Annotated in this window: 48 protein-coding genes and 4 pseudogenes (2 of these 52 running past the window's edge); 38 read left to right on the top strand and 14 right to left on the bottom strand. The window is 67.3% G+C overall.

The window, feature by feature from the left end:
• Window positions 1–1680 (top strand): annotated as a pseudogene (locus tag QE393_RS11865) (CusA/CzcA family heavy metal efflux RND transporter); its annotated part reaches 174 nt to the left of the window's first position; the annotation flags it as partial.
• Window positions 1681–1771: 91 nt separating this feature from the next.
• Window positions 1772–1981 (top strand): hypothetical protein, encoded by a 210-nt coding sequence (locus tag QE393_RS11860; RefSeq protein WP_310043664.1) that lies wholly within the window; start codon window positions 1772–1774, stop codon window positions 1979–1981.
• Window positions 1982–2536: 555 nt separating this feature from the next.
• Here QE393_RS11860 and QE393_RS11855 read toward each other — a convergent pair.
• A complete protein-coding gene (locus QE393_RS11855) occupies window positions 2537–4162 on the bottom strand; it encodes a methyl-accepting chemotaxis protein (protein ID WP_310043662.1) in 1626 nt (541 codons plus the stop codon).
• Window positions 4163–4491: 329 nt separating this feature from the next.
• Here QE393_RS11855 and QE393_RS11850 point away from each other — a divergent pair, with 329 nt between their 5' ends.
• The 3 genes from QE393_RS11850 to QE393_RS11840 all read left to right on the top strand — a co-directional run bounded on the left by QE393_RS11850 (window position 4492) and on the right by QE393_RS11840 (window position 6182).
• A complete protein-coding gene (locus QE393_RS11850; protein ID WP_273805884.1) occupies window positions 4492–4884 on the top strand; it encodes a RidA family protein in 393 nt (130 codons plus the stop codon).
• A gap of 328 nt (window positions 4885–5212) precedes the next feature.
• Window positions 5213–5695 (top strand): hypothetical protein, encoded by a 483-nt coding sequence (locus QE393_RS11845; protein WP_310043659.1) that lies wholly within the window; start codon window positions 5213–5215, stop codon window positions 5693–5695.
• A gap of 88 nt (window positions 5696–5783) precedes the next feature.
• Window positions 5784–6182, top strand: coding sequence for a hypothetical protein (locus tag QE393_RS11840; RefSeq protein ID WP_310043658.1), 399 nt, complete (start codon window positions 5784–5786; stop codon window positions 6180–6182).
• Between the two features lie 63 nt (window positions 6183–6245).
• Here the strand turns inward: QE393_RS11840 and QE393_RS11835 are convergent, their stop codons facing one another.
• The 3 genes and pseudogenes from QE393_RS11835 to QE393_RS22555 form a co-directional block, all read right to left on the bottom strand.
• A complete protein-coding gene (locus QE393_RS11835; RefSeq protein ID WP_310043657.1) occupies window positions 6246–8237 on the bottom strand; it encodes an EAL domain-containing protein in 1992 nt (663 codons plus the stop codon).
• Window positions 8238–8422: 185 nt separating this feature from the next.
• Window positions 8423–9286 carry a methyl-accepting chemotaxis protein gene (locus QE393_RS22560; RefSeq protein WP_405046297.1) on the bottom strand — a complete coding sequence of 288 codons (864 nt, stop codon included), beginning with the start codon at window positions 9284–9286 and terminating at the stop codon, window positions 8423–8425.
• A pseudogene (locus tag QE393_RS22555) lies at window positions 9281–10258 on the bottom strand (methyl-accepting chemotaxis protein); the annotation flags it as partial. The gene QE393_RS22560 and the pseudogene QE393_RS22555, both read right to left, overlap by 6 nt.
• A gap of 529 nt (window positions 10259–10787) precedes the next feature.
• Here QE393_RS22555 and QE393_RS11825 point away from each other — a divergent pair.
• From QE393_RS11825 to QE393_RS11815, 3 genes are all read left to right on the top strand, one after another.
• Window positions 10788–11030: a DUF1654 domain-containing protein gene (locus tag QE393_RS11825; RefSeq protein ID WP_273805889.1), complete on the top strand. Its 243-nt coding sequence runs from the start codon at window positions 10788–10790 to the stop codon at window positions 11028–11030.
• Window positions 11031–11089: 59 nt separating this feature from the next.
• Complete coding sequence (locus tag QE393_RS11820; RefSeq protein WP_310043653.1) at window positions 11090–11614, top strand: GNAT family N-acetyltransferase; 525 nt, start codon at window positions 11090–11092, stop codon at window positions 11612–11614.
• Between the two features lie 188 nt (window positions 11615–11802).
• Window positions 11803–14877, top strand: a complete 3075-nt coding sequence (locus QE393_RS11815) for an autotransporter domain-containing protein (protein ID WP_310043651.1) — start codon at window positions 11803–11805, stop codon at window positions 14875–14877.
• 88 nt (window positions 14878–14965) lie between these two features.
• Here the strand turns inward: QE393_RS11815 and QE393_RS11810 are convergent, their stop codons facing one another.
• The 3 genes and pseudogenes from QE393_RS11810 to QE393_RS22545 all read right to left on the bottom strand — a co-directional run.
• Window positions 14966–15886, bottom strand: coding sequence for a substrate-binding domain-containing protein (locus QE393_RS11810; RefSeq protein ID WP_310043649.1), 921 nt, complete (start codon window positions 15884–15886; stop codon window positions 14966–14968).
• 14 nt (window positions 15887–15900) lie between these two features.
• Window positions 15901–16656, bottom strand: a complete 756-nt coding sequence (locus QE393_RS22550; protein WP_405046296.1) for a methyl-accepting chemotaxis protein — start codon at window positions 16654–16656, stop codon at window positions 15901–15903.
• A gap of 102 nt (window positions 16657–16758) precedes the next feature.
• Window positions 16759–17154: pseudogene (locus tag QE393_RS22545) on the bottom strand (HAMP domain-containing protein); the annotation flags it as partial.
• Between the two features lie 1109 nt (window positions 17155–18263).
• Between QE393_RS22545 and QE393_RS11800 the strand changes: the two are divergent.
• The 14 genes and pseudogenes from QE393_RS11800 to QE393_RS11735 all read left to right on the top strand — a co-directional run bounded on the left by QE393_RS11800 (window position 18264) and on the right by QE393_RS11735 (window position 34270).
• On the top strand, window positions 18264–18545 hold the full coding sequence (locus QE393_RS11800) for a hypothetical protein (protein WP_273805894.1): 282 nt from the start codon (window positions 18264–18266) through the stop codon (window positions 18543–18545).
• A gap of 313 nt (window positions 18546–18858) precedes the next feature.
• Window positions 18859–19122 carry a hypothetical protein gene (locus QE393_RS11795; protein ID WP_183629326.1) on the top strand — a complete coding sequence of 88 codons (264 nt, stop codon included), beginning with the start codon at window positions 18859–18861 and terminating at the stop codon, window positions 19120–19122.
• Between the two features lie 290 nt (window positions 19123–19412).
• A complete protein-coding gene (locus QE393_RS11790; RefSeq protein WP_273805895.1) occupies window positions 19413–21602 on the top strand; it encodes a TonB-dependent siderophore receptor in 2190 nt (729 codons plus the stop codon).
• 68 nt (window positions 21603–21670) lie between these two features.
• Window positions 21671–21943, top strand: a pseudogene (locus tag QE393_RS11785) (enterochelin esterase domain-containing protein); the annotation flags it as partial.
• Between the two features lie 103 nt (window positions 21944–22046).
• Window positions 22047–22937 (top strand): enterochelin esterase, encoded by an 891-nt coding sequence (gene fes / locus QE393_RS11780; protein ID WP_310045631.1) that lies wholly within the window; start codon window positions 22047–22049, stop codon window positions 22935–22937.
• A 22-nt stretch (window positions 22938–22959) separates the two neighbouring features.
• Entirely contained in the window at window positions 22960–23166 is a 207-nt protein-coding gene (locus tag QE393_RS11775; protein WP_273805897.1) for an MbtH family NRPS accessory protein, read from the top strand.
• A gap of 11 nt (window positions 23167–23177) precedes the next feature.
• Window positions 23178–27116: an enterobactin synthase subunit F gene (locus tag QE393_RS11770; protein WP_310043643.1), complete on the top strand. Its 3939-nt coding sequence runs from the start codon at window positions 23178–23180 to the stop codon at window positions 27114–27116.
• Between the two features lie 113 nt (window positions 27117–27229).
• Window positions 27230–28246, top strand: coding sequence for a LacI family DNA-binding transcriptional regulator (locus QE393_RS11765; RefSeq protein WP_310043642.1), 1017 nt, complete (start codon window positions 27230–27232; stop codon window positions 28244–28246).
• Between the two features lie 243 nt (window positions 28247–28489).
• Window positions 28490–29431 carry a substrate-binding domain-containing protein gene (locus QE393_RS11760; RefSeq protein ID WP_310043641.1) on the top strand — a complete coding sequence of 314 codons (942 nt, stop codon included), beginning with the start codon at window positions 28490–28492 and terminating at the stop codon, window positions 29429–29431.
• 12 nt (window positions 29432–29443) lie between these two features.
• Window positions 29444–30220, top strand: coding sequence for an ATP-binding cassette domain-containing protein (locus QE393_RS11755; RefSeq protein ID WP_027599921.1), 777 nt, complete (start codon window positions 29444–29446; stop codon window positions 30218–30220).
• Between the two features lie 13 nt (window positions 30221–30233).
• Entirely contained in the window at window positions 30234–31253 is a 1020-nt protein-coding gene (locus tag QE393_RS11750) for an ABC transporter permease (RefSeq protein ID WP_310043640.1), read from the top strand.
• Window positions 31250–32359, top strand: coding sequence for a phosphotriesterase-related protein (locus tag QE393_RS11745; RefSeq protein WP_310043639.1), 1110 nt, complete (start codon window positions 31250–31252; stop codon window positions 32357–32359). The genes QE393_RS11750 and QE393_RS11745 overlap by 4 nt, the downstream gene beginning before the upstream one ends.
• Window positions 32356–33111 carry a glutamine amidotransferase gene (locus QE393_RS11740; protein WP_273805903.1) on the top strand — a complete coding sequence of 252 codons (756 nt, stop codon included), beginning with the start codon at window positions 32356–32358 and terminating at the stop codon, window positions 33109–33111. The genes QE393_RS11745 and QE393_RS11740 overlap by 4 nt, the downstream gene beginning before the upstream one ends.
• 28 nt (window positions 33112–33139) lie before the next feature.
• Window positions 33140–34270, top strand: a complete 1131-nt coding sequence (locus tag QE393_RS11735) for a M20 family metallopeptidase (RefSeq protein WP_310043636.1) — start codon at window positions 33140–33142, stop codon at window positions 34268–34270.
• Here QE393_RS11735 and QE393_RS11730 read toward each other — a convergent pair.
• From QE393_RS11730 to fepD, 3 genes are read right to left on the bottom strand one after another with little or no spacing between them, the layout of a single operon-like run.
• Entirely contained in the window at window positions 34267–35064 is a 798-nt protein-coding gene (locus QE393_RS11730) for an ATP-binding cassette domain-containing protein (protein WP_273805905.1), read from the bottom strand. The genes QE393_RS11735 and QE393_RS11730 overlap by 4 nt on opposite strands.
• Window positions 35061–36059 carry an iron-enterobactin ABC transporter permease gene (fepG, locus tag QE393_RS11725; protein WP_310043635.1) on the bottom strand — a complete coding sequence of 333 codons (999 nt, stop codon included), beginning with the start codon at window positions 36057–36059 and terminating at the stop codon, window positions 35061–35063. Before fepG ends, QE393_RS11730 begins: the two co-directional genes overlap by 4 nt.
• The gene (gene fepD, locus QE393_RS11720; RefSeq protein WP_273805906.1) at window positions 36056–37051 is read right to left on the bottom strand and encodes a Fe(3+)-siderophore ABC transporter permease; all 996 of its coding nucleotides are present in this window, start codon (window positions 37049–37051) and stop codon (window positions 36056–36058) included. Before fepD ends, fepG begins: the two co-directional genes overlap by 4 nt.
• Window positions 37052–37177: 126 nt before the next feature.
• On the opposite strand from fepD, the gene entS reads away from it, so the two are divergent.
• On the top strand, window positions 37178–38407 hold the full coding sequence (entS, locus tag QE393_RS11715) for an enterobactin transporter EntS (protein ID WP_310043633.1): 1230 nt from the start codon (window positions 37178–37180) through the stop codon (window positions 38405–38407).
• A gap of 364 nt (window positions 38408–38771) precedes the next feature.
• Here entS and fepB read toward each other — a convergent pair whose 3' ends face one another.
• Complete coding sequence (gene fepB / locus QE393_RS11710) at window positions 38772–39740, bottom strand: Fe2+-enterobactin ABC transporter substrate-binding protein (protein ID WP_310043631.1); 969 nt, start codon at window positions 39738–39740, stop codon at window positions 38772–38774.
• Window positions 39741–40014: 274 nt separating this feature from the next.
• Here fepB and QE393_RS11705 point away from each other — a divergent pair, with 274 nt between their 5' ends.
• From QE393_RS11705 to dhbA, 4 genes are read left to right on the top strand one after another with little or no spacing between them, the layout of a single operon-like run.
• Window positions 40015–41202: an isochorismate synthase MenF gene (locus QE393_RS11705; protein WP_310043630.1), complete on the top strand. Its 1188-nt coding sequence runs from the start codon at window positions 40015–40017 to the stop codon at window positions 41200–41202.
• Complete coding sequence (locus QE393_RS11700; RefSeq protein ID WP_310043627.1) at window positions 41199–42824, top strand: (2,3-dihydroxybenzoyl)adenylate synthase; 1626 nt, start codon at window positions 41199–41201, stop codon at window positions 42822–42824. The genes QE393_RS11705 and QE393_RS11700 overlap by 4 nt, the downstream gene beginning before the upstream one ends.
• 8 nt (window positions 42825–42832) lie before the next feature.
• Window positions 42833–43693, top strand: coding sequence for an isochorismatase family protein (locus tag QE393_RS11695; RefSeq protein ID WP_273805911.1), 861 nt, complete (start codon window positions 42833–42835; stop codon window positions 43691–43693).
• An 11-nt stretch (window positions 43694–43704) separates the two neighbouring features.
• The gene (gene dhbA, locus QE393_RS11690; protein WP_405046245.1) at window positions 43705–44460 is read left to right on the top strand and encodes a 2,3-dihydro-2,3-dihydroxybenzoate dehydrogenase; all 756 of its coding nucleotides are present in this window, start codon (window positions 43705–43707) and stop codon (window positions 44458–44460) included.
• A gap of 468 nt (window positions 44461–44928) precedes the next feature.
• Here the strand turns inward: dhbA and rapA are convergent, their stop codons facing one another.
• Window positions 44929–47763: an RNA polymerase-associated protein RapA gene (gene rapA / locus QE393_RS11685; RefSeq protein WP_310043624.1), complete on the bottom strand. Its 2835-nt coding sequence runs from the start codon at window positions 47761–47763 to the stop codon at window positions 44929–44931.
• 105 nt (window positions 47764–47868) lie between these two features.
• Here rapA and QE393_RS11680 point away from each other — a divergent pair, with 105 nt between their 5' ends.
• The 4 genes from QE393_RS11680 (at window position 47869) to QE393_RS11665 (ending at window position 49454) form a co-directional block, all read left to right on the top strand.
• Complete coding sequence (locus tag QE393_RS11680) at window positions 47869–48135, top strand: aspartate-semialdehyde dehydrogenase (protein WP_273805913.1); 267 nt, start codon at window positions 47869–47871, stop codon at window positions 48133–48135.
• 2 nt (window positions 48136–48137) lie between these two features.
• Window positions 48138–48722, top strand: a complete 585-nt coding sequence (locus QE393_RS11675; protein ID WP_310043621.1) for an alpha-ketoglutarate-dependent dioxygenase AlkB — start codon at window positions 48138–48140, stop codon at window positions 48720–48722.
• The gene (locus QE393_RS11670; protein ID WP_007160293.1) at window positions 48719–48877 is read left to right on the top strand and encodes a hypothetical protein; all 159 of its coding nucleotides are present in this window, start codon (window positions 48719–48721) and stop codon (window positions 48875–48877) included. The genes QE393_RS11675 and QE393_RS11670 overlap by 4 nt, the downstream gene beginning before the upstream one ends.
• A 130-nt stretch (window positions 48878–49007) precedes the next feature.
• Window positions 49008–49454, top strand: coding sequence for an Hsp20 family protein (locus QE393_RS11665; RefSeq protein ID WP_017642155.1), 447 nt, complete (start codon window positions 49008–49010; stop codon window positions 49452–49454).
• 66 nt (window positions 49455–49520) lie between these two features.
• On the opposite strand, the gene QE393_RS11660 is transcribed toward QE393_RS11665, so the two are convergent.
• Window positions 49521–50429, bottom strand: a complete 909-nt coding sequence (locus QE393_RS11660; RefSeq protein ID WP_310043618.1) for a LysR family transcriptional regulator — start codon at window positions 50427–50429, stop codon at window positions 49521–49523.
• A 91-nt stretch (window positions 50430–50520) separates the two neighbouring features.
• On the opposite strand from QE393_RS11660, the gene QE393_RS11655 reads away from it, so the two are divergent.
• The 6 genes from QE393_RS11655 to aroQ are packed head-to-tail and all read left to right on the top strand — an operon-like array spanning window position 50521 to window position 54829.
• A complete protein-coding gene (locus tag QE393_RS11655) occupies window positions 50521–51471 on the top strand; it encodes a ketopantoate reductase family protein (RefSeq protein ID WP_310043617.1) in 951 nt (316 codons plus the stop codon).
• A complete protein-coding gene (locus tag QE393_RS11650; protein ID WP_310043616.1) occupies window positions 51468–51863 on the top strand; it encodes a VOC family protein in 396 nt (131 codons plus the stop codon). Before QE393_RS11655 ends, QE393_RS11650 begins: the two co-directional genes overlap by 4 nt.
• Before the next feature lie 8 nt (window positions 51864–51871).
• Window positions 51872–52330 (top strand): MaoC family dehydratase, encoded by a 459-nt coding sequence (locus tag QE393_RS11645; protein ID WP_310043614.1) that lies wholly within the window; start codon window positions 51872–51874, stop codon window positions 52328–52330.
• A complete protein-coding gene (locus tag QE393_RS11640; RefSeq protein ID WP_310043612.1) occupies window positions 52327–53559 on the top strand; it encodes a CoA transferase in 1233 nt (410 codons plus the stop codon). Before QE393_RS11645 ends, QE393_RS11640 begins: the two co-directional genes overlap by 4 nt.
• The gene (gene aroE, locus QE393_RS11635; protein ID WP_310043610.1) at window positions 53556–54374 is read left to right on the top strand and encodes a shikimate dehydrogenase; all 819 of its coding nucleotides are present in this window, start codon (window positions 53556–53558) and stop codon (window positions 54372–54374) included. The genes QE393_RS11640 and aroE overlap by 4 nt, the downstream gene beginning before the upstream one ends.
• A gap of 8 nt (window positions 54375–54382) precedes the next feature.
• Complete coding sequence (gene aroQ / locus QE393_RS11630) at window positions 54383–54829, top strand: type II 3-dehydroquinate dehydratase (RefSeq protein WP_310043608.1); 447 nt, start codon at window positions 54383–54385, stop codon at window positions 54827–54829.
• Window positions 54830–55317: 488 nt separating this feature from the next.
• Here the strand turns inward: aroQ and QE393_RS11625 are convergent, their stop codons facing one another.
• Complete coding sequence (locus tag QE393_RS11625) at window positions 55318–55824, bottom strand: cupin domain-containing protein (protein ID WP_310043607.1); 507 nt, start codon at window positions 55822–55824, stop codon at window positions 55318–55320.
• A gap of 88 nt (window positions 55825–55912) precedes the next feature.
• On the opposite strand from QE393_RS11625, the gene QE393_RS11620 reads away from it, so the two are divergent.
• Window positions 55913–57067, top strand: the 5' portion of a protein-coding gene (locus tag QE393_RS11620; protein WP_310043606.1) for an ABC transporter substrate-binding protein. 1068 nt of this gene lie beyond the right edge of the window; only the first 1155 of its 2223 coding nucleotides appear in the window; it begins with the start codon at window positions 55913–55915; its stop codon lies beyond the right edge, outside the window.

Raw genomic sequence — 57067 nt, 5'->3', positions numbered from 1 at the left:
GCCTTGGTGGGCGCCATGCTGCTGTCCATCACCTTCGTCCCGGCGGCCGTGGCGCTGTTCGTCACGGGGCGCGTGCAGGAAAAGGACAATCGGCTGATGAGCGCGGCGCGGCGCGGCTATGCCGTCGCGCTGGATGCAGCCATGCGGCGGCGGCCACTGGTCTTCGCCGGCGCAGGCCTGAGCGTGGTGCTGACGGTGCTGCTGGCGCTGCGCCTGGGCAGTGAGTTCGTACCCAGCCTGAGCGAGGGCGACTTCGCGCTGCAGGCGCTCAGGGTGCCCGGTACCGGCCTGGGGCAATCGGTGGACATGCAGCAACGCCTGGAGCGCTCCATCCTGGATCAGGTTCCCGAGGTGGAGCGGGTATTCGCGCGGACCGGCACCGCCGAGATCGCCGCGGATCCGATGCCGCCGAACATCTCCGACAGCTACGTGATGCTCAAACCGCAGACGCAATGGCCCGATCCAGGCAAGTCCCGCGAGCAGCTGATGGCCGAGCTGGAGGCGGCGGCCGCGCGCGTGCCCGGTAGCAACTACGAGCTGTCGCAACCGATCCAGCTGAGGTTCAACGAGCTGATTTCCGGGGTGCGCAGCGATGTGGCGGTCAAGGTCTTCGGCGACGACATGGCGGTGCTGAACAAGACCGCCGCGGACATCGCCAGGGTACTGCAGAAGGTCGCCGGCGCCGCCGAGGTGAAGGTGGAGCAGACCGGTGGGCTACCGCTGCTGAGTGTGCAGATCGACCGTGAGCGGGCTGCGCGCTACGGTCTCAACGTCGGTGACATTCAGGATGTGGTTGCCACGGCGCTCGGCGGCCGGAAGGCCGGCACGCTCTTCGAGGGTGATCGTCGCTTCGATCTCATGATCCGCCTTCCGGAGGCCCTGCGCAGCGATCCGGCGGTGCTGGCACGCCTGCCCATTCCATTGCCGGCGGTGGAAGGCCGCGTCGAGTTCATCCCCCTGGCCGATGTGGCGCGCCTGGAAACGGTGCTGGGTCCGAATCAGGTCAGCCGTGAAGACGGCAAGCGCCTGGTGATCGTCAGTGCCAATGTGCGCGATCGGGATATCGGTAGCTTCGTGGCGGATGCCACCGTTGCCATCACCGACCAGGTGCGGATTCCGGCAGGCTACTGGACCAGCTGGGGTGGCCAGTTCGAGCAGCTGCAGGCCGCCGCCGCGCGACTGCAACTCGTGGTTCCGGTAGCGCTGCTGCTGGTGTTGGTGCTGCTGTTCATGATGTTCGGCAATCTGCGCGACGGCCTCGTGGTCTTTACCGGCATTCCCTTTGCCTTGACGGGCGGGGTATTGGCGTTGTGGTTGCGGGACATTCCCTTATCGATCTCGGCCGGCGTGGGCTTCATCGCCCTGTCGGGCGTTGCGGTGTTGAATGGCCTGGTGATGGTCTCCTTCATCCGTGGCCTGCTGGAGGAGGGCAGGCCGCTGGATATCGCCGTGCGTGAGGGGGCGCTGGTCCGCCTGCGGCCGGTGCTGATGACCGCGCTGGTGGCCTCGCTGGGCTTCATTCCAATGGCCCTGGCCACCGGCACCGGCGCAGAGGTGCAACGGCCGCTAGCGACCGTGGTGATCGGCGGCATCCTGTCCTCCACCGCCCTGACGCTGCTGGTCCTGCCCGCGCTCTACCACAGCGTCCTGCGCCGTCGCGAACAGCCCGGGGAAGGATGACAGGATTGTAATGCGCGGCTCATCCGGGCGTTAGCCGCGCCCCTCTAGAGTGACCCTCATACCCACGCTGCACCCTAGAAGGAGAAACACCATGACGTTCCTTAAGACTGCCCTGTTTGCCGCCGTCCTCGCTGTGGCCAACGTCAGCTATGCCGCCGACGGCAGCGAGCGCTCGATCTCGCACAACGACGATTTTCGCGATAGCCAGGCGGCGCTCCAGCAGCACCGGGAAATGCATGAAACGCTGGCCCAGGAAGGGCGGAGGGCAGACAAGGCCTCCAAGGTCGAGGCTACCAACTGACAAACCGGTAGCCATGGGTGATCGGAAGGTCACCTATGGCTGCTTTCCAAGGGACGCCACCCCACCAGGCTACCAGGCGGCAGGCGAAAGAAACTCCGCCGCACGGGCAGTTCCAATTCATCCGCGTGGCAACTGCGTGGCTAGCGCCATCTGACCAGGGCACCTGCCTGGTTCATCGCATCAGACCCTGATTGCGGACCGCCTCCCACCTTGCGCTGAGCCAGTGCGGTCTTTCAGGTCATCGGCTGCGATGACCTGCGAGCAGTCGGCCCGGCCGAAGAGCAATACCCGTACTCCCTGCTACTGGACCGATCCGCCAAGACCGGCGCGCGGTCTGCCTCCCCGCGAAGAGGACATCGCGCCTGGTCGGGGTGTTTCGAGTACGGGAGTGTTTGACCCGCTCCCGCTGGAAGGGGTAGCTCGGTGAGGCCAGCAGCCCGTCGAGTATCACCCGGATCGGGTGGTACTCGACCTGGCTCGACCCAGCGGTCAGCCTGCTGGCCGGTTGCCGACAGGCCCTGGGGGAGGGGCAAGCACCTAGGGGGTCAGGGACGTCTACACGCGGAATCGGCGAATCTGCCCGTTCAGCTGCACCGCCAGTTCAGACAGCTGCTGGCTGGCGACGCGGGTCTGTTGCGCGCCGGCGGCCGTCTGGACCGACAGGTCGCGGATCCGCACCAGGTTACGGTCGACCTCGCGAGCCACCTGAGCCTGTTCCTCCGCGGCACTGGCGATTACCAGATTGCGCTCGTCAATACCTGACACCGACTGGGCAATGGTTTCCAGGGCGCCGCTGGCGGCCTGCGCCTGTTCGCGGGTCTGGCGCGCCTGGTCGGCACTGGTCAGCAAGGCATTCACGGTCTGCCCGGTGCCGTGCTGGATACTGCCGATCATCTTCTCGATTTCGCGCGTACTGTCTCCGGTTCGCTGGGCCAGCCCCCGTACCTCGTCCGCCACGACCGCGAAGCCGCGACCGGCATCGCCGGCGCGAGCGGCTTCGATGGCCGCATTGAGCGCCAGCAGGTTGGTCTGCTCGGCTACCGAACGGATGACGTCGAGGACCTGGCTGATGTTGCGGGTCTGTTCGGCCAGCTCACGCGCGCGATCGCTGGCGCTCATCACATTGTCGGTCAGGGTCTCGATCGCTACCAGCGTGTTGCCCAGCTGCTGCTGGCCGTGACGCGCGCTGGCCGCGGCCTGGCGCGAATCGGTAGAGGTGGAGGTGGCATTGCCGGCCACTTCCTCGACCGCCTGGCTCATCTCGGTCACCGCGGTGGCCGCCATCTCGATTTCGCTGTTCTGCTGCTGCAGGCCGGTAGCGCTCTCCTGCATGACGGCGGTCATTTCCTCGGCGGCGGAGGCCAGCTGGGTGGCCGACTGGCCCAGATGGCCCAGGGTGTCGCGCAGATTGGTCTGCATCTGCTGCATGGCCTGCAGCAGTTGGGCAGCCTCATCGTGACCACGGGCGTCCAGGGTCTGGGTCAGGTCGCCGCTGGCAATGACCCTGGCCGCGGCCACCGCGGTGGCTATGGGGTAGGTCAGGCTGACCGTCATGCGCCAGGCCAGCAGGAGGGTCAGGCCCAGCGCGAGGCCGATGGACAGCCAGGTGATCGTCTTGGAGTGGCTATAGGTGATGCCCGCGTCCTCGGTGGCTGCCTTGACGTCCTCCTGGTTCACCTTGCGCAGGGCCTCGGTGCTCTCGTTCATCTTGGTGCCCAGTTGGGCCATGGCCGCCTGCACCAGGGTCCGGCCTTCTTCCACCTTGCCAGCGGCGACCAGATCGGCCAGCTGGTTGACGTTGTCCAGGTAGTCCCGATGGACCTGGCGCAGGCTTTCGAAGGCCTGGTGTTCACGATCGGAGCTGATCATTTTTTCATAGCGGCCGAAGGCGTCCGCAACCTCGCCACTGATGCTGTCGATCTTCTTGCGCGTGTTGGCGACGGTCGAGGCGTCAGGAATGGCTAGCAGGCGCAGCACCTCGATGCGGGTGCGGGCCAGTTGCAGGGCCAGGTTATCGGCTTCCACGATGCCCGGGATGCTGTTCGTTTCGATCACCAAACTCTGATCCCGGATTTGCGACATCTGGGTGATGCCAAAGATACCCAGCCCGGCTACCAGCAAGGCGAGTAGACCGAAGCACAGCAGGCTGCGGGTGGCGATGTTGAACGCGCGAAGGGTCATATCCATGTACCGGTTGGGAAGTGTGAGAAACATAGCGGCAATGGTCGCGGTAACTTGAGACAAAGCTTTCTAGCAAGGGGTTTTCAGCCGGATTTTGACGCTGAGGATGTGGATCTGGGCGGATGGTATGTGCCCCCGCCGGAAGCGACGGTCGTGTGCGGGACAAGTGTCCCGATCGTATTCGCCCGTCCTGGAGCGGTCGTCACCCCGGATGATCGAAGTAGGGCCCACGAGGTCGGGCATCCGAGGCAGCCCCGGAAAAGCGCGACTAGGCCGCGGCGCGCTTCTGTTGTTAGCTTGGGGTCTTCCTGGGCCATGGGCGCGAAGACATGACGGATCGCCAGTTGATCATCCCCGACAGCATGAGACTGCTGGTCGAACGTGCGGGTTATGTACCGGCAGTGAAGGTTGGCAAGACGCTCTATTGCGCAGGGCAGGTGGGCCGTACGCCGGAGCTGGAGGTTATCCAGGATCCCGAGCAGCAATTCCGGGCGGCCTGGGACAATCTTCGCACTGTGTTGGCAGCGGGTGGCTGTACGTTCGAGGACGTCGTGGAGTTGACGACTTTCCACGTCGACCTGCATAGGCACATGCCGGTCTTCAGGCGTGTGAAGGATGCGGTCTTTCCCAGAGAGATGTGCGCCTGGACCTGCATTGGCGTCGCCGAACTGGCCCGTGCCGGACTCCTCGCGGAAATCAAGTGCATCGCCGTGCAGCGATAGACCCTGCCGCCTGTTCGGCCTGATGGCTCTGCCTGTGCAGGGCCTCGCTCAGCTCGGTGACTTGGGCTGAGCGAGTCGGAGCACTTGGCTGCTCAGCCAGGTGTTCGGGGTTGTGGCTGCCGTGAAGGCGCAGCGGGCGCTTCGCCAGAGCGTTCTTTCCTGTCTCCAGCGTGGTATCACCGGCAGAATGTCGGCTGCGCCTTGTCCGGGTTGCGGAAACAGCTGAAGGGCTGCAGCGCTCAGGATCGGATAGTCAGGTGAGCGGTCCTTCATTCGCCTCCGCGAGCCCTGGAGACGATCGTTCCAACCCCATTCAGGAAGCACTGTGATGAATAAAGATGGCAGCGAAACCTCGGCGGGCTACCTCTTGCTGGGCTACGTCGATGCCCGCCTGTTGGCGCTGTACCAGGCCGGGGTAGTGCCCAGGCTCGAACTCGCGCGCACCCCGGCTGCGCTGACCGCCACGGGGCAGGCCGACGGAGCCGTGGTCCCGCTGTACATCCAGCAGGACGCTGCGCACGACGTTCTGCCCAGCTCGGGCCCCTGCGAGTTTGCTGAGGCAGCTGGAGCGAATGAACCGCCGTCTATCCCCTCGCTGGACGGCCTGGCCTGCCCTGTCGCGGAGGATCGCGCCGCGGATGCCGGTTGGCATTCCTCCAGTGTGCTTGAACGACAGCTGGAGCTGCCGGACGAGGACGTGGAGGACTACTCCCTGGAAGAGCGGCTCGAAGCCACCCGCCTGGCATTGGCGGAGCTCGAAGCGGGAGATGAGGTCAACGTTCCGCTGCTGAGGCAGGTCCCAGTGAAATAGTGGCAATTAGCCACATATGGGGCTAAGGTTAATAGCCTTAACCTCAGACTGTGTCATCCTAAGCACCTTTTCCGCCGTTTCTTGCACTATGACCGCCTCACGACGACCTCCTCGCGGTGCAGGCCGCACGGCCAAGCCCGATTCCCTCCGCGCTGCTCATGAGCAGATCACCCGCAACAGCGGGACCCTCGCCGATATCGCCGATCTGATCGAGATGGAAGGCAAGGCCAGGCCCGGGCGTCAGCCGCCGGCGCAGCCCACCCGCGCCCGCTCCGAAGGCGGCAACCCGGCTGAGACGTCCAAGACAAAAGTCGCCGGGGAGAACAGCGGCGGCCATTTCCTGGTGCAGCCCGTGTTCGGGATACCGCTGGTGGCGCTGCTGGTCTGCGCCCTGATCCTGGGCGCTGCGGTGGGGGTACCGCTAGGTGTGGTTACCTATGGAAGCGCGCTCTGCACGGCGGTGCTGGATAGCCTGGCGATCTTCTAAACGGGCCGGTAGCCGCTTTGCAGGCTGCCCTCATGAGGCCAGCAGTCGGCTAGCGGCCATGCTTCAGGCTTCCAGGGACGCCATCAGCTGGAATTCCCGACCGCTCGGAGCCGCCGCGGGTCTGCCCAGCAGATACCCCTGGGCGAGCCGGACACCCAGCTGCTGCAGCTGCGCCAGTTGTTCCGGGGTTTCCACGCCTTCGCAGAGCACCTCGAGTTTCATGGCCTTGCCCAGCAGCAACAGGGAGTTCAGGACCTGGCCACGTTGTTCCTCGTCCTCGATCGCCAGGATCCGGCGATCGAGCTTGATCAGCTGGAAGGGCAGTTCGAGGATGGGGCCGAGGCCGGCGAAGCCGCTGCCGAAGTCGTCCAGGGCCATGCGGATACCCAGCAGCTGGAGCAGGGCGAAGGACTGGCGGGTCTTGGTGTCTATGACCAGTTCCACCCCTTCGGTGACCTCCAGGACCAGGCGGTTGGGCGCCAGGCGCGAGAGCCTGAGGGCCGCGGATACCCGCTCATGGAGGATGGGATCGGCGAATTGCAGCGGTGACAGGTTGATGGAGATGCTCAGGTGCGGAGGCCACTGACTGGCCGCGAGACAGGCCTCCTTCACCACCCACTCGCCCAGGGCGATGATGAAGTTGCCCTGTTCCGCCAGCGGAATGAAAACCTCCGGCGAGACCATGCCCAGGGTCGGATGCTGCCAGCGCAGCAGCGCTTCGTAACCCGTCACCTGCCTGGGTTCGACGCGATAGATGGGTTGGTAGTGCAGCAGGAATTCGTTGCCCGCGAGTCCCTTGCGGACATCCTCCGGGGTGAGCAGCGCGGCATGGTCGAGCGGGGCGCCCAGGATGGCATCGACGCCCCCTTCGAACACCCGGTCACGGCCATCGCGCTTGGCGCGATAGAGCGCGCGGTCGGCACAGTCCAGCAGGTCGTCGGCGCTGCTCAGGCCGGCCAGGCCGCTGCGGGCGATGCCGATGCTGACGGTGACCTGGGTCTTGTCGTCCTGACGCCCCTGGTGCGGGATCTGCAGGTCACGAACGCGTTCCAGGATGGCTTCCGCCACGTCCAGCGCCTCGGCCGGGCCGATCCGGTCCAGGAGGACGACGAATTCTTCGCCACCATAGCGACCGATCCTGTCACCCGGGCCCAACCCGACCGCCAGGGCCTTGGCCACGGAGCGCAGGCAGTCATCTCCGGCGAGGTGGCCGTAGTAGTCGTTGTAGCGCTTGAAGTGATCCACGTCGATCAGCAGCACGGCGCCTTGCTCGCCGGCCAGGCGCCGTTGCCAGAAGTCTTCGAGGAGCGGGCGGAGCTGACGACGATTGGCAAGCCCGGTGAGGGAATCGGTTTCCGAAAGGATCTGCAGATCCTGATTGGCCGAATTGAGTGACGCCAGGCGGACCTCTTCGCGCAGCTTGTAGAGATAGGAGCGGCGCCCTTCGACGTTGAGCCAGTAACTGGCCAATAGCGAAAAGAACGCCATCACGATGGCGTTGGTCATCATCAGCCCGCCCACGATCGGTGACACCGGCGCTTCATGGACGGCAAGGGCGATCACCGACAGGGCGAAGCCGTTGAACAGCAGGGCCGGCAGCAGCGGACTCTTCATGCAGGTGTTGACGAAGGCCAGCATCAGCGGCCAGGTGAAGATGAACAGTGTCTGATTCATCTCCCTGCCCGATGGGCCATTGATCACCAGGTTGTAGACCACCACCAGGCCGACATAGAACGGCAGCGAGGCCAGGGTTTCGCGCCAGCGTGTCGGCACCACCTGCAGCAGCACCACGACCAGCAGCGCGAAGGGGGTAGCGATCCCCAGCATCTGGGCGGCCGCCCAGGGCAGGGCGTCTTGCAGCAGGAGCCACCACCAGATCAGAAAGCTGTCGTAGCTCAGGGTGCCGATCAGCAGGCAGCGAGTGAGGTGACGCGTGCGCTGCTGGTGGATATCCAGCTGAAACAGGCGCTCCAGCACCGAGACGAAGGCAAAGGGCCCGACCGGCACAGCAAGCGTCTGATCGACAAGCCGACCCAGCTCTGGTGAGGTTTTCATGTGTGACCTGGACTGACAGAAGAGATATCAATGTGCGATAAGTGACATTGATAATATCAATATGATGGCACCTAGTGACCGACCGCTGGCTCAGGGATTCAGCCGAAATGACCGGCGGTTGAGTTGGAGAACCTGACGGTGCGAGCCCCTCCCGCAGGCCGCTGCGGCAGGGGCTCGGGCTGTGCTCAGACCTGGAAGCGGCGGGTCATTTCCTGCAGGCGGACACCGATGCGCGCCAGCTCCGTGCTCGAGGAGGCGGTCTCTTCGCTGGCGGCGGCGGTCTGCTCGGAGATGTCGCGGACATTGGTCACGCTGCGACTGATCTCTTCACCCGCGGTGCCCTGCTGCTCCGCGGCGCAGGCGATCTGCTCGTTCATCGACTCGATGTCCTTGACCGAACGGGTGATGCGCTTGAGCAGCTCGCCCGCCTCGCGCGACAGGCCGACGCTGCTGTCGGTCAACTGCACGTTATGGTCGAGCACCGCTGCCATGCGGTCGGTGCTCTGGTGCAGACCGGTGATGAGCTGGGCGATCTCGTCGGTCGAGGAGCGGGTGCGCTGGGCCAGGCCGCGGACCTCGTCGGCGACCACGGCGAAGCCGCGTCCCGCCTCGCCGGCGCGGGCGGCTTCGATGGCCGCATTGAGCGCCAGCAGATTGGTTTGCTCGGAAACCGCCTTGATCACATCGAGCACGCCACCGATGCTGTCGGCATGATCGCGCAGGGCCGCCATGGCGATCTTGGTCGACGCCATTTCGCCGGCCAGCAGTTCGATCTGGGCGATGGCCTTGTTGACGGCCTGGTCTCCCTGCTGGGCCTGCTGACTGGCCTCCAGCGCCGAGCGCGCGGCGGCCCCGGCGTTGCGCGCCACTTCGTGGGTGGTCGCCGTCATTTCCTGCATCGCGGTGGCGATCTGATCGGTCTCGACCTTCTGGGATTGCACCCCGGCACTGGTCTGCTCGGTCACCGCCGACAGCTGCTCGGCGGCACTGGCGACCTGGACGACACCGTCCTTCACTTCGCCGATGAGCCCGCGGAGGTTGGTGGTCATCTGCTGCATGCTGATCTGCAGCGCGCCCAGTTCATCCTTGCGGGTCACCTCCAGCTGACGGGTGAAGTCGCCGTTGGCGACCGTCTGCGCCAGGAGCACGGTGTCCTTCAGCGGGCGGACGATGGAGCGGGTGATCAGCCAGGCGCCCAGGAGGCCCAGAGCGATCGCGATGGCCAGCCATACCAGCAACAGCTGGCGTGCACCGCTCACATCCGTCAGCTGGAATTCCTTCTGGATCGCGGTGAGCCTGTCGGCGACCGACAGCAGCGTGGTGATGGTGGTGGTGATGCCGGCCTGGCCCTGGTCCACCTGGGCCTGGGTGGTGATCAGCTGTTGCAGGCGCTGCTGGTAGCCGACGAGTTCGTTGCCAAGCGGCTGCAACGCCTCGGTCGGCAGGCTACTGGTCGTAGCGAGTTGTTTGACCTGTGCCTGGATACCGTCCAGGGCGCCATGGGCAACGACCTCGTTGTCCTTGGTGGGCGTGGCGGCATAGCTGCGCAGGGCAATGCGCATCCGCTGCAGGTCGATGAAGAGGGCCGCTACCTGCTGACGGTCTTCGACTCGCCCTTCCTGGGCATTGGCCGCCGTGGCCAGGGCCAGCAGATAGGTGTTGGCCGCTTCCGCCGTGGCGGTCGCCGCCTGCTGGACGGCCGCACGCTCCCGCGTGGCGGTTACCACCTGGGTGTAGAACTCCCGATAGCGCTTGAGTGTGGCCTGGGCTTCGCTCAGCAAGGCCTCGTTGGCCTTCGAGTTGAAGTTGGGGATGATGCTCTGCAACTGGGCTTCGAGCCTGTCGAGCGCGGCCAGCCACTTGGCCGCCTGGGCCTCGTCGGCCTTGACGATGTAGACGAGTCGCTCGATGCGCATATCGCGCGCCAGGGTGCTGAATCCGGAGATGTCGCCGATCCTTTCGCTCCGATCGCGCAGGGCGTCGGTAGCCTGCCATCCGGTGTAGGCCACCAGCAGGATCATGCCGATGAGCAGGGAGAAGCCGAGTGCCAGCTTGGCCCGGACGCTGATGTTGCTGAGGAAATTCCAGCCATTGTGCTGCATGTGGACTACCTGGAGAGGAGGGCCGGGTGGAAGCACCTCAGCCGGATTCATGGTGATTTGTTATCGCGATATCGTTAGCCCCGTGGACGGGCTCCGAATACCTGACCCTACGGAGCCGCCGTCCTTCGTTGCGCGCCGATAACGGGCGGTAGCCCGGCGGGCGCGGAGCGCTCATCGAGAGCCCCCTGAGCGTTGTGGATGGGTCTGACCCTCGCTATGGAAAAGTGATCCACGTCACATCTTTTCCAGAGATGGCTGGTGGCTATTCCTGGATGGACGGCGCGTCGCCATCATGGGGACGCTGGGTTTCCCTGCGGGCTGACACAGGGCGAAAAGGGTCCTCCGACGTGGACCTCCAGGGCCACTGGCGGATCGAGGAGCCTGGCGACTTGCCAATCACCTCGGTCGAGAACTACTGTATAAAAGAACAGTTATGGAGCCCGCGCCCATGGCCCAGAGCCAGCCATCCCAGCTGACCTCCTATGATCGCCTGACGATGCGGGTGTCGCGGCTGGTGAACAACGCGCGTGGGGTCATCGACAAGCACGTGCATGTGGAGCGCCTGGAAGCGAGCAGCGAGGACTGGGAATCGTTGCTTGAAGCCTTTGGCGAGACCGAAGGCCTGATCGTGGCCCATCGCGATGACGGCAGCATAGACCTGTTCTGGAAGGTCAGCTACGACGATTTCTGAGCGGTCATGACACAGTGCTGGCTTCGTAAGCGGCTTGTCGCTGGAAGAGGAGGTTGGCCATGAATATCCAGCGCCTGGGGCCTGCCTGGGGCCCCGTCTACCGGCAACTGATGCTGGACGCCTATGCCCGACATCCGGAAGCCTTCACCTCCAGCCCCGAGGAGCGGGCGGCGCTGCCGCTCGACTGGTGGGAGCGTCGACTGCAGGAGGATGATCAGGCGCGAGAGCAGGTCTGGGGCGCTACCCGGGGAGCGGATCTGCTGGGCGTTGTCGGCCTTGGCCTCGAGACACGGGAAAAGGTCCGGCACAAGGCGACCCTGTTCGGAATGTACGTCCCCGATCGCCACCGGCGTCTGGGAATCGCCAAGGGCCTGCTGGACGAACTCCTGACCCATGCGCAGGGGCTGCCCAGACTCAGGGTCGCTCAGCTTACGGTGACCGAGGGTAATGATGCCGCTCTGGCGCTGTACCGGCAGGCGGGGTTCAACCTCTTCGGCAGCGAGCCGCTGGCGATTGCGGTAGGGGATAGCTTGCTCACCAAGCTGCACCTCTGGTGCGATCTGGACAGGTTGCGCCGCGGCTAGCGCGTCCCTGTCATCCACCACACCGCGATCCTTTCCCTGCTGGAGCCGCGGGTCCACGGTCCCGAGCGTCATCAGATGTCGTGAAACTGCCTCCAAATCGCCGCCACCCCGTCACAACACCGCTCTAGGCTCGCCGCCCCAAGACAGCTTGTAACAAGTTGTATCCACAGGGCCGAGGAGAAGAGCTGGTGAAACGTTCAGGTAACAAACCCGCGGTGTTGACGGTCGTGTTCGCGGCGTCGCTGTTGGCGCTTTCGGTGCAGGCGGCCAGCCGTTCGGGCAACAACGCCATCAATGGCGTCGATCTGCTGTCAGGCTACAACAAGCTCTGGACCCCTGGCGCCACTTGGAACACCGGCACGCCCACCGCCTTCGGGGCGCCCATCCTGCAGCGCAATATCCAGTACGTGGTCGACCTCGCGAAGACCCGCACCCAGGCCCAGGAGATGGCGGCCTACTACGACGACCGCCGCGACCAGAGCTACAGCCTGATCAGCGGCCTGGGCTCCCTGGCCAGTGGCTACCTGGCTGGCTCCGGCGCCTTCACCACCATCCCGGTGTTCGACGCCTCCACCCAGACCACCAAGTACAACGACAACGGCAACGGTGCCGGCGACGCCAACTCGCAACTGGGCAAGGTGGTGCAGCTGGTCCAGGCGATCCGCAACGATGCCTCCACCACCCCGGCCAAGAACGCCTACCAGTATCCGCGGCCCTGGCGGCAAGCCAGCGTGGACATCGTGCCGCTGTCGTTGCGCCCGGCGCTCAGCACCACGCCGCAGAGCGACGGCGGCTTTCCCAGCGGCCATACCAACGCGGCCTACCTGGCGGCCATGGGCTTCGGCTACGCCGTGCCCCAGCGCCTGGGTGAAGAACTCTTCCGCGCCTCGGAGCTAGGCAACAACCGCATCGTCGCCGGCATGCACTCGCCGCTGGACGTGATCGGTGGCCGCATCACCGCCACCTATTTCGCCATCGACAACCTGGTCAACAACGCCCAGCTGCGCAGCGATGCCTTCGCCCAGGCCCAGGCCTACTTCGCCCAGCAGTGCGGCGGCGACATCAACAGCTGCGTGGACAGGATCGATCCGGCCACCGACCAGCAGTCCCAGCACACCCAGGACAAGGCGCTGTACACCGCCCGTATGACCTACGGCTTCGCTCCCGTCGGTCCGACCAATCTGGCGCCGGTGGTGCCGGTCAATGCGGAGGTGCTGCTGGAGACGCGCTTTCCCTATCTCACCGCCAGTCAGCGCCGCGACATCCTGGCCAGCACCGAGCTGTCTTCCGGCTATGTGGTCATCGACGAATCCAACGGCTACGGTCGCCTCAACCTGATGGCCGCGGCCGATGGCTACGCGGCCTTCACCGGCAATGTCAGCGTCAACATGGATGCCAGTCAGGGTGGCTTCAACGCCCGCGACGCCTGGCGCAACAACATCGCTGGCAGCGGCAGCCTGACCAAGAACGGCAGCGGCGAACTCACCCTCAGCGGCTTCAACACCTACAGCGGCGGGACGGTGATCAATGGCGGCACCCTGCGTGGCCATGCTCAGGCCTTTGGCAGCGGCGACATCACCGACAATGCCACCCTGGTGCTGGATCAGTCGGTCAACGACAGCCTGGCCAACAACCTGCACGGCAGCGGCAGCCTGGTGAAGACCGGGAGCGGCTCCCTGAGCCTGACCGGCAACAGCGATTTTTCCGGTATTACCCGCGTCAACCAGGGTCGCCTGGCCATCAACGGAAACCTCGGTAATTCGGCGGTCACCGTCAACACGGGCGCCACCCTTGGCGGAAACGGCAGTCTCGCCAGCCTGCGTGTGGCCGAGGGCGGCATCCTCGCGCCCGGCAACTCGGTGGGGCAACTCAACGTCAACGGTAACGCCGGCCTCGACCAGGGCTCGATCTATCAGGTCGAGACCGATGCCAGCGGCCGCGCCGATCGCCTGGTGGCCAGTGGCGGCATCACCGTCGACGGCGCCACCCTGGCGCTGGTTTCCAGCCCCTACTGGCAGCCGCTGGGCAGCTATCAGCTGCTGAGCGCGGGCAATGGCCTGAGCGGCCGCTTCGGCCAGATCCAGTCCGACTTCGCCTTCCTCACCCCGACCCTGAGCTATGGCGCCAACCAGGCGACCCTGAGCCTGGCGCGCAATGGCGTGGCCTTCGCCGAGCTGGCCGAGGGCCGCAACGCCCGCGCCGCCGCGACGAGCCTGGATAGCGCCGGTGCCGGCAATGCCTTGTGGAATCAGGTGGCCGCGACCAACGCCGCCGGCGCCCGGAGCACCTTCCAGAGCCTGGGCAACGAGCTGCACGCCTCGACCAAGACCGTGCTGGTGGAAAACAGCCGGCTGGTGCGCAATGCCATGAGCGATCGCCTGAGCGACGCCCTGGACGAGTTGCCGTCCAGCTCCGGCATCCAGGGTCTGGCCGGCAGTCGCGAGCGGGGACTGGTCTGGACCCAGGCCCTTGGCGCCTGGGGTCGCAACGACGGCAGTCACGACGCCAGCAGCCTGGACAGCCACAGCCGTGGCCTGCTGATCGGTAGCGACGTACCCCTGGACAGCGGTTGGCGCGTCGGCGGGCTGGTGGGCGTTGGTCACACCGATCTCGACCTGCGCGGCGAATCCGGCTCGGCGGACAGCACCGACTACCACCTGGGCCTCTATGCCGGCCGGCAGTGGGACGCCCTCAGCCTCAAGCTGGGCCTGGCCCACAGTTGGCACCAGGTGGAGGCGCGGCGTACCCTGGCGATCCTCGGTGACGACCAGCGCCTGGCGCCGGACTACGATGCCGGTACCAGCCAGGCCTTCGGCGAACTCGCCTATCGGATCGAGCAGGGCAGCCTGAGTCTGGAGCCCTTCGCTACTCTGGCCCAGGTGCATCTGCAGACCGATGCCTTTCGCGAGCGCAGCGGTGCGCTGGAACTGGACAGTCGGCGGCAGACCACCGATGCGACCTTCAGCACCCTGGGCCTGCGCCTGGCGGCCCGGCCACTCGGTAGGCTGAAGGTGGTACCGAGCGCGACCCTGGGCTGGCGCCATGCCTTCGGCGACACCACCCCCGAGCATGAGTCGGCCTTTGCCGGTGGCCCGGACTTCAAGCTGGTGGGGGCACCCATTGCGCGGGACGCGGCCGTGGTGCGCGGCGCCCTGGACCTGGCGCTGAGCGAGACGGTGTCGCTGGGATTGGGCTATGAGGGCCAGCTGAGCAGCCAGGCCAAGGACCAGGACCTCGACGCCCGGCTCAGCTGGCGCTTCTGAGGAAAGGTGCCCTGACTGTCCGAAAGGGCAGGGCGCCTGGCCCGGGCAGGGCGGCTGCCGGAAACGGACAGCCTGCCTGCCGTGAGGGCTAGAAGGACGCCAGATTGTCCGGCGTGATCAGCTGGAAGGGGACCCGGGTGAGATTGCTGCTGGTAGAGCCGTTGGCCAGCCGCAGGGCCATGTCCACCGCGCCCTGGCCCTGGCCCTTGGCGTCCTGCAATACACTGACCGCCAGCTTGCCCTCGCGCATCTCCTGCAGCCCGTCGGGGGTGCCGTCGATGCCGCCCACCAGGTATTTCGCCAGCGGCTTGCCGGCCTTTTCCAGACCACGGATCGCGCCGATGGCCATCTCGTCGTTGTTGGCGGCGACGATGTCGAAGGCCACGCCCTTGTCGACCCACTGCAGGACGCGTTCGGTCGCCTCGCTGCGCTGCCAGTTGGCCGAGGCCTTCACCACCACCTGCATGTCCGGGTACTTGGCCACCACCTTCTCGACGCTCTCGGTGCGCAGCTTGGTCGCCGGGTGGGCCGGTTCGCCCATCAGGATGGCCACCTTGCCCTTGTAGCCGGCACGGCGAGCCAGCTCTTCCATCTGCATCGTCGCGGCTTCCACCTCGTCCGAGCCGACGAAGCCGGCATAGGTGGGCAGGGGCGAGACGCTGGGGCGATAGTTGATGAACACCAGCGGCACCTTGCTGCTCATCGCCAGCGACAGCATCTCCTGGGTATTGCTGTCGTCGATGAGATTGACGATGACCGCATCGACATGGGCGGCGATCAGGTTGCGGTACTGGCGCAGCTGCAGGGCGCTGTCACTGTTGGCGTTTTCCAGGAAGAGGTCGGCGTCCAGGGTATGGGCGCGTTCCTCGACATTGTTGATCAGCAGGGTGCGGAAGTTGTCGCGCTTGGAGGTCAGGACGCCGATCAGCGGGGCGCTGGCCTGGGCCAGGTTGACGCAGGTGGCGGCCAGGACGAGACCGGCGAGAAGGCGAAGCTTTGGCTTGAACATGAGTCGGTCCCCGGTCAGACACTGAAACGTTGCAGCAGCTCGCGCTGCCGGCTGGCCATGAGCGAGAGGTCCTCGCTGCTCCGCGCGGCGCTGTCGGCACCCTCTGCAGCCCTGAGCGCGGCGTCGTTGATCTGCACCATCATGCGGCTGGTTTCCTGCACGGTGGCGCTCTGCTCCTCGGTGGCGGCGGCGATCTGGGTATTCATCTCGCGGATGGTGCCGACCGCCTGGCTCATGCTCTGCAGGGCTTCCCGGGCGGAGGAGGCCAGTTGCACGCACTCCCCGGACTGGGCGCGGCTCACCCCCATGATGTCCACCACCGAATGGATCTTCTGCTGCATCTGTTCGATCTGTTGCTGGATCTCGCTGGTGGAGGCCTGGGTACGACTGGCGAGGGAACGTACCTCGTCGGCGACCACGGCGAAGCCGCGGCCCTGCTCGCCGGCGCGAGCGGCTTCGATGGCGGCGTTGAGAGCGAGCAGATTGGTCTGCTCGGCGATATTGCGGATGGCGTCGACGATGCCGTCGATGCTCTGGCCATAGCCCTGCAGTTCATCGGTGGCCTGGGCGGCGACCTGGATCTGCTGGGCCTGGCGCTGGATGCTGTCGATGGTCTCGGCGACGGTGGTGCCGGTCGCCGTACTCAGTTCGAAGGTGTGGTCGACCGCATCCTTGGTGTCGAGGGCGCGCTGGGCCACCTCGGCCACGGTGCTTTCCATCTGGGTCATCGCCGAGGCGGCGGAGCCGAGACGCTCGGTCTGCTCCTCCACGGCGCGGGTGGTGCTGGCACTGATGTCGGCATTGGCCAGGGCGGTACGCCGGAGGTCGTCGGCCGACTGCGTGAGGGTCTGCACCGTGGTCTGCAGCGAACGGATCAACTCGTTGAGATAGCCGCCCAGTTCGCTGAATTCGTCCTTGCGACGCACATCGAACTGGACCCGCAGATCGCCAGCCGTGACCCGGCGCAGCGAGTCGCGGAACGCCTGCAGTGGTCGCCGCAGGCCGCGTGCGACCCACAGGCCGATGATCACGGCGGCGCAGATCGCCAGCAGGGCAACGATGGCCAGGACCTGGCGGCTGGTGGCCACGCTGGCATCGGTATCGCTCTTGGCTTGCTGCGCCACGGCGACGGCACCGGCGCTGAGGGTGCGCAGGGCATCCAGGGTCGCCTGCAGGGCGGTGCCGGTGCGCTGGCGCTGGGCGTCGAACTGGGCCTCGGCCGCGGCCTGCCGCTCATAGGCCTGGCGCAGGCCATTGGGCGCGGTCATTTCGTGCAGCAGACGGGTGACCATTACCCCCACGATGCGCGCGCTGCGCTCGTCGACGGTGGCCAGGGCGCGCAGCCGATCGGTGATGACATCCTGCTGCTGGTTGAGCGTCACCGCCAGACCTGGCAGATCCAGGCGGGCCGCCTGAGCGGCGAAGGCGGCATAGGTCTTGTCCGTTTCGATCAGCAGCATCTGGGCGGCGCGAACCGCCGCGGTGGCGCCTTCCGCCTTCTGTTGCGCACTGTAGGCCTGCAGGTAGCTGGACAGCCGATTGGCCTCCGGCGTGGCATAGCCCTGCAGGATCCGGGTTTCACGGCGCACGGTGACCAGCCGGCGATAGCTGTCGATGAGGATTTTCGCCTGGTCGCCATAGGCGTTGCCCAGCTTCTGCTCCTGAGCGAGCGCCTGGGTCAGCTGGTCGTGGCCGCGCAACAGCGCCGGCAGGCGCTGGTGCAGCTGCAGGTAGTCGGCGAACTGCTGCTGGAATTGCTTCTCGTGCGTGGCGATCGGGGCGGAGTCGGTCTCGGCCAGCAGACTGAGCAGGGTCTGGTTGGCGCCCAGCAGCTGCACGTTGATTTCGCCAACGGCCTGACCGAGCGGCGCGGATTGCTCGGTGATGACCGCCAGCCGCTCATGGATGGACTGGGTACTGGTGAAGCTTACGGCGACGATACCCAGCAGCAGCAGCACCAGAAGAGCGATGCCGCCGACTACCCGTTGAAGAAGCGTCATGGTTGTTCCCTGCTTTGTTATCGGTGTAGAGGCAGGAGGCCAGCGGCGGCAGGTGTCATCGTGCGTCTCGATGCCTGTCCGTGGCCAACATCCCCGCAGCCTAGTCTTATCCCCTGACCTTTCCGCAGGGTCTGCGGACGTGCGGCCTTCGCCGGGCGATCAGCTGTCGTCGACACCCGCCAGCGCTCGTGCCAGAGCCTGGCGTGCCGGTTCGCGTCCTCGACGGGCAGTACCCGCGGGCTGCCAGGCACATGGCAGGCGCTCGCCTAGGGCTACCGTGCGACGGACACCTCAGGTTGCGATGCTGGCGTGCTCGGCCAGAAACCAATCCGGGCTTCGCCAGGTCCCTGAAAGGTCTCTTTTCTCAGGAATACCCGATGTCCAAAGCTCTGCTGTGCTCCCTCGTACTGGCTACCGCCGCAACCCTGACGGCGTGCGACAAGACCTCCGAAGACCACGCCCAGGACGCTCAGACCCATAGCCAGAAGGCCCAGGAGAAGGCGGCCGAAGGCAAGGTCGAGCGGGCCTCCAAGGAGCAGGCCAAGGCGCAGGAAGACCGGGCCCAGGCCAATGAAGCCGCGGCCACCGAAGGGCGCAACACGCCACCCGATTCCGCCGTGCCCGGCTATATCAAGACGCCCAGCAAGGAAAATCCCTGAGTCTCGGCCCTGGTCGGCTGTTGGTTCAGGAGCGGCCGCCGAGGAGGCGACGCGAGAGGCAAGGCCCGCTGCAAGAGGACTTAGCGTCTTCTTTGCTGTCCAGCGAGATCAGCTTGTGACGCTCTCGCTGGCGGAACATCCGGAGCGTGGGAGGAAGCGGACCAGGGCAAGGCGCTGATCGGCGGTGCGGAGAACGGGCCTGGGCTTGCCGACGACAGCCATCGTCGAGGCGAGCAACGGCTGTTTACATCCGGGCCAGGACGATTAGAGTAGAAGCCACTTCGCCATCATTCGTCCAGCCTCCGGAGCCACCATGAGCCTTTCGCGACCGATCCACTGGTATCGTGCCCGCAGCACGCTCGAAATCGTCGCCCTGGGCCTGGGCGTCATCGCCCTGGTGGTCGCGCTCGATCAGGGGCTGCGCAATTCGCCTTCCGAACACCTCGCGGACTATCACGCCTGCAAGGGTGACGGTGGCCTGGCGCGAATGAACGCCATCGGCGAAATCGTCTGCCGGCTGCCCAGCCCGGTGATCGGTCAGGTGGCGGCCAAGACCCCGGCGGTCTCCGGCCTCTAAACGACCGCCAGGCTTCCCACTGCGCGGCCCGTTCAGGCGCAGCCTGAATCTGTGACGGGCCCCTTCCAATCCGGTCGACGCCTCTTTCCTGCATTCCTTCCTGATGCCGTCCTGACCTCTGGGCGTGGATCACGGCTGCCTGGCGTTCGCGAGGCGAACAGCTATTGCTTAACGTAATATTTGATAATGAGAGTGCTTATCATTTAAAGTGCTGGCCCTCGCGGGATACCGCGAAGAGCAGCCTTCAAGTGCACGGCGTCGGCTGCAACGCCACGGTCACAAGGATCACCATGAACACCCAAGGAACCCTCTGCCAGCCCGTCCGCCCTTGCCGCGGGGCTCTCCGTCAGCTGCTGCTGATCGGCGCGCTGATTCCCTTTCCGCTGACGGCCCTGGCCGCCACGGTGGCCGAGCAGAACGCCACGGAACTGGACACCCTGACCATCGAAGGCAACCGCCTCTACGACATGGCGCCCTCGGAACAGACCGGCGGCTATACCGTGGATTCGGCGACCGTGGGCACCAAGACGCCGGCCGCCCTGCGCGATATTCCCCAGTCGATCACCTCCTACACCAGCGACTACATCAAGGATCGCAACTTCAACACCCTGGACGAGCTGGCCAAGTCCACCGCCGGCCTGCGGGTGCTGACCAACGACAGCGGGCGTTCCTCCATCTATTCGCGTGGTTACGAGTACGACGAATACAACATCGACGGCCTGCCGGCGCCCATGACCAGCATCTTCGGCACCGTACCCATTCTCTCGCCCTTCGACCGGGTCGAGATCATGCGCGGCCCCTCCGGGCTGTTCAACAGCACCAGCGAACTGGGCGGCATCGTCAACATGGTGCGCAAGCGCGGCACGGAAGAGTTCCAGGGTCACATCACCGGGCGCTACGGTTCTTGGGACACCAACTACCAGGAAATCGACCTGGCCGGTCCGCTCACCGAGAGCAAGAACGTACGCGGTCGCTTCGTCGCCTCCCGCGCCGACACCAATGGCGAGGTGGACTACAACGCCAACACCGACCAGAGCTACTACGGCGACCTGGACATCGACCTGTCCGACGCCACCCAGATCTCCTTCGGCTTGATCCATCAGGTCAAGAACCTCACCCCGCACAATGGCTATCCCACCGACACCCAGGGCAACCTGCTGGACTTCAGCCAGTCGCGCTTCCTGGGAGCGGACTGGAACTACTTCGACGGCAAGACCACCGACGGCATCTTCGAGCTGACCCACAGGTTCGATAACGGCGGCTATGGGCGCATCGCCGCGCGGGCGTCGCATCGGGAGGCGGATTACCTCTATGCCTTCACCGGCGGGGCGGTGCAGGCCAACGGCAATACCAGCATTCGCGCCAGCACCCGGGACTTCGAGCAGGACGCCTATTCCCTCGACGCCAGCTACAGCCAGCCGTTCGAGGCGCTGGGTCAGGTCAGCGAATTCGTCGTGGGTACCGACTACAAGCACTACGACACCGATTACCAGAACGGCAACAGCGTCCTGGGTACGGTCAACGTGAACAGCTATTCGCCGACCCGCTTCGCCAAGCCGGCGCGCGCCTACCAGACCGACTTCAGCAGCGAGGATCGCGAATTCGGCCTCTATTCCAAGGTCACCTTCCGCCCCATCGAGCGCCTGGCGCTGATCGGCGGTGCCCGGGTCTCCTGGTACAAGGGCGAGGCCTACACCACCACCCTGGCCAGCGGCGCCGAGGCGGGGGAGAGCCAGAAGCACAGCGGCTTCGTCACCCCCTACCTGGGTACCGTCTACGACCTGGACGACTACCATTCCCTCTACGCCAGCTATTCGAAGGTGTACAAGCCACAGAGCGAGCTGGATGCCCAGGGCAAGGCCATCGATCCGCGCGAGGGTGACCAGTACGAAGTCGGGATCAAGGGCAGCTACTTCAACGGCGACATGAATGCGCGGCTGTCGGTCTTCCAGCTGACCGACGAGAACCGCGCGTCCACGCCCTTCGATGCCAATGGTCTTGCCATCACCACCTATTCCGAAGCGTCCGGCAAGACGCGGGTGAAGGGGGCCGAGATCGAGGTCAGCGGCAAGCTCACCGAGCAGTGGGAAATGCTCGCCGGCTACACCTACATGGATACCCAGAACCTCAGCGGCGATGGCAACACCCTGTTCGAAGCCATGCCCAAGCACATGGCCTCGCTGTGGACCAAGTACACCCTGGCGGGTGGTCCGCTGACCGGCCTGAGCATCGGTGGCGGGGTGACCGCCATGAGCGATTTCTCCCAGACCAACCAGACCTCCGGGGTCACGGTGTCCGCGCCGGGTTATGCCACGGTGGATGCCAAGTTCTCCTATCCGGTCACCCAGCAGCTCACCGCGACCCTGGACGTGAACAACCTCCTCGACAAGGAATACTGGTCGCGCGTAGGTTCGGTTTCCACCTTCAACTTCCAGGGCCCCTCGCGCAGCGTGATGGTCGGGGCGCGCTACGACTTCTGAGGTTCAGGCCGACCTGCGTCAGGCGCAGGTCGGCCAATGCGCTGCACGCCGTGACGATCTCTTCCACGATGCACCGAGATGCGATGAAAGATTCACTCTTCCAGCGGGACGATGTCGGCAGCGAGCCCTGGTGGCAGGCCGTGGCCTGTCGCGGCACGCCGCTGATCGAACCCACTGTGGCCGGGCGCTATCGCCTGACCTTTGTCTGGCGCGACCCCGAGGGGTTGGCCGAGCGCTCCCGTACCCGGCGGGTCTGGCTCAACATCACCGGCGTCACCGACCATCATCAACCGGGCCTGCCGCAGAGTCTGCGGCGCCTGCCAGGCAGCGATGTCTGGGCCTGGGAGACCGAGCTGGAGGGCGGCTGGCGCGGCAGCTACTGCCTGATCCCCAGCGGGGAGCGCGGCACCGTTCGAAGGCGAGGCCCAGCCCGACCTCCAGGGCATCCGCCTCTGGTGGCGCAGCGTCTTTCCCCTGGCCCAGGCCGACCCGCTCAACCCCCGCCGCGCCTGGCAGGGTGGGCGCGGGCTGGCCGTATCGGGCGTGCACCTGCCGGAGGCGCCTGCGCAGCCGGCCTGGGCGGCCTTCGATACCGACCGGCCACGGTCTCCAGCGGCCTGGCCCCGCCTGCAGCAGTACCCGTGGGACAGCGCCCGGCTGGGCAACAGCCGCCCGGTATGGCTCTTCGCTACGGGTAATACCAACCCTATGGAGCGGCCGCTGGCCATTCTGCTGGATGGGCAGTTCTGGGCGCAGGCGATGCCGGTGGGCGTGCCGCTGCAGCGGCTTACCGATGCCGGCCAACTGCCGGAGGCGGTCTATCTGCTGATCGACAACAGCGACCGCGCCCTGCGTGGCAGCGAGTTGCCCTGCAATCCGGAATTCTGGCTGGCGGTGCAGGAAGAGCTGCTGCCGCAGGTGCGCGACTGGGCGCCCCATGCGCAGTCGCCGTCCTCGACGGTCGTCGCCGGGCAGAGCTTTGGCGGACTGGCGGCGCTCTATGCCGCGCTGCACTGGCCTGAGCGCTTCGGTTGCGCCCTGAGCCAGTCCGGATCCTTCTGGTGGCCGCAGCGCGGCGCGTCGGGACGGCTGTTCGAGGCACTGGCGAGCGGGCAGGGGCGCACTCACCCCTTGCGGCTGTTCATCGAGGCCGGGTTGCGCGAGCCGGCCATCCTCGAAGCCTCCCGCGCCCTGGTCCCACGCCTGCGCGAGCAGGGTCACGACCTCGACTATCGCGAGATCGACGGGGGCCATGATGCCCTCTGGTGGCGCGGTGGCCTGCTCGACGGTCTGGTCCGCCTCTGGCAACCCCTGCTCGCCGACGCCCCTCGCTAATCCCCCTTTCCCAGGAGCTCCGATGGACGCCCCCAATCCCTTCGACGATCCCGCCCAGGTGCTGCTGATCCTGCGCAATGCCCGGGGCCAGTGCAGCCTCTGGCCGCAGGCCATGGCCGTTCCCGCCGGTTGGGCGCCCGTGTTCGGCCCGGCGCCGCGCGTCGCTTGCGACGACTGGCTCGCCAGCCACTGGCGCGATATCCGCCCGGTCGTCTCCCTGCCTTCCTGACTGGAGTTCCCGTGTCTTCCACGCCCCGTTCTCGCTTTCCCGAGCTGCCGCTGGTCGCTGCCCAGCCCGGCATCTGGCTGGCCGATCAGCTGTCGCCCCATGCCAACGCCTTCGCCGTGGCCCATCTGGTCGAGTTGCGCGGGCCGATCGACGCCCAGGCGCTGATGGCGGCCATCGTCCAGGGCCTGGGCGAACTGGACAGCCTGCAGCTGACGTTCGCCGAGCGCGAGGGCGAGCTGGTGCAGTGGATCGACAGCGCCATGGCCATCCCTGCGCCCGAATGGCTGGACCTGCGTGGGGTAGCCGATCCGGAAGGCGTAGCGCGCGCGGCCATCCGCACCGATCTCGACGGCGACCTGCGGGCCACCAGTGGCGGTCCGCTGTGGCTCAACCGGATCTACCGGCTGGGTGACGATCACCTGTTCTGGTACCAGCGCTATCACCACCTCCTGATCGATGGCTATGGCTTCGCGGCCCTGGCCAAGCGGGTAGCGGCCCTGTACAGCGCCAGGGTACGGGGCGAGACGACCGAGGCCTCGCCCTTCGTGTCCTTTGCCGAGGTGGTGCGCGAATACCAGGATTATCGGCAGTCGGCCGTGCGCGAGCGCGACGAAGCCTTCTGGCGCGAGCGTGGCGCGGCCTTGCCGCCGGCGGCGTCCCTGGCGCCAGGTGGCCTGTCGGGACAGGTACCCACGCCGCGGGTGGTGGAAGCCCGCACCCGGGTGCCCGCCACGGTCTTCACCCGGCTCGCCGAGCAGGGCAGGGCTCAGGGGGTGACGCCGGCCGATCTGGCCGTGGCCCTGGCCGCCACCTGGTTCGCGCGCCTCAGTGGCCAGCCGGCCTTCAGCGCCGGCTTCATCTTCATGAGACGCATGGGTTCGGTGGCGCTCAAATCCGGTGGCGCGACGCTCAACGTCCTACCGCTGGGCGTGCGCACCGACTCGACCCAGACGCTGCCGCAACTCGCCGCCGCGCTGGCCGCCGAGCTGAAGAAGGTACGCCGTCACCAGCGCTACGACGCCGAGCAGATCGCCCGCGATCTTGGCCGTCCGGGCGATGCCGAGCCGCTGACCGGACCGGTCATCAACCTCAAGCTGTTCGATTTCGCGCTGGATTTCGCCGGGGTGCCCGGCATCACCCACGAACTGGCGTCGGGGCCTGTGCGCGACCTGGAGATCGCCCTCTATCTGGAAGCGGGCGGCGCCCTGGATATCAAGCTGCTGGGCAATGCCGAGCGCTACGCCGCCGATCTGTTGCAGGGGCACGTGGAGCGGTTCGGCCTGCTGGCCGGGCAATTCGCCGAGCAGCCCGGTCTGGCCCTGGGCGATGCAGACCTGCTGGCCCCGGCGGATCGCGCCTGGCTGGCCGAGATCAATGCAACCAGGCAACCGCGGCCTGAGGCCACCCTCGCGACCCTGCTGGCCGACCAGGCCGCGCGCACCCCTGCCGCGCCTGCACTGGCCGATCTGCAGCTTGCCTTCAGCTATCGGGAAACGCGCCAGCAGGTGCTGGCGCTGGCCCAGCGGCTGAGCACGGCCGGGGTCGGTCGCGGCGACATCGTCGCCGTGGCCCTGCCACGCTCGGTGTTCCTCTCCCTGGCGCTGCTGGCGACGATCGAGCTGGGCGCCGCCTACCTGCCGCTGGACAGCGGCTATCCCGACGAGCGCCTGCAACTGATGCTCGACGACGCGCGACCCCGGGTGCTGGTGACCGATGCCAGCCAGCGCGGGCGCTTCCCGGCGCTGCGCGAGGATCAGCTGCTGATTCTCGATGCGCCCCTGGAGGAGCTGGACCACGAGCCCGTGTTCGCCGGACCGCGTCGCGGCGATCCGGCCTATCTGCTCTATACCTCCGGCTCCACCGGCCGCCCCAAGGGCGTGGTGGTCGGCCATGCCGCCATCGTCAATCGCCTGCTGTGGATGCAGGACAGCTATCCCATCGGCGCCGGCGACACTGTCTTGCAGAAGACGCCGAGCAGCTTCGATGTGTCGGTCTGGGAATTCTTCTGGCCGCTGCTGGTGGGCGCCCGGCTGTACCTAGCGCCGCCCGAGGCCCATCGCGATCCCGCGGCGCTGCAGGAGCTGTTCGCCCGCGAGCGGGTGACCACGGTGCACTTCGTGCCCTCGATGCTGGCGGCCTTCGTCGCCAGCCTGGACGAGCCGGCCGCGGTGGCCCGCTGCGCCAGCCTGCGCCAGGTGTTCTGCAGCGGCGAGGCGCTGCCCACCGAGCTGGCCCGCACCTGGGAGCGCCGGGTCGGCGTGCCCCTGCACAATCTCTATGGCCCCACCGAAGCCGCGGTCGACGTCTCCTATCATCCGGCTCACGGCGCCGCCCTGGCGGCCGTCACCGGCAGCAGCGTGCCCATCGGCAAGCCGGTGTGGAACACCGGGCTGCACATCCTCGACGAACGCCTGCGGCCGGTACCGCCGGGTGTAGCGGGTGAACTCTATCTCAGTGGGGTGCAGCTGGCCGACGGCTATCTGGGTCGCCCCGAACTGACCGCGGCGCGTTTCATCGCTGCGCCGGACGGGCAGGGCGAGCGGCTGTATCGCACCGGCGACGTGGCGCGCTGGCTGCCGGAGGGCGTCGTCGAATACCTGGGCCGCAGCGACGACCAGGTGAAGATCCGGGGTCAGCGCATCGAACTGGCGGAGATCGACCATGCCCTGCTGGCGCTGCCCGGCGTGGCCCAGGCAGTCACCCACGCCCGGGTGCTGGGCGAGGCGGCCGCTACCACCGGCGGCGATGCCCGCCAGCTGGTGGGTTATCTGGTCGCCCAGCCGGGTGCTGTACTGGACCTGGAGCGCCTGCGCGCGCGCCTGGGCGAAAGCCTGCCGCCGCATCTGGTGCCGGTGGCGCTGGTCGAGCTGGAGGCCTTGCCCCTGGGCGCCACCGGCAAGCTGGATCGCAAGGCCCTGCCGGCGCCCCGGGGCGTGGCCAGGGCCGCGAGCCGTCCCCTGGCGCCGGGGCTGGAAAGCGAGCTGGCGGCGGCGTTTTCCGAGGTGCTCGGCTGCGCCATCGTCGGTGCGGACGATGACTTCTTTGCCCTCGGTGGCCATTCGCTGCTGGCCATGACCCTGGCGGCCAATCTGCGCCCGCGCCTGGGGCGGCCGGTATCCATTGGCCAGATCATGGTGGCCTCCAGTGTCGCCCGCCTGGCGCGGCAGCTGGAGCAGGACGCGGCGAGCGCAACGCGGGCCGGCTTCGAGACCCTGCTGCCGCTGCGCCCGGGCGACGGGCCCAGGCTGTTCTGCTTCCATCCGGCCTCGGGTTTCGCCTGGCAATTCAGCGTACTGGCGCGCCACCTGGATCCGCGCTGGTCGCTGCTCGGCATCCAGTCGCCGCGCCCGGACGGTCCCCTGGCCCAGGGCGCCGATCTGGACGCCGTCATCCAGCGCCATCTGCGCACCCTGCGCGAGGTGCAGCCGCACGGCCCCTATCATCTGCTCGGCTATTCCCTGGGCGGCACCCTGGCCCAGGGCCTGGCGGCGCGGTTGCAGGCGGCAGGAGAAGAGGTCGCCTTCCTCGGCCTGCTCGACACCTATCCACCGGAAACCCAGAACTGGCAAGAGCGCGAAGGCCAGCGCGAGCTGGATCCTGAGGTGCTGGCCGAGGTCAATCGCGAGCGCGAGGCCTTCCTGGCCGCCCAGCAGGGCCTGGCCGATCCGGCGCTGGGGGAGGGGGCGGAGCTGTTCGCCACCATCGAGGGCAACTACGCCGATTCGGTGCGGCTGCTGGCCACCGCGCGCAGCGCGCGGTTCGACGGCGAGGCACTGATGTTCGTCGCCCGCCGCACCCTGCCGGCGGGAATGGACGTCAGGACCACCTGGGCGCCCTGGATCACCCGCTTGCAGGCCCACGAGGTGGACTGCGCCCACGTCGACATCATCGCCCCGGCCCAGCTGGCGCAGATCGGCCCGCTGCTGAATCGGGCGTTGAAGGCGTTGTGACGGCTCGAGGGTTCGCCTCGACGGCGACTCCTCGCTCAGGCAAGGTGTGAAACCTGGGCGGGGCAGGAGAGATGATCGGCCAGGCCGCTCCTTCTCTCATTGCAGGTGGACCCATGGTGAAAAGCGTGACCATTCAGGATGTCGCCCGGCAGGCAGGCTTGTCCAAGTCTGCCGTTTCGCGCTACCTGAATCACAGCCTGAGCCTGCCACCCGCCACGGCGCAGCGTATCGAGGGTGCCATCGAGGCCCTGGGCTTTCGGCGCAACAGCCTGGCCCAACGCCTGAGCAAGGGCGGCAGCGAGACCATCGGGCTGGTCCTGCCGGACATCGCCAATCCCTTTTTCGCCGAACTGGCCGACGCTGCCGAGGCCACTGCCTTCGCCCATGGCTACAACCTGGTGCTCTGCCTGACGCGCAACGATCCGGCGCGGGAGATCCAGTACGTCCACTGGAAGGGATCGCGCCGCGTCGACGGTCTGCTGTTTATCACCAACCGCGCGGATGACGGGACGCTGGCGGTGCAACTGGGCGCCTACCGGGAGATCGTGTTGCTGGACGAGGACGTACCGGGTACCTCGATGCCCAAGGTCTTCGCCGACAATGTCGTCGGCGGTCGCCTGGCCACCGAGCATCTGATCCGCCGAGGCCATCGGCGCATCGCCCATGTCTCCGGGCCGGCAGCGGTGATGAGCGTGAGGGAGCGGCGACAGGGCTATGAGCTCGCCCTGGCCGCGGCCGGAATCCCCTCGCGTCCCGACTATCTGCTGCTGGGTGAATACAGCCGCGAATTCGGGCGTCAGGCGGCCGCGACCCTGCTGGATCTGCCGGAGCCGCCTCAGGCGATCTTCGCCGCCAGCGACTTCATTGCGGTGGGGGTGCTCGATACCCTTCGCGAGCGCGGCCTGACAGTTCCCGCTTCCCTGTCCCTGGTCGGCTTCGACGACGCGCCCTACGCGGAATTGCTCACGCCGCCGCTCAGTACCGTGCGCCAGTCGGCGCGGGACCTGGGTCGCCAGGGGATTGAAGCCCTGCTGGGGGTGCTCGCCGGGCAGCCGGTAGCCGGGGAGCAGCGGGTGGCCGTGACCCTGGTGGAACGCGGCTCGGTCGCCCCAGCGCCTGCCCCAAGGTAGCACCAGGCGTTTCCATACTGCCCAGTCGCGGAGCACTCCCGGTGCTGTCCTGCCAGAGGCTCTGCGCAGGGGGTTTGAGTAACTGTTTGAATTGGCAGTGGAAGCTAGTCCTCTAGTCGCTGCTGGCACGCCTTGTGCTGTTTCTTTCCCAGCAGAACCTTCCGGGTTCTATTTTTTGGTCAGTTTAGTAAACCGGTTTACTAGCCGCTGCCGCATCCGCTGGCAGGGTAGAGGAGGATGGAGATGCTTCGATTCGGCAAGACGTTCGCTTCCATGCTGATGGTGTTCGGATTGGGCCTGGCCGGTGTCGTCCAGGCGGCGCCGGCCAAGCGGCTGGCACTGGTCCAGGTGAATCAGCAGGCACTCTATTTCACCCAGATCACCCAGGGTGCCCAGGCCGCCGCCAAGGCGGCGGGCGCCGAACTGGTGGTGTTCAACGCCAACGACAACCCCTCCGCCCAGAACGACGCCATCGAGGCCTATATCCAGGACAAGGTGGACGCCATCCTGGTCTGTGCCATTGACGTCAACGGCATCAAGCCGGCGGTCTCGGCGGCCGTCCAGGCCGGTATCCCGGTGGTGGCCATCGACGCCGTGCTCAAGGGCGACAACCAGGTGCAGGTCGGCGTCGACAACCGCGCCGCGGCTCGTCAGCTGGGCGAGTACACCGGCAGCTACATCACCCGTGAGCTGGGTGGCGAGGCCAAGATCGGGGTGGTGGGAGCCTTGGGTTCCTATGTGCAGAACCTGCGCCTGGACGGCTTCCGCGACGGGCTGGCACAGAGTGCGCCGAAGGCGAAGATCGTCGGCACCGTGGATGGCAACAACGTGCAGGACACCGCTCAGAGCGCCGCGGAAAATCTGCTCACCGCCAATCCGGACCTGCAGATCGTCTATGCCACCGGCGAACCGGCGTTGATCGGTACCGTCGCGGCCAGCGTCGCTCAGGGCAGCGGCGAACGTACCCGGATCTTCGGCTGGGACCTGTCGCCCCAGGCTGTCCAGGGCCTGGATGACGGCTCCGTGGCGGTGGTGGTGCAGCAGAACACCCGCGGCATGGGCAAGGCGGCGGTGGAGGCGGCGCTGGCGCTGCTCGCCGGCCAGCAGGTGACCAAGCAGCAGGATATCCCGGTGACCCTGGTCACCCGGGAAAACCTGGATTCCTATCGCGCCGATTTCAAGTAGCGGAGGCCCAGCATGGACACTGCGACGACGGTTCCCCGGGTCAGCATGACCGGCATCACCAAGAGCTATGGCTCCATCCAGTCCCTGCGCGGCGTCGACCTCGCCCTGCAGCCGGGCGAGGTCCTGGGGCTGGTCGGCGACAACGGCGCCGGCAAATCGACCCTGACCAAGATTCTTTCCGGCGCGGTGCTGCCCACCAGTGGCTGCATCCGCATCGACGGCCGCGAAGAGGTGTTCCAGGGCCCGGCGGATGCCCAGCGCTGCCGGATCCAGATGGTCTATCAGGATCTTTCCCTGTGCGACACCGTGGACGTGGCCGGCAACCTCTTCATGGGGCGCGAGCCCCGCCGCCGGCTGCTTGGCTTGCCGTTGCTGGACGAGCGCAAGATGCACGCCGATGCGCGCCGCATCCTGGAGGGGCTGGGCATCAGCCTGCCCGATACCCGCGCCCAGGTGCGCCATCTCTCCGGCGGCCAGCGCCAGGCCGTGGCCATAGCCCGTGCCGCGGCCTTCGAACCACGGGTACTGATCATGGACGAGCCGACCGCCGCCCTGGCGGTGGCCGAGGTCGAGGCCGTGCTGGAGCTGATCCGCACCATCAGCCGCCAGGGCGTGAGCGTAATCCTCATCACCCACCGGCTGCAGGATCTCTTCCTGGTCTGCGATCGCATCATGGTGATGTACGAGGGCCAGAACCTGGCGGAGCGCCGGGTGGCCGACACCAGTCTGGGCGAGATCGTCGAGCTGATCGTCGGCCACAAGTTCACCGCCCGTTCCGCCTGCGCCTGAATCGGAGGATTTCATGAATACCCTCGACCTGACCCGACAGCGCGTGGTGGTGCAGTCACCGCTGCGCCGCCTGCTGCACGACTATCCCGGCGTGGCCAGCATCGCGCTGTTCTTCGCCCTCTGCTGCCTGCTCTTTGCGCTGGTGACCGACAACTTCCTCAGCGGCGGCAACCTGCTCAACGTGATTCGCCAGAACGCGCCGCTGCTGATCGTGGCCGTGGCCATGACCCTAGTGGTGACCACCGGTGGCATCGACCTGTCGGTCGGTTCCACCCTGGCCCTGGTGGGCGCCCTGGCCGCCCTCGGCCTCAACACCTGGCAGCTGCCCTGGCCGGTGGTGCTGGCCGGCGGTCTGCTGGTGGGGGCGCTGATCGGCGCGCTGAACGGGTACTTCATCGCCTACGCGGGAATCCCGGCGTTCATCGTGACGTTGGCGACCCTGACCATCATTCGCGGCCTGGCACTGCTCATCACCCAGGGCTACTCCATTCCGGTCCCCCGTGAACTCACCGCCTTTCTCGCGCTCGGTCGCGGCTGGATGCTGGGACTGCCGCTGGCGGTATGGCTCGCGTTCTTCACGGTGCTGGGCGGCATGCTGCTGCTGGGCAAGATGCGCTTTGGTCGCTATCTCACGGGGATTGGCGCCAATGCCGAAAGCGTCCGCCGAGCAGGGGTGAACACTCGCGGCGTGTTGCTGCGGGTCTATGTGCTGAGCGGCATGGCGGCGGCGCTGGCCGGGATGATCGTGACGGCACGGCTGGGCAGTGGCTCCTCCAACCAGGGAGAAGGCTTCGAACTGGAGGTCATCGCCGCGGTGGTGCTCGGCAGCACCAGTCTGTTCGGCGGCTTCGGCACCATCCTCGGCACCCTGCTGGGCGTGCTGACCATGGCGGTGATCAAGAACGGCCTGATCCTCGCTCATGTATCGCCCTTCTATACCCAGATCGCCACAGGGGCCATCGTGCTGCTGGCGATCTGGCTCAACACCCGCATCCTCAAGACCGGCCGTCCGCTGGGGAGGGTAGGCGGATGAGTCTGTTTCGCCATCCTGAGCCGCTTCCGGTCGGGGTCGACAGCGGCCATGCCATGACGGTGCTTGGCCCGCTGCCGGTGGACCGGTTGGGCGTGACCCTGATGCACGAGCACATCCTGCTCGACGCCTCCGGCAAGTGGGTGCCACCCCGTTGCTGCGGCGAACGGCACCTGGCCGAGCAGCCGGTAAGCATCGAACTGCTCGGCGAGCTGCATCTGAATCCGCTGGTCAGCCGCGACAACTGCCAGCTGTTCGACGTGGACCTGGCCTGCGCCGAGCTGCTGAAATATCGCGCCCTGGGCGGGGAGACGGTGGTCGATCCCACCAACCTCGGCATAGGTCGCGATCCCCAGGCGCTGCAGCGCATCGCGCGGCTCACCGGTCTCAACATCATCATGGGCGCCGGTTTCTACCTGGAGCCCTCGCACCCGGCCTATGTCAGGGAGCGCTCGGTGGAGGAGCTCACCGCCCAGATCGTCCATGACGTGGGCGGAGCGGCGGAAAAGCCCGAGGTCATCGCCGGCCTGATCGGCGAGATCGGGGTGTCGGCTGCCTTTACCGCCAGCGAGGAAAAGTCCCTGCGCGCCGCCGCCCGGGCCAGCGGCCTCACCGGCGTACCCTTGGCGGTCCATCTGCCCGGCTGGGAACGCCTCGGCCACCGGGTGCTGGACATCGCCGCCGCCGAGGGCGCCGACCTGCACCACGTGGTGCTCTGCCACATGAATCCCAGTCATCGAGACCTCGACTACCAGCACGGACTCGCCGAGCGGGGCGCCTTCCTCGAATACGACATGATCGGCATGGGCTACTACTTCGCCGACGAGGCCGCCCAGTCGCCGTCCGACGAGGACAACGCCCGCGCCCTCGTCGGTCTGCTGGAGGCCGGCTACGGCGAGCGCCTGCTGCTGTCCCAGGACGTCTTTCTCAAGACCATGCTCACCCGCTACGGCGGCCACGGCTATGGCTACCTGCTCAAGCACTTCGTCCCGCGTCTGCGCCGCCACGGCGTCACGGGGGCGCAACTGGAAACCCTGCTGATCGACAACCCGCGCCGCGTCTTCCAGCGCGATCGATCGGCCTTACGTCCGCTACCGGAGAACCTATGAAACAGTCCGTTCTGCTCGCTGGCGAATCCTGGGTCAGCACCGCGACCCATATCAAAGGCTTCGACCAGTTCGCCTCCGTCACTGCCCACAACGGCGCCCAGCGCCTGCTGGCGGCACTGGCCGACAGTGACTATGCCATCACCCAGATGTGCGCCGACCAGGCGCAGACCGAGTTTCCCGCGACGCTGGAGGCCCTGCGCGACTACCAGGTGATCATCCTCTCGGATATCGGTGCCAACAGCCTGTTGCTGCATCCGGACACCTGGTTGCGCAGCCGCCGCACGCCGAATCGCCTGACGGCGCTGCGCGAGTACGTGCTGCAAGGCGGCGCCCTCATGATGGTCGGTGGCTACTACAGCTTCCAGGGCATCAACGGGGGCGCGCGTTATCGCGGCACGGCGGTGGAAGAGGTGCTGCCGGTGCGTTGCCTGCCCTATGACGACCGCATTGAGGTGCCTGAAGGCTTCACCCCGCAGGTGCACGGCGAGCATGAGTTGCTGCGTGGCCTGCCCGAGGACTGGTCCTATCTGCTGGGCTACAACGAGGTGGAATTGCACCCGGATGCCCAGCTCGTGGCGAGCGTCGCGGGCAGCGGCCATCCGCTGCTGGCGACCCGTGAAGTCGGCCAGGGGCGTACCCTGGTCTGGACCAGCGACATGTCGATGCACTGGATGCCCGACGACTTCCTGGCCGGCGATGCCTATCGGCGCTTCTGGCTCAACTGTCTGGATTGGCTCTCGCGGCGCGCCTGATCATCCTCAATCCGACTGGAGATCACCGATGCTCGACGATCCTCTGGCTCTGACCCGAGCGCTCCTGGGGTTTCCCACGCTCAATCCGCCAGGCGATGAAGAAGCCTGTGCGCAGTGCCTGGTCACGATGCTCCGCGAGGCAGGCTTCCACTGCGAGTTGCAGCGTTTCGGCGAGCGACGCTGCAACCTGGTGGCCTGGCTGCCAGGGCGTGGGGCGGGCAAGCCGCTGGGCTTTACCGGACACCTGGACGTGGTGCCCCTGGGCAATGGCACCTGGCGCCACGGCCCCTTCGCCGGCGAGGTGGCCGAAGGGCGCCTCTATGGTCGCGGCGCCAGCGACATGAAGGCGGGCATCGCGGCCTTCATCGTCGCCTGCCAGCGCAATCGCGACGTCATCGCCCAGGGGCCTGGCGTCCGGCTGCTGCTCACCGGCGGTGAGGAAACCGGCTGTGACGGCGCCCGGGCGCTGTGCCGGGACGCGCCGCACCTGCTCGGCGACCTGGGCGCGCTACTGGTGGGCGAGCCAACCGCCAATCGACCGGTGCTGGGGCACAAGGGCGCCTTCTGGCTCCGCTGCACGGCTCATGGCCGAACGGCCCACGGCGCCATGCCCGAGGAAGGGGAAAACGCCATCTACCGCCTGGCCGAGGCCATTGGCCAGGCGCGCACCTTCGCCGTCGGCCCGCCGCATCCGCTCATGCGGCAACCCACGCTCAATGTGGGAACCGTCAGCGGGGGGCTGAACATCAACTCGGTGCCGGATCGTGCCGCCTTCACCCTCGATCTGCGGACCGCACCGAACCTGGACCATGCCGACATTCAGCGGCGACTGGCCGAGCACCTGGGCAGCGATCTGCAGCTGGAGGTCCTGGTGGATCTGCCCGGTGTCTGTGCCGATATGGGCGACGCCTGGGTGCGGCAGGTCTTCGAGCGCTGTGCCACCCTGCATGGCGAGGCGCTGCCCGCCAGTGTGGTGCCTTACTTCACCGATGCTGCCGTGCTGCTGCCCGCGCTGAATGATCCGCCCACCCTGATCCTGGGGCCGGGCGAGCCGAGCATGGCGCACAAGGTGGACGAATACTGCGAGGTGCAACGACTGGAGGAGGGCACCGAGCTCTATGGGCAGTTGCTCCGGGACTGGATGCTCGCCGGACCCTAGCGCCGCGCCAGGGGCACCACCATGGGGGTCCCGGCCACCGGGTCGTCGATGATCAGGCAGTCGAGGTCATAGACCGCCTTGATCAGCGCGGGGGTGACCACCTCGCGCGGGCGGCCGGTGGCCAGCACCTTGCCGTCGCGCATGGCAACCAGATGGGTGGCGTAGCGACAGGCGTGGTTGAGGTCGTGCAGCACCATCACCAGGGTATGGCCCTGCTGGCGATTGAGGTCTTCCAGCAATTCCAGCAGGTCGATCTGGTGAGTGATGTCGAGCCAGGTAGTCGGCTCGTCGAGCAGCAGCAGCGGGGTTTCCTGGGCCAGGGCCATGGCGATCCATACTCGCTGGCGTTGGCCGCCGGAGAGGGTGTCCACCGCCCGGTCGGCCAGTTCGAAGACGCCGGTGGCCTGCATGGCGTGGGTCACCGCGCGCTCGTCGTCGGCGCGCACGCCACCGAACAGCGTCTGGTGCGGATAGCGCCCGCGGGCCACCAGGTCGCGCACCGAGATGTCGCCCGGGGCCTGGGAGCTCTGCGGCAGCAGCCCCAGGCGACGGGCCACCTCCTTGGTGCGATAGCTCTGGATCGCCTGGCCGTCCAGCCAGACCTGGCCCTGGCTGGGCGCCAGCAGCCGGCTCAGGGTGCGCAGCAGGGTCGACTTGCCGCAGCCGTTGGGACCGATGATGACCGTCAGCTCGCCATCGGGGATGGTCAGCGACAGGTCCTCGGCGATCAGCTTGCGGCCGTAGCCCAGGGTCAGGCGCTCGGCATGCAGGCGCGAAGCGGGGGCGTCGTTCATGAGCGGCGGGACTCCCAGATGAGCAGGCCGATCAGGTAGAGCCCACCCAGGCTCACCGTGACCAGGCCGACCGGCAGGACATAGGGCAGGAACAGGCGCTGGGCGAGCAGATCCGCGCCCAGCAGCAGCACCGCGCCGGTCAGGGCGGCGGCGGGCAGCGCCAGGCGCTGGGTGCCGGTCAGGCGGCGGGCGATCTGCGGCGCGGCCAGGGCGACGAAGGAGATCGGTCCGGCCACCGCGGTGCCGGCGGCGGTGAGCACCACGCCCAGGCCCAGCAGCGACAAGCGGGTGCGCTCAACCGGCACGCCCAGGGCGCAGGCGGTGTCGTCGCCCATCTCCAGCAGGAACAGCCGGCGACTCAGCGCCAGGCTGGCGGCCCCCGCCAGCAGGATGAAGATCACCGCCGGCCAGGCCTTGGCCCAGGTCAGGCCGTTGAGCGAACCGGCGCTCCAAAGGCCGGCGCTGAAGGCGGCTTCCAGGGAGGCGTGGACGATCAGCCAGGTGTTGAGCGCCATCAGCAGGGCGCGCACGCCGATGCCGACGATGATGAGTCTCAGGGTATCCACGCCGCTGCCGCGCCAGGTGAGGGCATAGACCAGGGCGGCGCTGAGCAGGCCGCCGATGAGGGCGGCGGTGGTGCTCCAGAGTATGCTGGCCTGGAACAGCACCAGGGCGACCAGCACCCCGCTGTAGGCGCCGGTGTTGAAGCCCATGATGTCCGGGCTGCCGAGGGGATTGCGCAGCAGCGACTGGAACAGCGCGCCGCTGAGGCCCAGGGCGGCGCCGATCAGCAGCGCCAGGGCCACCCGCGGCAGGCGCCACTGGGTGACCACCAGTTCGATGCCGCGCGGCGCCTCGCCGAGCAGGGCGGCCAGTACCTGGGAAGGATTCAGGGCCAGGCTGCCGCTGCCCAGGGCGAACAGCGCCAGCAACAGGGCGCCGCCGAGCAGGGCGAACAGCACGCCGGGCAGGCGCAGGCGATCAGGGCGGTTCATGCCCGACCTCCCTGGCGCTGGCGACGCGCCAGCCAGATCAGCAGCGGCGCGCCGAGGAAGGCGGTCACCACCGAGACGCGCAGCTCATTGGTGACCAGCAGGCGGCCGACGATGTCGGCGCTCAGCAGCAGACCGGGGGTGAATAGCAGGACAAAAGGCAGCAGCCAGCGATGGTCTTCGCCGATGGCCCAGCGACCCAGGTGCGGCACCATCAGGCCGACGAAGGCGATGGGTCCGACCGCGGCCGCGGCGGCCCCGCAGAGCAGGGTGATGGCCAGCAGACCGAGCAACTGGGTCTGGCGGACCCGGGTGCCGAGGGCCACGGCCAGATCGCTGCCCAGGCTCAGGGCGTTGAGCGCCGGAGCCAGCAGCAGGGCGATGACCACGCCGCCCAGCACCGGCAGGCTGGCGCTGCGCAGCAGCTCGAGCTGACGCACGTCCAGGGAGCCGAATTGCCAGAATCTCAGTTGATCGTAGACCTGGGGATCGAGCAGGGCGATGCCCGAGCTGACGCCTTCGAGCATGGCGCCCAGGGCCACCCCGACCAGCACCAGGCGCATGGGATTGAAGCCGCCGCCACCGGCGATGCCGGCCAGCAGCACCACCAGGCTGGCCAGCAGGGCGCCGCCGAAGGCAAAGCCCAGGTACTGCTCGGGACCACTGGCACCGAACAGGGCGATGCCCAGCACCACGGCGAAACTGGCACCGGCGTTGACGCCGAGGATGCCGGGGTCGGCCAGGGGATTGCGCGTCAGCGCCTGCATCAGGGTGCCGGCCACCCCCAGCGCCGCCCCGGCGAGCAGGCCGGCGAGGGTCCGCGGCAGCCGCGCCTCGCGCACGATGAGGCAGGCCGGCTCGCTGCAGCCCTGGCCCAGTGCCTGCCAGACGTCGGCCAGCGGGATGGCGGTGGCGCCGAGCGCCAGGCTGGCAGCCATCACCAGGAGCAGCAGGAACGCGGCGCAGCCGAGGATGAAGAGGCGGCGCCTGGTCATCCGCGGCGACCGACGGGGAGAGGAGTGGATGAGAACAAGGCGTATTAACACATGATAGTCTGTATTACATGCTAACAGCCTTGCCCCGGCGGCTCGATAGCGTCCCCTGTGTTTTTCCGGTGATTCATGTCCAAGACGTCCTTCCTGCTCGACTTCGGCCTGCTCAGGTCCCACGCCGCCTTTCGCACCCTGTTCATCGCCCGCCTGGTGTCCGTGCTGTCCCTAGGCCTGCTGGCCGTGGCGATTCCCATCCAGGTTCAAGTCCTGACCGACTCGCCACTCAAGGTAGGCCTGGCGCTGAGCATGGCCGGCATCGGCATGTTCGTCGGCCTGCTCACCGGCGGGGTGCTGGCCGACCGCCTGGAACGACGCCGCCTGATCCTGGCGGCCCGCTCCATCTGCGGCCTGGGCTTCGTCGGCCTGGCGGTCAACGCCAGCCTGCCCGAGCCATCGCTGACCGCCATCTACCTGCTGGCCCTGTGGGATGGCTTCTTTGGCGCCCTCGGCGTGACCGCGCTGCTGGCGGTCACGCCGATCCTGGTCGGTCGTGAATCCATGGTGCAGGCCGGCGCCCTGAACATGCTCAGCGTGCGGGTGGCGGCCATCGTCGCCCCGCCGCTGGGTACCCTGCTGATCGCCCAGAGCGGCGTGGCCTGGAACTACGGCCTGACCGCCTGCGGCACCCTGATCACCCTGCTGGTGCTGCTGCGCCTGCCGCCGTTGCCGCCGCCCGAGCAGCCGCGCGAGACGCCCTGGGAGGCCCTGGGCGGCGGCATCGCCTTCCTGTTCGAGAACCGCCTGCTGGGCGCGGTTGCCCTGGTCGGCGCCCTGGTGACCATGGCGAATGCGGTGCGGGTGCTCTATCCGTCGCTGGGCGAGAGTTGGGGGCTGGATACCGGACACCTGGGCTGGCTCTATGCCGCCGCGCCCCTGGGCGCGGCCATCGGCGCCCTCACCAGTGGCCGACTGAACCAGGCGCCACGCCCCGGGCGTACCCTGCTGATGACCGCGGTGGCGACCTTTCTGGCAGTGGCGATGTTCGCGCTGCTGCCCGGCTTCTGGCTGTCCGCGCTGTGCCTGGTGCTGTTCGGCTATCTGGGCGCGCTCAATTCCCTAGTGCAGTACGCGCTGATCCAGCGCCTGACCCCGGATCGCCTGCTGGGGCGCATCAATGCGCTGTGGACGGCACAGAACATCGGCGGCGAGGCCCTCGGCGCGGCGCTGTTCGGCGGCCTGGCAAGTCTGATGCTGCCGGCGCAGGCCGCCTGCGTCTTCGGCCTGGTCGCCACCGGGGTGGCCGCCCTCTGCTGGGCGCTGGCCCGCGGCCTACGCCGGGCGGAAAGCCTCGGCGCCTGATCCGCTCCGGTGCGCCTGGCGTAGTGTGGAAAACCGCGCAGCGTTTTCCACTGCGGCTCATGGCAGGGATTGGTGGACAAGGCTGCGCCGTTGTCCACGCTACGGGTGCTCAAGATCTGGCGTAGCGTGGAAAACCGCGCAGCGTTTTCCACTGGGACTCATGGCAGGGACAAGTGGACAAGGCTGCGCCGTTGTCCACGCTACGGGTGCTCAAGATCTGGCGTAGCGTGGAAAACCGCGCAGCGTTTTCCACTGGGACTCATGGCAGGGACGAGTGGACAAGGCTGCGCCGTTGTCCACGCTACGGGTGCTCAAGGCCTGGCGTAGCGAGGAAAAGCGCGCAGCGTTTCCACTATTGCCCAGTTCAGGGCTTGGCGTAGCGCTGTTCCAGACGATCCAGCAGCAGGTTGGCGCTATAGGGGTCGAGACGGAAGGTCTCGGCGCCCAGGGCTTCCACACGGTTGTCCTTGACCGCCGGCAGGTGCGCCAGCAGCGGATTGCCGCGTACCGCCTCGGCTTCCTTGGCATCCGCGGCGAACAGCAGGAAGGTCTGGCCCGTGAGACCGGTGGCGACGTTTTCACCGGCCAGTTGCAGGATGTCGTGGCGCTGCCCCTGGCTATGGCCGGTCTCCAGTCCCGCCGGCAGCGCCGCCAGTTTGAAGCCCAGGCTTTCCAGCAACTGACCCTGGGAGGAGGCGGCGGTCCAGAGATTGGCCTGGCGCGTCGCCGGGTTGTAGACGAAGGCCGACACCGGTTGTAGCGGCAGCTGCAGACGCGCCTTGAGATCGGCGACGCGCCGGTCGAAGTCGGCGACCACCTTGCGGGCGGCGTCCTCGCGGCCGGTGGCCTGACCGAGCAGCTCCACCACCTGTTGCCAGCTGCGATTGTCGTAACCCACCACCAGCACCGGGGCGATGGCCTTGAGTTGCTCGACCAGGCGCAGCGCCGAGTCGTTGCCGGCGGCGCTGACCAGGATCAGGTCCGGTACCTCGGCGGCCACGGCTTCGGCATTGGCTTCGCCGATATACAGGCGTTTCACGTCGCGCTGCTTGGCGACCGTGCCCCATTGACGCAGGAAGCCCTGGTCGTCGGCGAATCTGTTGTTGGGCGAGGTGGCACCGCTGGCCACCACCGGCGCGCCGATGGCGAGCAGGGAACCGGTGAGGGTGACGCTGGTGGAGACGATGCGTTGCGGCTTGGCGGGCAGGCTGACCTGGCTACCGTCGGCGCTGATCTGCCGGGGCCAGTCCGCCGCCCGGGCGGTACCACCCAGTGCCAGGGTCGCGAGGGCCAGGGTGGTGAGAATGCGAAACACTGACGACAAGCTGAACATGAACGCCTTCCGGTTGTAAGATAATCACTCTCATTTTCAAAGAAGCGCCTCCTGGCAGCAAGTCGTTCCGGCCATACCGTCGGTCCGCCGACCGGGAATGACAGGAGATCCCCTCCAGGCGAGCTTCCGCCCGGTGGATATTACTTTTATAAATCAATGGGTTGCGGGATAGCCGGGAATATCGTTCGGTCCCTAACGAATTGACTTTCCGCTATCCAGTACGTTAGCTTCTGCTTATTGATAAGCATTATCATTCGTGTAGAGGTTCATCGAAATGACGAGCAAGAGGGCCGAGGTGGTCGAAGAAGTTGCTGCCGATCGTCGGGAACAGGCCGCATTCCTGTTCCAGTCAGGCGATCTCGTCCTGCAGGGGCGGGGCATCTGCGCCCGGGTCGAGACACCGGCCAGCGGCGGTGCGCACCGGGACAGCCTGTTCCTCCACGCCGTGGAAGAGGCCTTCGCCCGTGCCCGCCAGGCCGGTATCGCCGAACCGGTGATCATGGGCGCCATTCCCTTCGATACCACCAGGCCCTCCTGTCTCTATGTGCCCCGGGAGCACGCCTGGATGACCCGCCCGGCGCCGGTCAGCAGCGCACCGGTCGCCCCGGCGCAGGTGCGCGAGGTGCGCAACCTGCCCAGTGCGGACGGCTTCTGCCTGGCGGTGGAGGAGGCCATCGAGGCCTTCCGCCGCGGCGAGCTGAGCAAGGCGGTGCTGTCGCGGATCCAGGAGATCCACCTGGCGGAGCCCGCCGACGTGGAGGCCATCCTCGCCAATCTGGCGCGGCAGAATCCCACCGGTTATCAGTTCCGCATCCCCACCGCCGAGGGGGGCGAACTGGTCGGAGTCAGCCCCGAGTTGCTGGTGCGCAAGCAGGGCGCCCAGGTCCATACCAATCCGCTGGCGGGTTCGGCCAAGCGTCGCGCCGATCCGCAGGAAGACCAGCGCGTCGCCCGCGACCTGCTGGAGTCCAGCAAGGATCACTACGAGCACCGCCTGGTGATCGAGGACATCCGCCGGCAGCTGGCGCCGCTGTGCAGCCGGCTGGACGTGCCCGAAGGGCCTTCGCTGCTCGGCACCAACGCCATGTGGCACCTGTCCACCGCCATCGACGGCGAACTGGCCGACAGCCGCACCTCGGCGCTGCAGCTCGCCTGCCGCCTGCATCCGACCCCGGCCGTCTGCGGCTTTCCAACGGCGGCGGCACGGCAATTGATCCAGCGCATCGAGCCCTTCGACCGCGGCCTGTTCACCGGCATGGTCGGCTGGTGCGATGCCCAGGGCAACGGCGAGTGGGTGGTCACCATCCGCTGCGGCACCGTGCAGGACGACCGGCTGCGGCTGTTCGCCGGCGCCGGCATCGTCGAAGCCTCGGATCCGGCGGCGGAGTGGGCCGAGGTTACCGCCAAACTGGGCACCATGCGTGCCGCCTGTGGTTTGCTCGACGAGGAGAACCCCACGTGAGTCTGGAATTCACCCCCTGGCCGGAAGACCTGGCGGCCCGCTATCGCGCCCTGGGTTACTGGCCCGATCTACCGATGACCGAGATCCTGGCGCGCAGCCGCGCGGCCCTGCCGGACGCGCCGGCGATCCTCTGTGGCGAGCGGCAGCTGAGCTATGCCGAGCTGGACGAGCGCTCCAGTCGCCTGGCCGCCCACCTGCAGGCCGCCGGGCTGCGCCGTCACGACACCGCCCTGGTGCAGCTGCCCAACGTGGCCGAGTTCTATGTCGTGTTCTTCGCCCTGCTCAAGGCTGGCATCGCCCCGGTCAACGCCCTGTTCAGTCACCAGAAGCTGGAGCTGCTCGCCTATGCGCAGCAGATCCAGCCCCGGCTGCTGATCGCCTCCCGCGAGCACAATCTGTTTCGCGACGACAACTTCCTCGGCGAGTTGCGCGACGTGGCGCCGGGCCTGAGCGAGGTCTTGCTGGATGGCGCCGACGACGCACGCAGCCTGCAGCAGCGTCTGGATACCCCGCTGGACGGTTTTCAGCTGACGCCTACCGCCGGTGGCGAGGTGGCCTTCTTCCAGCTCTCCGGGGGTAGCACCGGCACGCCCAAGCTGATCCCGCGCACCCACAACGACTACTACTACAGCCTCAGACGCAGCGTCGAGATCTGCCGCCTGACCCCGGCGACGCGCTTTCTCTGTGCCCTGCCGGCGGGCCACAACTACACCCTCAGCTCGCCCGGTGCCCTGGGCGTCTTCATCGCCGGTGGCTGTGTGGTCATGGCTCGCGATCCCGAGCCGCTGCGCTGCTTCGCGCTGATCGAACGCCATCAGGTGGACTGGGTGGCCCTGGTACCACCAGCGGTAGCGCTCTGGATGCAGGCCGCCGCCGCACCCGAGCAGCGCGCCCGGCTGGCCAGCCTGCGCGTGGTGCAGGTGGGCGGTGCCAGCTTTGCCGAGGCCCAGGCCCGCCGCGTGCCCGTGGAACTGGGCTGCCAGCTGCAGCAGGTGTTCGGCATGGCCGAGGGCCTGGTCAACTACACCCGCCTGGACGACGAGCCCGAGCGCATCTTCACCACCCAGGGCCGCCCCATGAGTCCTGACGACGAGGTGCGCATCACCGACGAGGACGGCAACCCGGTGCTCGACGGCGAGCCCGGTCTGCTGTCCACCCGCGGTCCCTACACCTTCCGCGGCTACTACCGCAGCCCCGAGCACAATGCCCAGGTCTTCGACGCCGAGGGTTTCTATTTCTCCGGCGACGTGGTCCAGCGCGATGCCGCCGGCTATCTCAAGGTGGTCGGCCGGGTGAAGGACCAGATCAACCGTGGCGGCGAGAAGATCGCCGCCGCCGAGATCGAGGGACTGCTGCTGCGCCATCCCGGCATCACCCACGCGGCCCTGGTCGCCATCGCCGACGAGCTGATGGGCGAGAAGAGCTGCGCCTGCCTGGTGGTCAGCGATCCGGCACTCAAGCCGGTGGCGCTGCGTCGCTATCTGCGCGAGCAGGGCGTGGCCGAGTACAAGCTGCCCGACCGTTTCCAATTCCTTGACCAGCTGCCGCTCACCGCCGTCGGCAAGATCGACAAGCGCCGCCTGCGCGAGCAGCTGCAGACCCCTTCCACCGAGCGTTCCTAAGGTTTCCCATGGCTATTCCCCGTCTTGCCTCCTATCCCTTGCCCCAGCCCGACGGCTTTCCCGCCAACAAGGTCGACTGGACACCTGCCGCCGACCGCGCCGTGCTGCTGATCCACGACATGCAGCGCTATTTCGTCGAATTCTATGGCGACAGCAGCCCGCTGATCGACCAGGTGGTGGCCAACATCGCCGCGCTGCGCGCCTGGGCCGATGCCCAGGGCGTGCCGGTGGTTTACACCGCCCAGCCCACGGACCAGCCGCCGGCCGACCGCGCCCTGCTCAACGACATGTGGGGCCCGGGCCTGACCCAGGCCGATCCCGCGCTGCAGCAGGTGGTAGCGGAGCTGGCGCCCAAGGGCGACGACGTGGTGCTGACCAAGTGGCGCTACAGTGCCTTCCATAGATCCAACCTGCAGGACCTGATGACCGAGTGGCGCCGCGACCAGCTGATCGTCTGCGGCGTCTATGCCCACATCGGTTGCCTGACCACCTGCACCGACGCCTTCATGAGAGACATCCAGGCCTTCCTGATCGGCGACGCCGTGGCCGACTTCAGCGAGGAAGAGCACCGCATGGCGCTGCGCTACGTGGCCACTCGCTGCGGCAGTACCCTCAGCACCGCCCAGGTCACCGGCGGCGCGGTAACCCTGGACGAAGCCTGGCTGCGTGCCCAGGTCCAGCCGCTGCTGGACGCCGACGACGAAGAGCCGGCGCTGGACGACAACCTCACCGATTTCGGCCTGGATTCTGTGCAGGTCATGACCCTGGTGGGCGAGTGGCAGAAGCGCGGCCTGCCCGTGACCTTCGCCGATCTCGCCGCCCAGCCGACCCTGCAGGGCTGGCTGGACCTGTTGCGCGCGCGCGCCTGAGGAAGCTCCCGATGACGCAACTGGATTTCACCGGCAAGCGCGTCTGGGTGACCGGCGCGGGGCAGGGCATCGGACTGCAGGTGGCACGCCGCTTCCAGGCGGCGGGCGCCGAGGTGGTCGGACTCGACCGACACTTCGCCGAGAGCAGCTATGCGTTCCGCACCCAGCTGCTGGATGTCGCCGACGCGGCCCAGGTCGAGGACGTCTGCCAGGCGTTGCTGGCCGAAGAACGCCGTCTGGACGTGCTGGTCAACGGTGCTGGCGTGCTGCGCCTGGGCACCAGCGACAGCCTGAGCCTGGACGACTGGCGGGCGCTGCTGGACGTCAACGTCTCCGGGCCCTTCTACCTGTTCCGCCAGCTGGTGCCGCTGTTCAAGGCCCAGGGCCAGGGCGCCATCGTTAACATCGCCTCCAACGCCGCCCATGTGCCGCGCCTGCAGATGGCCGGCTATTGCACCTCCAAGGCGGCGCTGGTGTCCCTGAGTCACTGCGTGGCCCTGGAACTGGCCGGGTCGGGCGTGCGCTGCAACGTGGTCTCGCCGGGTTCCACGGCGACCCCCATGCTGGCCGGCATGCTCGGCTCGCCCGAGGGCTATCAGCGCCTGGTGGACGGCCTGCCGGAAGACTTCAAGCTGGGCATCCCGCTGCGCAAGATCGCCCAGCCCGACGAGATCGCCAACACCGTGCTCTTCCTCGCCTCGGACCTGGCCAGCCATATCACCATGCAGGACATCGTGGTGGACGGTGGCGCGACCCTGGCCGCGTGAGGGTCTTGCATAGGTTGGGTTGAGCGCCAGCGAAGCCCAGCAGCGAAATATCCGACAACCGCGGTGTGTTGGGCTTCGACGATGGAGCCGTCTCAACCCAACCTACGACCAGGCGCAGTGATCGATCACGAGCTTGCCGGGGGTGATGCAGCTGAACGCCTACCCGAGCAGCGCCCTCTCACCTCGGGAGAGGGCTGGGGTGGGGGCGCCCTTGGCTACGACGCCCAGTGGAAAAGGCTGCGCCGTTTTCCACGCTACGGGGCTGAGCGGTTCCGTAGGTTGGGTTGAGCGCCAGCGAAGCCCAACGCAGGCGGCTTTGACTCCGCTCGTTGGGCTTCGACGAAGGAGTCGTCTCAGCCCAACCTAGGGTTAGGTGCGGTGATCCATCGCAGCCATGGGCCGCTCCTACGGTCCTGCAGGAGCGGCCCATGGCCGCGATTGAAGGGCCTCGCTAGCGAAGCCTTCAACTCAACCCGCCACCAGCACCCGAATGGCTTCCAGGCGCAGCGAGGCCTTGTCCAGGTAGGTCAGGCCTTCCTCGCGCTGCTGGCGCAGGCGATCGATCTCGTCCTGGCGGACGCTGGAGTTGACCGCGCGCAGGGCTTCCAGGCGGGCGATTTCCTCGTCCATGCCCGAGACATAGGCCTGGCGTGCCTTGGCGACGCGTTCCTCGTGGCGGGGCAGGGCCTTGTCTTCGCCACCGCCGATCAGCTTGGCCAGGGAGTCGCGCTGGGCCTGGACGAACTTGTTGGCACTGGTGCGCGGCACGCTTTCCAGCTGATCGTTCAGGGTCTCGAAGGCCACCCGGGCCGCCAGGTCGTTGCCGTTGGCATCCAGCAGGCAGCGGATCGCCAGCGGCGGCAGGTAGCGGCCCAGTTGCAGGGCTCGCGGCGCCACCGCCTCGCTGATGTAGATCAGCTCCAGCAGCACGGTGCCCGGCTTGAGCGCCTTGTTCTTGATCAGCGCCACGGCGGTGTTGCCCATGGAGCCGGACATCACCAGGTCCATGCCGCCCTGGGCCATGGGGTGCTCCCAGGTCAGGAATTGCATGTCTTCGCGAACCAGGGCCACGTTGCGATCGTAGGTGACGGTCACGCCTTCGTCGTCGCCGAGGGGGAAGCCCGCGTCCAGCATCTTCTCGCTGGGCTTGAGGATCAGGGCGTTGTCGGAGTGGTCCTCGCTGTCGATGCCGAAGGCGTTGAACAGCTCTTCCATGTACATCGGCAGGGCGAACTGGTCGTCCTGCTCGAGGATGTCCTCGACCAGCTGCTCGCCGGCACCGGCGCCCGAGGAATTGAGTTCCAGCAGGCGATCGCGACCGTTGTGCAGTTCCGTCTCCAGCGCGGCGCGCGCCTGGGCACCCTGTTCCAGCAGCGCCTGCCAGGTGGCGTCGTCACCACCGGCCAGCTGCTCGTCGAGTTCGCTGGCGAAGCGCGCTTGGAGGGCGCTGCCGGTCGGCGAGGTGGCCAGGAAGGCATTCAGCGCCTGGTGGTACCACTGGAACTGGCGTTCCTGGCGGCTGCCTTCGAGATAGGGCACGTGCAGCTGGATGGTGTGGCGCTGGCCGATCCGGTCCAGACGGCCGATGCGCTGCTCCAGCAGGTCCGGGTGGGCCGGCAGGTCGAACAGCACCAGGTGATGGGCGAACTGGAAATTGCGGCCTTCACTGCCGATCTCGGAGCAGATCAGCACCTGGGCGCCGAATTCCTCGTCGGCGAAGTAGGCGGCGGCGCGGTCGCGTTCGAGGATGCTCATGCCTTCGTGGAAGGTCGTGGCGGGAATGCCGGACTTCAGCCGCAGGGCGTCTTCCAGATCCAGGGCGGTTTCCATGCGCGCGCAGATGACCAGCACCTTGTGCGGCTTGAGCGCCTTGAGGGTGTCGATCAGCCACTCGACGCGGCCGTCGTGACGCCACCAGCGATCGTTGTCGTCTTCCGGGGCGAATTCGGTTTCCGGCTGCAGCGACTGGCCGGGCATGACGCCCTCGTCCAGGTAGGCATCCGGGAAGGGCAGGGCGTGGGCGTGCAGCTCGCGCTCGGGGAAGCCCTTGACCGCGGCTCGGGTGTTGCGGAACAGCACGCGCCCGGTGCCATGGCGATCCAGCAGCTCGCGCACCAGCCGCGCGCGGGCGTCGGCGTCGCCGGCTGCGGCGGCGGCCAGCAGGGTCTCGCCTTCCTGGCCGAGGAAGCCGCCGATGGCGTCCTGGGCGGCCGGGCTCAGGGCGCCGGCGTCGAGCAGTTCCTGCACGGCTTCGGCCACCGGGCGGTAGTGCTGGGACTCCTGCTGGAAGGCCGCGAAGTCATGGAAGCGGCTGGGGTCGAGCAGGCGCAGGCGGGCGAAGTGGCTGTCCTGGCCCAGTTGCTCGGGGGTCGCGGTGAGCAGCAGCACGCCGGGGATGACCTCACCGAGTTGCTCGACCAGGCTGTATTCGCGGCTGGCGCCCTTGGGGTGCCAGACCAGGTGGTGGGCTTCGTCGACCACCAGCAGGTCCCAGCCGGCGGCGAAGGCGGCATCCTGGGCCTTTTCGTCGCGCACCAGCCAGTCCAGGGAGACCAGCGCCAGCTGGGCGTCCTCGAAGGGATTGCCGTCTTCGCTGGCCATGAAGCGCTCGGCGTCGAACAGCGCCACTTCCAGATTGAAGCGGCGACGCATCTCCACCAGCCACTGGTGCTGAAGATTTTCCGGAACCAGGATCAGCACGCGGCTGGCGCGACCGCTGAGCAGCTGGCGATGGATCACCAGGCCGGCTTCGATGGTCTTGCCCAGGCCCACTTCGTCGGCCAGCAGGACGCGCGGGGCGACCCGGTCGGCCACGCTGCGGGCGATGTGCAGCTGGTGCGGGATCGGCTGGGCGCGGGTGCCGCCGAGGCCCCAGAGGCTGGACTGCAGCAGGCGGTTGCGATGCTCGTGGGTGTGATAGCGCAGGCCGAACCAGGGCAGGGGGTCGATCTGTCCGGCGAACAGGCGGTCGCTGGCCAGGCGGAACTGGATGAAGTTCGACAGCTGGGCCTCGGGCACGCTGCGTGCCTCGCGCTCCGCGGTGAAGCCGTGATAGGTCAGCAGGCCATCCGCTTCGGAGACCTCGCGCACGGTGAGCTTCCAGCCCTCGAAATGGGTCACCTCGTCGCCCGGGGCGAAGCGCACCCGGGTCAGCGGGGCGTTGCGCTGGGCATACTGACGCGTCTCCCCGGTGGCTGGATAGAGCACCGTGAGCAGGCGGCCGTCCAGGGCCAGGATGGTTCCCAGGCCCAGTTCGGCCTCACTGTCACTGATCCAGCGTTGTCCCGGTTGATGCGACGCCATGTGGAAGCTTCTCCCCAGCTATCAAAAAGCCGGCTATTTTAGCGAAAGCGGAGTCAGAAGCCTAACGCGCTCTTTGCCGCAGTCCGCGAATTCGAGGTCCCCGTCATGATCCCTGTCATTCCGCCGCCTGGCGTGACCCCGCCAAACCAGCTGGATCCCGCACCGGTGCGTCCAGCCATCGCCCCCATAGCGCCCGTGCAGGCGGCGGCCGAGACCGCGCACGCGCCCCTGGAGGACGAGGCCACCCTGGATCGCGAGGCGCGTCGCCGCCGCCGCCAGCGCGAAGCCCTGCGCCAGGGGCTCGGCGCCGAGCGCGCCCAGGCCCTGGAAGAGCCGGAGCAGGTGGGTGTCCAGGTGGATCTGCGGGTCTAGCCATGGTCGAGCGCCTGGAGCTGGACGACGCCGAACTGGCCTTCCAGCCGCACTGGCTGCCGGCGGAAACCGCCGACGCCTGGCTGCGGCAGCTCGACGCCGAAACCCCCTGGAGCCAGCCGCAGGTGCGGGTGTACGGGCGCTGGCATCCGATGCCGCGGCAGGTGGCCTGGTACGCCGATCCCGGGGTGATCTATGGCTACGCCGGCCTGGACCACGCCGCCTTGCCCTGGACACCGCTGCTGCAGCGGATTCGCGAAGCCGTCGAGGCGGCCTGCGGCCAGGGCTTCAATGGCGTGCTGCTCAATCGCTATCGCGACGGCCAGGACTCCATGGGCTGGCACAGCGACGACGAGGCCAGTCTCGGCGCCAATCCGCTGATCGCCTCGCTCAACCTCGGGGCCGCGCGGCGCTTCGACTTTCGCCGCAAGGGCACCAGCCGTATCGGCCATTCCCTGGAACTCGGTCACGGCAGCCTGCTGGTCATGGCCGGCGCGACCCAGCATCATTGGCAGCACCAGATCGCCAAGACCCGCAAAGCCAGTGGGTTGCGGCTGAATCTCACCTTTCGCCGGATAGCGACATGAGCGACGACAGCAACCTCATCGACTTCACCACCGAGCGCGGCAAGCGCATCCACGACCTCAAGGAGCGCCGCTTGCAGGAGGTGCGCTCGGCCTTCGAGCAGGCGCTGCCGCTAACCGCGGCCAAGAAGAAAAAGCGCAAGCCGAAGAAGAAATAGCGGGCACTACCGTTCGTCGGGATTCGCCCTTGAAATTCTTTGGGGAATTCCTATCTAGGTTCGTGCGGGATGCCGAAGTCGGGTCCCGCAGGCAATACCGAAACTTGCTGAACCTATCAGGAGATTCACCATGAGCAATGTACTGTCCCTGGCCCCGCTGTTCCGTCATTCCGTCGGCTTCGACCGGTTCAACGACCTGTTCGAATCCGCGCTGCGCAACGACGCTGGCAGCTCCTATCCGCCCTACAACGTCGAGAAGCACGGTGACGACCAGTATCGCATCGTGATCGCCGCCGCCGGTCTCCAGGAAGATGACCTGGACATCGAAGTCGAGCGTGGCGTGCTCACCGTCAAGGGTGGCCGGCGCGAAAACAGCGCCGAGAGCGTGACCTTCCTGCACCAGGGCATCGCCCAGCGCGCCTTCAAGCTGTCCTTCCGCCTCGCCGACCATATCGAGGTGAAGGGTGCCGATCTCAAGCACGGCCTGCTGAGCATCGAACTGGTGCGGGTGATCCCGGAAGAAGCCAAGCCCAAGCGCATCGCCATCTCCGGCCAGCGCCCGGCCCTGGACAACTGATCGTCCAGGCGTCCTGCCCAAGAGCCCCAGCCCCGCGCTGGGGCTCTTTCGTTTCCGGCTCCCGCGCTAGCGACCGTGGCCGAAGAGCTCCAGCAGCACCCCGCGCAACCAGCGATTGCCGGCATCCTGGTGATAGCGCGCGTGCCAGTGCTGCCTGACCGCGAAGCCGTCGATCGGCACCGGGCATTCGTGGACCCTGAGGTTGTAGGTCTGCGCCAGGGTGGTGCCGATGTGCCGTGGCAGGGTGACGATGAGGTCGGAGTTGCCGACCACCGCGCCAACGCCCAGAAAACCGGGTAGCTCCAGCACGATGCGGCGCTGCACCCCGGCGCGCACCAGGCCCGCTTCCAGCAGCTTCTGCCCGGTTCCGGCACTGACCAGCACATGGCCCTCTTCGGCGTAGGCCGCGGCCGTCAGTCGTTCGCCGAGGCGGGAATGGCTGGCGCTGACCAGGCAGACCCAGTCCTGGGGAAACAGCAGCTGCTGATAGAGACTGCCGCCCAGCCAGGGAATGAAGCCGATCGCCAGGTCGGCTTCGCCGATCTCCAGCGCCTGTTCGGTATTGCCGTCGATCCGTGCGACCTCCAGGCGTACACCGGGCGCCACCTCGCGCAGGTGCGCCAGGATCCGTGGCAGCAGGGTGATGTGGCTGGCATCGCTCAGGCAGAGGCGAAACAGCCGCTGGGCGGTGGCGGGCTCGAAGGCGACCTCCCAGGCCACCAGCCGGCGCAGGGATTCGAGCACCTCGCGACACGGGGTGATCAGGGCCTCGGCTTGCGGTGTGGGCTTCATGCCTCCAGGCGTGCGCACGAACAGCGGATCGCGCAGCTGCTGGCGCAACTTGCCGAGCCAGAGGCTGATGGTGGGCTGGCTCTGGCCCAGCTGTTCGGCGGCCCGGGTCACGCTGCCGGTGCGGTAGAGCACCTCGAACAGCATCAGCAGCTTGGGGTCGGGCAGGCCGTCCGTAGGCAGCATTATCAGGATTCCTGATGGGCGAATTGAGCCCTTTGTATAGCTCAATAGCAGGCGCGGGCCTAGGGTAGGGCGAAAACAAGGAGCCCGATCCATGAAAATCTGCATCCTCGGGGCCGGCGCCCTGGGCAGCACCTTTGGCGCCTGGCTGAGCGAGGCGGGACACGAGACCTGGCTGCTCAACCGGCCCAATGCCCATATCGAGGCGGTGGCGCGTGACGGCCTGGACATCGAGACCGCCGATGGCCGTCGCCGGGTTCAGGTGCGGGCGGCGGTCAGCGCCGAGACGGTCGGGGTAGTCGATCTGGTGGTGGTGCTGGTCAAGTCCTACGCCACCACCGCGGCCATGAGCCAGGCCCGGGCGCTGGTCGGTCCCCACACCCTGGTGCTGTCGCTGCAGAACGGCCTCGGTCACGAAGAGCTGCTGGCCGAGATCGTCGGCCAGGAGCGGGTGATCGCCGGCAAGACCTATGTCGGCGGCGTGCTGCTCGGCCCCGGGCGGATCCGCAGCGGGGTCGTGGGCAAGCGCACGATCATCGGCGAGCTCGACGGCCAGCTCTCGGCGCGCGTCCAGGCCGTCGCCGCCGTCTTCGAGGACGCCGGACTGGCTACCACGGTCAGCGGCAACATCCTCGGCACCCTCTGGGACAAGCTGCTGGTCAACGTCGCCACCGGTGCCCTCACCGGCATCACCCAACTCAGCTATGGCCAGCTCTATAGCGAGCCGCAGCTGCGTGACATCGCGCTGCAGGCGGTGGGCGAGGCCATCGCGGTGGCCCGCGCCGCCGGCGTCGAGCTGGGCCTGCGCGAGCCCCAGGCGGCCTGGGAGCTGGCACGCGAAGGGCTGCCGACGTCATTCAAGACCTCCCTGCTGCAGAGCCTGCAGAGGGGCTCCATCACCGAAATCGACTTCATCAACGGCGCGGTGGTGCGGCTCGGCCAGCAGTACCGCGTGCCCACGCCGGTCAACGCCACCCTGGTCGCCTGCATCAAGGGTATCGAGCGCGCCCTGGCCGACCGACAACAAGAGGACGCCACACCATGAGCATTCCCAAGGCCTATCTGGAACACGTCGCCATCTGGGTGAAGGACATCCACTGGCACATCCGCTTCTTCCACGAGGTGTTCGGCATGACCCTGCGCGAAGTGCAGGGCACGGTCGAACAGCCCAGTCAGTACTGGACGCTGGGCGGGATGCAATTCATGAGCAAGCCGGACTTCGAAGGCGCCGAGGGGCGCCTGGGTCATCTGGGGCTGATGTGCGAGGACCTGGACGCCGCCCTGGCCGCCGCCCGCCGTTTCGCGGGCGTGGAGCAACTGCCCCAGGGCCCCAACTGGCTGCGCCTGCCCGATGGCCTGGCGCTGGAGTTCATCCAGGCCATGCCGGCCCGCGCCGTGCACGACGCCCTGGCCGTCAACGCCCGCCAATCCGAGTGACAGCGACCATGACCGTACCAGAAAAATATTTCGAGGATGCCCGCGAGGGCGACGAGGCGCTCACGCCGAGCTACCGGGTCACCAAGGAGCGCATCCTGGCCTACGCCGACCTCACCGGTGACCACACCCCGGTCCACGTCGACGAGGCCTATGCCAATGCCAGCCACTTCGGCGGCCTGGTCGCCCACGGGCTGATGGGGCTGTCCATCGCCGACGGCCTCAAGACCCAGTGCGACTACCGCTTCCTACCGGGGATGTCGCTGGGCTGGACCTGGGACTTCCTCCTGCCGATCCGCGTCGGCGACGAATTGCACGTCAGGGTGCGCGTGGGGTCCATGCGTCCGAGCAAGAGCAAGCCGGGCTGGGGCATCGTGGTGCTGCCCTCGGAGCTGATCAACCAGAAGGGGGAAGTGGTCCAGCGCGGCGAACACCGGCTGATGGTGCCGCGACGGGAGGGCGTCGTATGAGCCAGCCACTGCCGCTGCAAGGCCTGAGGGTCATCGACTACAGCCACTTCCTCGCCGGCCCCTATGTGGGGCGCTGCCTGGCGGCCTTGGGCGCCGAGGTGATCAAGGTGGAGCGCCCTGGCAGCGGCGATGCCGGGCGCCAGCACGCCTTCGTCCTGGATGACCAGCAGAGCGGCTACTTCCTGCAACTCAACATGGGCAAGCAGGGCGTCAGCGTCAACATGAAGGACCCGCGTGGCAAGGCCTTCATGCAGCAGCTCTGCGACAGCGCCGACGTCTTCATCGAGAACTACCGACCCGGCGCCCTGGACCGGCTCGGCCTGGGTTACGCGGAGCTTTCGGCGCGCAATCCACGACTGGTGTATTGCTCGATTTCCGCCTACGGCCACACCGGCCCCGATGCCCATCGCGCCGGCTTCGGGCTGATCGCCGAGGCCAAGAGCGGCATCATGCAGATGGTCGGCACGCCGGGCGAGGCGCCGCCGCTGCTGCGCATCTCCCTGGGCGACATGTACACCGGCGCCCATGCCGTGGCCGCCATCAACGCGGCGCTGCTGGGCCGGGTCACCAGCGGGCGCGGCCAGCACATCGACATGGCGCTGTACGACACCCTGGTATCGATGCACGAGTACGCCGTGCAGTGCTATACCCTGTCCGGCGGCGAGATCCTGCCGCAGCAGACCGGCCACGACATGCCTACGTCGACCCTCTATGGCGTGTTTCGCGCCCAGGACGGCGACCTGGTGATCGCTGCCCAGGTGGACGAGGCCTGGAAGCGCTTCGCCGCCCTGGTCGAGCAGGACGCGGACCAGCCGGGCTTTGGCAGCGACCCGCGCTTCCACACCTCCACCGGCCGCAACGCCCATCGCGAAGCCATCCTGCCCGTCGTCAAGGCCTGGGTGGCGGCCAATCCGGTCGCACGGCTGCTGGCGCTGCTCGACGAGATCGACGTGCCCTGTGCCAAGGTGCAGCGCATCGACGAGGTGATCGAGGATCCCCAGATCAAGGCGCGCGGCATGATCCAGGAGCAGCAGCACCCGCGCTTCGGCACCCTGCGCATGCCCAATCTGCCATTCCGCTTTTCCGACTGTGACACCACCATCCAGCAGGTGGCGCCGGACCTCGGTGAGCACAACGCTGCCGTCGCCCGGAGCCTGGGCTACAGCGCGGAAGACATCGCCCGGCTGCAGGCCGACGGCGTGCTGTTCAGCCAGGAGCCCTGCGCATGACCGACCACTACGCGGTGATTGGCCGCCCGATCAACCACACCAAGTCGCCGCTGATCCATGCCCTGTTCGCCGCCACCACCGGGCAAGACCTGGAATACGGCGCCATCGAAGGCTCGCTGGAGGATTTCGTCGGCGACGTGCAGCGCTTTCGCGCCCAGGGCGGGCAGGGCCTGAACGTGACCGCACCGTTCAAGCTGCAGGCCTTCCAGCTGGCCACCGAGTTCAGCGAAAGGGCACGCCTGGCCCGAGCGGCCAACGCCCTGAAGTTCGAGGGCGACCGGGTGCTGGCGGAGAACTTCGACGGTATCGGCCTGCTGCGCGACATCGAGGTCAATCTCGGTCAACCCCTGGTCGGCAGGCGGGTCCTGCTGCTGGGCGCCGGTGGTGCGGTGCGTGGCGCCCTGCTGCCCTTTCTCGCCGCCGGACCGACGGAATTGGTGATAGCCAATCGCAATGGGCGGAAGGCGGCTGAGCTAGCCCGGGAGACCGGGCACCCGCTGCTGAGCGTGCGGAGCTACGCAGCGTTGGAAGGGGAGACATTCGATCTGGTGATCAATGCCACCTCGGCCAGTCTGGTCGGCGAACTGCCGCCGGTGCCGGCAGGCGTCTTCGCCCAGGCCGCGCTGGCCTATGAACTCGCCTACGGCAAGGGACTGACGCCTTTCCTGCGTCTCGCCCGTGAACAGGGCGTGGCGCAGCTGGCGGACGGCGTGGGGATGCTGGTGGAACAGGCCGCCGAAGCCTTCGCCTGGTGGCGCGGCGTGCGCCCCGAGACCCGGCCGGTCATCGACCGGCTGACTCTTCCCCTGACCTGAGCGAATCCATGAAGATCCTGATGCTGCACGGTATTAACCACAACATGTTCGGCAAGCGCGATCCGCTGCAGTACGGCACCGTGACCCTGGCCGAGATCGACGCCAGGCTGGCGGCCCTGGGTGCTGAACTGGGCGTCGAGGTGGAAAGCTTCCAGAGCAACCACGAAGGGGCGATGGTGGAGCGCATCCATCGTGGCTATGAGGAGGGCGTCGACGCGGTACTGATCAACGCGGGCGCCTGGACCCACTACAGCTATGGCATCCGCGACGCCCTGGCGATCCTCACCGTGCCGGTGGTGGAGCTGCACATGTCCAACATCCATGCGCGCGAGAGTTTCCGCCATCACTCGGTATTCGCCGAGATCGTCCTCGGCCAGATCGCCGGCTTCGGCGTGGACAGCTACCTGCTGGCGCTGCGCGCCGCGGTGAGCGCGGCCCAGGCGCGCAAAGCCTGAGCCGCCGCCCCCCTCCCAAAGGGAGAGGGGCGCTAACGGTGAGCCTGTGTAGGGTGAAAAACCGCGCAGCGTTTTCCATGCGCAAAGGTGTTGGCGGAGGTCATGTTGGGCTTCGCTGCGCTCAACCCAACCTACGGTGAGGTCTCGTAGGTTGGGTTGAGGCGGTTCCATCGCCGAAGCCCAACAGGCGGCCCACCCGCGGTGTACAGGTGTATGGAGGCCGACCCTGTTGGGCTTCGCTGCGCTCAACCCAACCTACGGTAGGGTTTCGTAGGTTGGGTTGAGGCGGTTCCATCGCCGAAGCCCAACGGCCGTAGCCAATCTTCGCTGTGCAGGTGTATGGGAGCCTTGTTGGGCTTTGCTGCGCTCTACCCAACCTACGGTAGGGTTTCGTAGGTTGGGTTGAGGCGGTTCCATCGCCGAAGCCCAACGGTCAGGGCTAGCCTTGGAGCGGGGCAGGTGGGAGAAGCCCTGTCCAATGACTGCGTCTACTCGTCGAACTTCCGGGCCTCACCCGAATGCGGCCCCAATTCCCGCCTGGGACAGTCCCGCCACTGCCTGTCCCCCAGGCCTGCGGTGTATTCCGGATGCAGCGGATAGTGCAGCCGGTTGCCCGTACGGCCCGCATCGCCCACCACCAGCAACTCCACCGGCTCGTCGGTCTCGTTGATGAAGGTATGGGCGACGCCATCCCCGGCCTTGAAACCCACGCCGTCGCCCGGCTTGAGCCGGTGGGCGTGGCCGTCGATCCAGGCGGTGGGATGGCCCGCGATCACATAGATGAATTCGTCTTCGGTGGCCTCGGCATGGGGCCTTGAGGTGCGCCGGCCGGGTGGCAGCCATTCATGGTGGATGCCCAGGCGGGCGAAGCCGAAGTGGCGGCCGAAGGCGGCGCCCAGGGAAAAGCGTTCGTCACTGTCGGGATAGCCGGGGCCATCCGGGGCCTGGAGCTGGGTCCAGTGCACGATCTTGTCTAAATCTTTCCGGGATTGCATGGGGTGCTGCGCCTCGCGGGAAAATAGCTCAAGCTTAGTCGTTTAGGCGGACGCTGCCGCCTCAGGTCTCTTTCGGTGCAGGAACGCGATGCCCAGACTGTCCAGACAACTCCTCGCACTGCTGACCCTGGCGCTGCTCGGTGGCTGTTCACCCGATACGCCGATCAACAGCCCCTACCGTGCTGGAGCCGAAGGCCAGAATACCCTCTATACCGCCTTTACCACCCGTTCGCCGAAGTACCTGGATCCGGCCAGTTCCTATTCCGGCGACGAGACCAACTTCACCTACAACATCTATGAACCGCTCTACGGCTACCACTACTTCAAGCGGCCCTACGAGCTGATCCCCCGCGGCGCGGAGCGGGTGATCGCGCCTTACTACCTGGACGCCCAGGGCCGGCGCCTGCCGGATGATGCACCGCCGGCGCAGATCGCCGAGAGCGTCTACGACATCCCCATCCGCCGCGACGCCCGCTACGCGCCCCATCCGGCCTTTGCCCGGGATGCCCAGGGGCACTACCGCTACTTCCCGATCCAGCCTGCCGACCTGGCCGATCGCTACCAGATCCCCGACTTTCCCGAGACCGGCAGCCGCGCCCTGACCGCCGCCGACTACGCCTACGGTCTGCGGCGCCTGGCCAGTCCGCGGCTGGTCTCGCCCAGCTACGCGATCTTCGCCGAGCACCTGGTCGGCATGCAGGCCTTTGGCGATGGCCTGCGCGCCGCCGACAAGGCCCTGCGCGCCAGCCTGCCCAGGGGCGCGCCGCTGCCCTGGCTGGACCTGCGCCAGGGCGAGTTGCCCGGGGTCGAGGTGCTGGATGAGCACACCCTGCGCCTGCGGGTGATCGGCAAGTACCCCCAGTTCAACTACTGGCTGGCCATGACCTTTGCCGCGCCGGTGCCCTGGGAGGCGGATCGTTTCTACAGCCAGCCGGGCATGACCGAGCACAACCTCGGCTTCAACAGCTGGCCGGTGGGCACCGGACCCTATCGGCTGGCCGAATCCATTCCCAATCGCCGCCATGTGCTGGCGCGCAATCCCAACTACCACGCCGATCCCTATCCCTGCGGGGGCGAGCCCGAGGATCGCCAACAGGGGCGGCTGGACGACTGTGGCAAGCCCATGCCGCTGATCGACCGCGCGGTGTTCAGCCTGGAGAAGGAAGGGGTGCCGCTGATGGGCAAGTTCATCCAGGGCTACTACGACACCCCCCAGGTCGAGCGCGGCGAGTATGGCGTGGCG

This window comes from Pseudomonas sp. SORGH_AS_0211 (genome assembly GCF_031453455.1).
In the GTDB taxonomy this organism is placed as follows: Bacteria; Pseudomonadota; Gammaproteobacteria; order Pseudomonadales; family Pseudomonadaceae; genus Chryseomonas; species Chryseomonas aestiva.
Note: the sequence above shows the minus strand (reverse complement) of the source record. Positions and strands in the feature narration are given on the sequence as shown.

Bases quoted from the DNA above. Each gene is read 5' to 3' on its own strand.
- QE393_RS11795 (WP_183629326.1), top strand. From the start codon at position 18,859: ATGAGCCTTTCGCGACCGATCCACTGGTATCGTGCCCGCAGCACGCTC.
- QE393_RS11745 (WP_310043639.1), top strand. From the start codon at position 31,250: ATGAGTCTGTTTCGCCATCCTGAGCCGCTTCCGGTCGGGGTCGACAGC.
- QE393_RS11825 (WP_273805889.1), top strand. From the start codon at position 10,788: ATGGCCCAGAGCCAGCCATCCCAGCTGACCTCCTATGATCGCCTGACG.
- QE393_RS11625 (WP_310043607.1), bottom strand. From the start codon at position 55,824: ATGCAATCCCGGAAAGATTTAGACAAGATCGTGCACTGGACCCAGCTC.
- QE393_RS11840 (WP_310043658.1), top strand. From the start codon at position 5,784: ATGACCGCCTCACGACGACCTCCTCGCGGTGCAGGCCGCACGGCCAAG.
- QE393_RS11640 (WP_310043612.1), top strand. From the start codon at position 52,327: ATGAGCCAGCCACTGCCGCTGCAAGGCCTGAGGGTCATCGACTACAGC.
- QE393_RS11790 (WP_273805895.1), top strand. From the start codon at position 19,413: ATGAACACCCAAGGAACCCTCTGCCAGCCCGTCCGCCCTTGCCGCGGG.
- fepB (WP_310043631.1), bottom strand. From the start codon at position 39,740: ATGTTCAGCTTGTCGTCAGTGTTTCGCATTCTCACCACCCTGGCCCTC.
- QE393_RS11820 (WP_310043653.1), top strand. From the start codon at position 11,090: ATGAATATCCAGCGCCTGGGGCCTGCCTGGGGCCCCGTCTACCGGCAA.
- fepD (WP_273805906.1), bottom strand. From the start codon at position 37,051: ATGACCAGGCGCCGCCTCTTCATCCTCGGCTGCGCCGCGTTCCTGCTG.
- QE393_RS11845 (WP_310043659.1), top strand. From the start codon at position 5,213: ATGAATAAAGATGGCAGCGAAACCTCGGCGGGCTACCTCTTGCTGGGC.
- rapA (WP_310043624.1), bottom strand. From the start codon at position 47,763: ATGGCGTCGCATCAACCGGGACAACGCTGGATCAGTGACAGTGAGGCC.
- aroE (WP_310043610.1), top strand. From the start codon at position 53,556: ATGACCGACCACTACGCGGTGATTGGCCGCCCGATCAACCACACCAAG.
- QE393_RS11800 (WP_273805894.1), top strand. From the start codon at position 18,264: ATGTCCAAAGCTCTGCTGTGCTCCCTCGTACTGGCTACCGCCGCAACC.
- QE393_RS11650 (WP_310043616.1), top strand. From the start codon at position 51,468: ATGAGCATTCCCAAGGCCTATCTGGAACACGTCGCCATCTGGGTGAAG.
- QE393_RS11860 (WP_310043664.1), top strand. From the start codon at position 1,772: ATGACGTTCCTTAAGACTGCCCTGTTTGCCGCCGTCCTCGCTGTGGCC.
- QE393_RS11810 (WP_310043649.1), bottom strand. From the start codon at position 15,886: ATGTTCAAGCCAAAGCTTCGCCTTCTCGCCGGTCTCGTCCTGGCCGCC.
- QE393_RS11675 (WP_310043621.1), top strand. From the start codon at position 48,138: ATGGTCGAGCGCCTGGAGCTGGACGACGCCGAACTGGCCTTCCAGCCG.
- QE393_RS11735 (WP_310043636.1), top strand. From the start codon at position 33,140: ATGCTCGACGATCCTCTGGCTCTGACCCGAGCGCTCCTGGGGTTTCCC.
- QE393_RS11855 (WP_310043662.1), bottom strand. From the start codon at position 4,162: ATGACCCTTCGCGCGTTCAACATCGCCACCCGCAGCCTGCTGTGCTTC.
- QE393_RS11670 (WP_007160293.1), top strand. From the start codon at position 48,719: ATGAGCGACGACAGCAACCTCATCGACTTCACCACCGAGCGCGGCAAG.
- QE393_RS11645 (WP_310043614.1), top strand. From the start codon at position 51,872: ATGACCGTACCAGAAAAATATTTCGAGGATGCCCGCGAGGGCGACGAG.
- fepG (WP_310043635.1), bottom strand. From the start codon at position 36,059: ATGAACCGCCCTGATCGCCTGCGCCTGCCCGGCGTGCTGTTCGCCCTG.
- entS (WP_310043633.1), top strand. From the start codon at position 37,178: ATGTCCAAGACGTCCTTCCTGCTCGACTTCGGCCTGCTCAGGTCCCAC.
- dhbA (WP_405046245.1), top strand. From the start codon at position 43,705: ATGACGCAACTGGATTTCACCGGCAAGCGCGTCTGGGTGACCGGCGCG.
- QE393_RS11665 (WP_017642155.1), top strand. From the start codon at position 49,008: ATGAGCAATGTACTGTCCCTGGCCCCGCTGTTCCGTCATTCCGTCGGC.
- QE393_RS11705 (WP_310043630.1), top strand. From the start codon at position 40,015: ATGACGAGCAAGAGGGCCGAGGTGGTCGAAGAAGTTGCTGCCGATCGT.
- QE393_RS11850 (WP_273805884.1), top strand. From the start codon at position 4,492: ATGACGGATCGCCAGTTGATCATCCCCGACAGCATGAGACTGCTGGTC.
- QE393_RS11775 (WP_273805897.1), top strand. From the start codon at position 22,960: ATGGACGCCCCCAATCCCTTCGACGATCCCGCCCAGGTGCTGCTGATC.
- QE393_RS11835 (WP_310043657.1), bottom strand. From the start codon at position 8,237: ATGAAAACCTCACCAGAGCTGGGTCGGCTTGTCGATCAGACGCTTGCT.
- QE393_RS22560 (WP_405046297.1), bottom strand. From the start codon at position 9,286: ATGACCACCAACCTCCGCGGGCTCATCGGCGAAGTGAAGGACGGTGTC.
- QE393_RS11680 (WP_273805913.1), top strand. From the start codon at position 47,869: ATGATCCCTGTCATTCCGCCGCCTGGCGTGACCCCGCCAAACCAGCTG.
- QE393_RS11760 (WP_310043641.1), top strand. From the start codon at position 28,490: ATGCTTCGATTCGGCAAGACGTTCGCTTCCATGCTGATGGTGTTCGGA.
- QE393_RS11765 (WP_310043642.1), top strand. From the start codon at position 27,230: ATGGTGAAAAGCGTGACCATTCAGGATGTCGCCCGGCAGGCAGGCTTG.
- QE393_RS11695 (WP_273805911.1), top strand. From the start codon at position 42,833: ATGGCTATTCCCCGTCTTGCCTCCTATCCCTTGCCCCAGCCCGACGGC.
- aroQ (WP_310043608.1), top strand. From the start codon at position 54,383: ATGAAGATCCTGATGCTGCACGGTATTAACCACAACATGTTCGGCAAG.
- QE393_RS11740 (WP_273805903.1), top strand. From the start codon at position 32,356: ATGAAACAGTCCGTTCTGCTCGCTGGCGAATCCTGGGTCAGCACCGCG.
- QE393_RS11755 (WP_027599921.1), top strand. From the start codon at position 29,444: ATGGACACTGCGACGACGGTTCCCCGGGTCAGCATGACCGGCATCACC.
- QE393_RS11660 (WP_310043618.1), bottom strand. From the start codon at position 50,429: ATGCTGCCTACGGACGGCCTGCCCGACCCCAAGCTGCTGATGCTGTTC.
- QE393_RS11655 (WP_310043617.1), top strand. From the start codon at position 50,521: ATGAAAATCTGCATCCTCGGGGCCGGCGCCCTGGGCAGCACCTTTGGC.
- QE393_RS11750 (WP_310043640.1), top strand. From the start codon at position 30,234: ATGAATACCCTCGACCTGACCCGACAGCGCGTGGTGGTGCAGTCACCG.
- QE393_RS11730 (WP_273805905.1), bottom strand. From the start codon at position 35,064: ATGAACGACGCCCCCGCTTCGCGCCTGCATGCCGAGCGCCTGACCCTG.